This is a genomic window from Hungatella sp., from assembly GCF_046966825.1.
In genome coordinates, this window is the sequence record NZ_JBKVCZ010000019.1 from 1 (window position 1) to 57,671 (window position 57,671).

The window sequence follows — 57,671 nt, forward strand, 5'->3', positions numbered from 1 at the left end:
TGCAAAAGCGAATCCGGAACAAACCCTGCCGGTTAACTCACGATTTAAATCACGAAAATGCACCGGCAAAATTTTCAAACGCCAGAACATATGATATCCGCTGTCACCCTGGATACAGTTTTTCTTAGTTTTTATTAACGCCCTCTATAACCGGTCATACCCGACGCTGTCGGCATCCACCCCAAGCTTTTTAATCTCATGATCCAGGTGGCGCTTATATGCTTCCACGAACCGGAGCATCCCATCGAGTTGTTCCTCAGTCACCTGATCGAACACCACTTTATCCCGATCCTCGAACTCCTGATGCAGTTCCTCATGAATCTCAAAGACCTGTTCGCCCTGTTTTGTAAGTCTAAAGTAGATTTCCTTCCGGTTCTCCGGTTTCTGGTAGCTCTCAACGACTCCCTTTTCCATAAGTTTCTTTGTAATTTTGCTGATTGCACTTCTGGTCATATAGAAAGCCTCAGCAAGCTTTGTCACATTAGAGTCCGTATTTTTCCCAATATATTCGATGCAGTGCACTTCCGAAGGCTTATACCCCTTCAGCAGTCTTTTCATCTTATACTCATCCAGAAAAATCCTCTTATTAAACAAATCCCAGAACCCGCCAAAAACCTGTTCTTCCTTACTCATGCCCCAGCCTCCCATTTTCCACGTGCTGCTTTATATAAAATACTTTATCAAATCTTCTATATCCCACTGCCCCTATCCTTTACTTCCCACCGCCTCCGCATTTTTTCCAGCGCAGCCGGTGCCAGCGGACCTTTCACAGCCTGGCCGCCTTCTCTTTTCCCCAACTGCCTGCGCAAAGTCCGCGTCCCCCCGTCCAGCCCTAATTCTGACTAATTACCGGCACAAACACCCGGTTACTCACCGGGTCCATTTTCCCCAGCTCTGCTTCCACGTTTTTTACCGCTTCCTCGCAGAACTGATCCTGGCTGCACACCAGCACCTTGCCGCGTTTATCCGGCTTCTCATACGTTCCATCCGGTTTCAGTATATGAGCCTTCACATTGTCCTCCAGCTGAACCTTTAAGACATGCATAACCTGTTCCTTTAAGGATTCCTCCTCCACAGGGAACATGATCTCCACACGCTTATCCAGGTTTCTCGGCATCCAGTCGGCGCTGCCCATATAGATCTCCGGACTTCCGTCATTTTCAAAATAGAAGACACGGGCGTGTTCCAGGAAATTACCGACAATGGAGTGTACCTCGATGTTCTCGCTCAAATTAGGAATGCCGGCCTTTAAGCAGCAGATTCCGCGGATCACCATCTCAATTTTTACGCCAGCACAGGAGGCCTCGTATAGCGCGGCCGCAATCTCCTTGTCGCAGAGAGAGTTCATCTTTGCCATAATATGTGCCGGTTTCTTCTTTAAGGCGTTCTGCGTTTCACGGCGAATCATCTTTAAGAACCGGTTTCTCAGCCAGATAGGCGCTACCACCAGTTTATTCCAGTGCAGCGGCTCGGAGTAACCGGACAGCATGTTAAAGACCGCCGTGGCGTCCTCGCCGATCTGCGGGTTGCACGTCATGAGCCCAAGGTCCGTATAGAGCTTTGCTGTGGAATCGTTGTAGTTGCCGGTTCCCAGATGCACATAGCGGCGGATTCCGTCTTCCTCCCGGCGCACCACCAGGGTGATCTTGCTGTGGGTCTTTAAACCCACCAGTCCGTATATAACGTGACAGCCCGCTTTCTCCAGCTTCTTTGCCCAGTTAATATTATTCTCCTCATCGAAACGGGCCTTTAGCTCCACCAGAACGGAGACCTGTTTCCCGTTGTCGGCCGCTTCAGCGAGGGCCGCGATAATCGGGGAATTGCCGCTGACGCGGTAGAGGGTCTGCTTGATGGCGAGCACATCCGGATCCTTAGCCGCGCTCTTTACGAAGTTTACCACCGGACCGAAGGTCTCGTATGGATGGTGCAGCAGAATGTCGCCCTTTCGGATATTCGTAAATATGTCATCCTCGTTCATCAGAGCCGGAACCCGCTGCGGAACGTACTTCGGAGCCTTTAAATGCTCGAAGCCCTCAAGTCCGTACATCTTCATCAGGAACGTCAGATCGAGCGGCCCTCCGATCTCATAGATGTCGCCCGAGCTGATGGAAAGCTCTCTCTTTAATATCTTCAGCAGGCTCTTGTCCATCTTCTCGTCGATTTCCAGACGGATGGCCTCGCCCCACTGGCGCTTCTTTAACTGCTTCTGGATCTCCTCCAGTAAATCAACCGCCTCTTCCTCGTCGATGGTCAAATCCGCGTTCCTCATGATACGGAAGGGACTGTAGGCGACCACATTATAGTTTAAGAACATGGAACCGATGTTGCGTTCGATGATCTCCTCCAGAAGGATCACGGAACGGCCGGATTTCCTGTCGGCTGGGATCTCCACGATTCTCGGCAGTACGCTGGGTACCTGAACCATGGCGAACTCTAAGTCCTCTTCTCCGCTCTTCTTCTGAAGAAGCGCCGCGATGTTTAACGTCTTGTTCCGGATTAACGGAAACGGGCGGGACGAGTCCACAGCCATCGGGGTCAGAACGGGATATACATTTTCCCGGAAATACTCATCTACGTAGGCGCCCTGTTCCGCGTTTAAGTCCGCATGGGTCGTGACCACACACAGGCCATTCTGCTTTAACGCAGGGAGTATTGAGCGGTTGTAGGTGGAATACTGCATGGCTACCATCTCGTGCGTCTTTACGCCGATCTTTTCCAGCTGCTCTGAGGGCTTTAAACCGGCGATATCCGGCTTCGTATATTTTGCGTGGACCATGTCCTTTAAGGAGGCGACACGGACCATGAAAAATTCGTCCAGATTTGACGAGGTAATGCTTAAGAATTTCAGCCGTTCAAACAGGGGCAGGTTCTTATCTCTGGCCTCACTCAGCACACGGTAGTTAAATTCCAGCCAGCTCAGTTCACGGTTTACATAATTATCAGGATTGTAGAATCTTTCATCAATATCTGCCATCAGGACAACCTCCTCTTCTGTTTTAATACAGGCCGGATTCCGAAAATTTCCTCGAAGAAATCCGCTTTCTGGGCAAATGCCACCGCCTCCAGGGTAATATCCCCTCCATAGGTCGTGGTCACCAGCAGCTGGCCTTCCTTAACACTCAGACGGCAATCGTGAAGCTTCTGCTTATGGCTCCGGTCCATGGCATTGGCCAGCCGCAGAATCGCCGTCAGCTTGGCGATCAGTATGGTCACGTCGTTATGGGTCAGCTCACCTTTTGTATCGCGAAACAGGTCTTCATTAAATATGACCTCATTGTAATCGAAATCAATGCTGTTATAGCGCACCACATTGGCGATGATCTCACGCTCCATATGGGATAAACCGATGATCTCCGTCGACATGATGATATTATACCCCGACTCTCCCGTGTACTTCATTCCGATGAATTTTCCGCAGGAGTGGATGATGGCGGAGATTTGCAGCAGGAGACGCTCTCTCTTTCCCATGCCGTGGTACCGCTTCATGCTGTCAAATATATCGAGAACGTGTTTTTCCATGTCCGCCGTGTGGGAAGCGTGACATTTGTAGCGCTTCGCCATGTTGCGGGACGCCGCAAGGATATCCTCGGTGAAATCGTGGGTGAATTTTACCGCCCTGGTCTCCTCCGCATATTCCGCGGCAATGCCGTCGCAGAGACGGATTCCGGGTATCCAGAACATCTCGGCCCCGGTCAGCTCTAAGACTCTCCGGTAAATAATGGCCGCCGGCATTAAGAGGGCCGCGTACTCGCTGTTCACCCCGAAACGCTCTTCGATCTGATAGAGGGGCATATCCACCAGCTTCTCATAGAATGCCTTGAAATCCTCTGCGGTCACCCGGTCTACAGGCTTCCCCGTTCCGCTTCCTCTGGATAAATAGAGGATACATTCCCCGATGCCGATTAAATTCTTGATCTCACGGTCCTTTAAATACATCTTTTTAAACGTCACAAGCTCATTATCTACCAGTTCCTCGATAAGAGTATTCTCCATCCGGATGTCGGCCTGGATATTGGACATCATCTCCCGTATCCTTAAGACGCCCAGGAGAAGGTTCTGGGTGGAGATCAGCGCGTCCTTATCGAACAGGGATATCTGCATGCTGCCGAAGCCCACGTCCACAATGGCTGTGCCTTTCTGAATTGTCTTGTTAAATTCCGCGTCCTTGGAGGCAATGGCCTTATAGCTGATAAACCGCTGTTCCGAGTTGCTGATGATCTGTACTTCAATCCCTGTCCGAACCCGGATCTGATCCAGCACGATCTGGTTGTTGCGGGCCTCACGCATGGCGCTGGTGGCATAGGCGCGGTACTCTGAAATCTTGTAGGCCTCCATAATCTCCGCAAACTGCTGTAAGACGCCGCACATCTCCTCCACCAGTTCATAGCTGATCTTTCCATTATTGTAGGTATCTTTTCCAAGGGCGATGACGTGGCGCACATGGTCTACCCGGCGGATTCCGTATTTGGGCGAAACCTCATAGATACCGAGTTCCAGTTCAAATGAACCCACGTCGATGGCTGCGAATAGTTTAATTGCCATACTTGTCCTCCTTACCGCCCGGTACGGGCAACATCCTTTCCATTATACTCTCCTTTTGTCAGGACATGTGTCAAATTTGCGTAAAATCTTCCCGGGTGCCCATCAGGTGTGTGATGAACTGGCTGGCCGTCCTTCCGGACAGTCCTCCGTGGCTTAGCTCCCATTTGTTGGCCTCCGCGTAGAGCTCCTCCAAAGGCATATTTACATGATACCGCTCCGCCAGCTCCCTTACAATGTTCTGGAACTGCTTCTTATCCGGAGAGCCGAAGTATATGGTCACGCCGAACCTGGCTACCAGTGACAGCTTCTCCTGTACGGTGTCGTTATTATGTAATTCATCATCCAGCTCCCTCTTATCACTGAACTTCTCACGGATCAGATGGCGCCGGTTGGAGGTCGCATAAATCAGCACATTCCCAGGCTTCTTTCCGAGACCGCCTTCGATGATGGCCTTTAAATACTTGTATTCCAGCTCGGAATCCTCAAAAGACAAATCATCCATGTAGATGATGAACTTGTAGTTCCTGTCCTTCACCTGCTCCTGCACCTCGGACAGGCTCTTGAACTGGTGCTTGTATACCTCGATGATGCGCAGCCCCTGCTCGTAGTACTCATTTAAAATAGCCTTGATACTGGAGGATTTCCCCGTTCCGCTGTCACCGAACAGAAGCACATTGTTGGCCGCTCTTCCCTGGATAAATGCCTCCGTATTCTCGATCAGCTTCTTCTTCTGAAGCTCGTAGCCGATGATATCGTCCAGATAAATGTGCTCCACATTGGTGATGGGATTAATATGGACCTCGTGATCGATCTCCTCGATTCGAAACGCCTTGTTAAGCCCAAACTTGCCGACGCCGAACCGGCGGTAAAACTCTGTCACGGCTTTTCCGAAGGCGGCTACATCCTCAGACCGCTCCAGCTCCACCGCCAGCGCCACGATCTGGTCCCGGATTCTCTTGTTGAACACGCGGCTGTTGCCATTGGCCGCATGGTAGTCTGAGAGTGCGGACCAGACACCGCCGCCCGTCGGACCAGCCCCGCCGTCCAGTGTGCGGATATCGTAATCAAACAGCTCCTTGATCACGTTGAAATCATGGGCGGCCAGTTCATTCAGAGAGCCTTCGATATGGCCCACAATTTCACATGAAGTACTGTATACATTTTCGTTGTTTGCAAGGCAGAATGCTAAAAAACAATGCCAGAGATTCCCCTCAAAGCCGTAATTCACCGCCATGTCGATCAATTGGCTGGCACAGGCATAGGAATCCGGCATTGTTCCCGGCTTGTCGTCCGGCCCGACGGCCAGAAGTGTGGAAACGTGATCAAACAGTTCCCGGTGCTGCAGATTTCGGTAGATAATGAGTTCCTGCGATTTCATAAGTTCCTCCCTATTTTTTCGAAATGGCCAGGCAGCCTACAGCCGCCTGACCGTTCTTCGTCCCTTAATAATTGCCTAAAATTCTCATGTTAGACGCTTCTTCTTCAATTCCCTTTAACGCATTCTGAATCTGCGCATCACCCAGGTTTCCCTCGATATCGACGAAGAACCGGTATTCCCAGTTTCTTCCGGCAATGGGCCTGGATTCGATCATGCGCATGTTCACATGATTATAGATAAAATTGCTCAGCATATTGTACAGGGAACCGCTCGTGTGGGGGAGTTCGAAGCTGATGCTCACCTTCGACGCATCCTCCCGGTATATGGGATCCCTGGACAGGATGATGAACCGGGTCGTATTATCTTTGTTATGATTGATGGATGGCTCCAGCACCTTTAAGCCGTACAGCTTTCCGGCTGTCTCGCTGGCCACCGCCGCCTGATTCTTCTTCCCGTCATTTAAGACTTTCTTTGCAGACGCCGCGGTGTTCTCCACACTGTACTGCGCCCAGTCCCGATGGGAGTTTAAGTATCGGGAGGACTGCATCAGCGCCTGGGGATGGGAAAATACGGTGGTAATATCCGAAAGCTCCGCCTCCGGAAGTCCCAGAAGCGCATGGTTGACCGGGATGAAATTCTCCGCCACAATGTAATTATGGTATTTGATCAGCAGGTCGTAATTATCGCTGACCGCCCCCGCCGAGGAATTCTCGATGGGCAGGACCGCGTAATCGGCCCGGCCGGCCTCGACCTCCTTCATGGCGTCTTCCCAGAACTGCACGTGATAAGCGTCCACATCACTGCCAAAATACTGCAGTGTGGCTTCATGGCTGTATGCACCTTCCACTCCCTGGTACACTACACGGATTCCCTTCAGGGGAAGCTCCTTCACGGCCTTGAAATCCATCCTGGCTGTCAGTCCGTGTTCCGCCATCAGCTTATACTGATACCGGCGGCTGATCGTCATCATCTGGCTGAACAGTTCTTCCACGGCCTGCTTCTGAAAGCTGTCGTCTGTCATGGCCTTCACGGATTCCAGCTTCTGTCTCTCCCGCTCTCCGTCGTAGACCGGTCTGCCGTTTTCAATCTTATATTCCGCCACATCGCCGCATAGACGCATGCGCTCCTCGAACAGGTTCACAATCTCCCTGTCGACCTGATCCAGTTGTTTTCTGATTTCCTGTAAATCGAATGTACTCATAAATTCTGTCCTTCTGCCAGCTGAAGCCTAAGCATGGCCTTTATCTGTTCTTCCGTGTAAGCTCCCGGGAACTTCTTCACTTCCGGAGGCAGTTCCTTTGTGTGGAACGGCTCCCCAAAGGTGATGGTCACATGGGATGGTTTGATCTTCGGAAAATGCTGTTCAAAGACTTCTGCGGTCCCTGTCAGAGCCACTGGCACCACATAGCAGCCGCTCTTTTCCGCAATCTTTAAGCTTCCCTCTTTGAATGTCAGCATATCCAGCGGGTCATCGTTCTTATTTCTCGTTCCCTCCGGGAAAATCCATACGGAGACGCCGCGTTTCACCTGTTCGATTCCTGCAAGGATGGTCTTTAAGCCTTCCTTTAAATTCACGCGGTCGAGAAAGAGGCAGTTGACCAGCTTCATCCAGGATGAAAGAAGCGGAATCTTCTCCATCTCCTTCTTGGCTACAAAACCGGTCAGAGACGGAACCGTCACATATCCCACCAGGATATCGAAATAGCTGCGGTGGTTCCCCACGTAAAGTACCGCCTGGTCAGTCGGGACATTCTCTCTTCCCTTTACCGTGATCTTCACTCCCGCCATCCAGAGGATCAGCCGGAATACACACTGGATCACGGCCAGGCTCTGTACATCACGCAGGCGGCGGTTTTTCTTACCAATCAGAAATTCCACCAGCATCAGCGGAATACTTAAAATTAAAAACAGAATGACAGTTGCTGCTACAAATATAAAACGTATCATTGGTCTTCCCCTCCATTTTTACTATTATATAAAATGAAGAGTGTAATTACAAGACTTACCCGCCTTTCTTTTTCGTAATTTGCTCAAATAAAAGCCCTGTGGCGAACCACAGCGGAGCAAAATCGAGCCGTATGAGGCCGTCGATATTCGTACTCCGTCCCGTGTAGTCCCAGGGACACATTCCCCGTGACCGAAGCCACGCTCCTGAGGCGTATTCCGCCACAAAAATCAGGACCATATAAAGCATACCGTGGCGGACCGCCAGATCCGACTTTTTTACGCTCAGTGATTTCCCCGGATTGAGCCAGTCGTCGATCCATTTGCCGATCGGTCCCAGAAGCGCTCCGCATCCGTAGATGGGGAACATCAAAAGGGACGTCCTTCCCATCAGCCTCCAGTCGTGCCTCATGATTGATTCCGCTGACGTAAACAGGACCTCCAGGCACCAGCCTGTGATTCCGCATTTGCAAAAATTGACCGGGAGCTGTTTCAGCTGCAGCGCCGTGCTGCTGATTGTAAATTTTTTGAATGTTGTTGTGTTTAATGTTGTCGTCTTCATAAGTACCAGTATGTACCCAAAGCGGTAATTTTATGAACAAAAAAAGGGGGCAAATGCATTTCCTGCATTTTTCCCCTTTTGATCGTGGATCGACCGGTATCCGGACAGTCTCCGCTATAAACAGCGGATCTCATAGAAGCGGCGACAACAGTCTGCTGCACTGCTCCTTCACCCGGATCCACAAGTCTCTCGACGCATAGCCCTCTCTGGTTATCTCTTTGCAAAGCTTTAAATCCTCAATAAAGATATTTTCCAGTTCTTTCGTGGTCTCCTCATCGTAAATGACGGCATTGACCTCAAAATTCAGCTCAAAGCTTCTGATGTCCATGTTTGCCGTGCCATAGGAGCAGACGCGCCCGTCTGTCATCACGCCCTTGGCATGGAGGAAGCCGTTCTCATACGTATAGCACCTGGCTCCCGCTGACAGAAGATCGCCCACATAGGAGTAGGTCGCCCAGTATACAAACGGATGATCCGGCTTGCACGGGATCATCAGGCGGACGTCCACTCCTGACCTGGCGGCAATAGAAAGCGCAGATAAGACGGCATCATCCGGAACAAAATACGGCGTCTGGATATAGATATGGTCGCGCGCCTTTGCGAACAACCGGATATAATTGTCCCGGATCTGCCTGCTGACAGCGTCCGGACCGCTGGCAATGATCTGAATACCCAGCGGATGAATACCTGGATCCACCTGATCCAGACGGAATAAATCAGCTCCGGTCTCAAAATACCTCATATCCTTAAACAGGTTTTCTCCTGCCGCGTAATTCCAGTCCAGCGCGAAACGGATCTGAAGACTCAGCACAGAACCGCCCGTCAGCTTTAAGTGCGTATCCCTCCAATAGCCGAACTTGGGGTCTCTGGAAATGTACTCGCGCCCGATGTTAAATCCGCCCACGTAGCCGACCTTGTTGTCAATAACCACGATTTTCCGGTGGTTGCGGTAATTCATTCGAAGCTGAAGCCGTCCCAGGATGGGCGGAAAGAAAATCCCTACCTTCACACCGCACTGCTTCAGTTCCTCCCATTTCTTCTTCGGCATGAAACGGCCGCCCATACCGTCACAGAGAATACGGACCTCCACTCCGGCTCTGGCCCGTTCGGCCAGAATCGGGCTGATGGAATCGAACAGCTCATCGTCCTTGATGATATAGTACTGAAGGTGGATAAAACGGTCGGCTTTTCTCAGTTCCTTGCGCAGATCCGTATATTTTGCCTCGCCATCCGTAAAAATACGGACAGTATTGTCGATGGTCAAAACCGCTCCTGAGGTCTCTAAATTGTACAGCACCAAATCCTCATAGTCACGGGTCAGATGGGACTCCAGGCTGGTATCGTGCGTCTTTAAAAACTCCTCCTGGCCCCGCACGGTAAAATAGACGCGGTCCTCCACTTCCTTGACGCGGAACATCTTGCTTTTCCCCATGTCCTGACCCAGAAGGAGGTAAAACACGAAGCCAAAAATCGGTATGAAATACAGGACCATCAGCCAGGTCCAGACGGATTTCGGATCACGCCTTTGGAAAAATACGATTATGATTGAAAAAATCAGATTGATGTAAATTAAATGCTCCATGATCCATGACCAGACGGCTGTGACCGCCATCCATGCTGTCTCCATATGAAGTCCTCCTTTTTCCCCTTCCTTATTCTTCCTCAGTCTTCCCCGAAATAATCCATATCAATCGTATAGATCAGACGTTCCATCTCCTCAAATGTCGTAATTCCAGCCAGAACCATTTTCACCGCCTCTTCTTTCAGAGTCGTCATCCCATGGCTGCGAATTGCGTACGCTTTCAACTCGTCTTCTTTTCTGCCCTCTGAGATCATGCGCTTCATCTCCGCATCCACGCTTAAAATCTCATGGATGGCAATGCGGCCCTTGTATCCTGTTTCATTGCAGAGATAACAGCCCTTTCCCCGGCGCAGACGTACGTGTTCACCAGGAGCCGCAGGCTTTCCGTACAGAATCTTCAGTTCTTCGGGACGCGCCTCATACTCTTCCTGACAGTAGGGACAAACCTTTCTCATAAGTCTCTGGGATACGATTCCGGCTATGGAGGCCGCGGCCAGATACGCGGGAATTCCCATATCCATCAGCCTCGTAACCGATGATGCGGCATCATTGGTATGAAGTGTGGAAAATACCAGATGACCTGTGATAGCGGCGCGTGCTGAAATCTCAGCAGTCTCCGGGTCTCTTGTCTCTCCGATCATGATGATATCGGGATCCTGACGAAGAATGGAGCGCAGTCCTGTCTGGAAGTTCAGCCCCGCTCTGTCATTAACCTGTATCTGATTGATCTTCGGCAGATTGCGTTCCACCGGATCCTCTATTGTAACAATATTCACAAGGCGGCTGCTTAAATACTGAAGAACCGAATATAATGTCGTTGTCTTACCGCTTCCGGTCGGTCCGGTAAAGTAAATGATCCCGTGCGGGATACGCAGAAGCTGTTTCATCTTCCGGTAGTTATCACCGGACATGCCAAATGCGGCGCTGCGGTCAATCGGCGTATTCGTCGTCAGGAACCGAAGCACACCCTTTTCGCCGTAAATAGTAGGTACGAAGGATACTCTCACGTTCATCTCCCTGCCATCCAGTGTGATTTTGAAGTGACCGTCCTGCGATTTCCGTTTCTCGGCAATATCCATTTTCGCCAGAATCTTGGTGCGCGCCACAATCCCCTGATGAATGGCAGGAGAAAGCGTCATGTATGGAATCAGCATTCCGTCGCGCCTCATTCGGACAACCGTCTCATTTTCGTAGGGCTCGATATGAATATCACTGGCGTTTGTATTGTAGCCCTTTAAAAGCAGGCTGTTTAACAGACGGACGATCGGCGCCTGATCCTCATCGGAGCTTACCATCAGGTTTTCCGCAAAGGTTCTGGAAAATACGGCGTGTTCGCTGGCCAGTCTCGCCGCCGCTCTGGCATCAATCCCTGAGTAATTCAGCTCAATCGCGTGGCGGATCTGCGTCCGTTCCGCCAGAATCAGCAGGATTCTCATATTGGTCACCAGACGGATATCCTCCAGCGCATATAAATCCAGAGGATCCGCCGTCGCCACGGTTAAACAGCTTCCTTCCATGGAAACTGCCATAATATTATATTTTATGGCCAGCTGTTTCGGAATTTTCTCCACTGCCCGCTCATCGATATGAAAAAATTCCAGATCAATGACTTCGAGTCCCATACTGCGTCCCAGCACTTCCATAAGCTCCCGGTCCGTTACATACCCAAGATCCGTCAGAACTTCGGCCAGACGCCGGTCATTTGTCTCCGCTTTCAATTGCTTCAGACCTTCATTCAGTTGTTCCTTCGTGATGGCGCCCTGTTCTACCAGCACTTCTCCAATGTGTATTCCCTTCATTTCTCCAACCTCAAACTTCCAACCTCGAACTGTATTTTCAATCAATTCCCATGACGCAGACTCATTGCCTGCTTAAATATCCCAGATCTGTGTAGTAAATATAGAGGGTATTTCCGGCTGTGCCGGCTCCGCCTTCCAGATCACGGCGGATTATATCTTTGCCGTTCAGCTCTAAATTAACTAATTTTACCACAGAGTCTGCGGAATATAAAGCCGTATTCGTCTGGTTCTTCCACGTAATCCGGTACTTTAAAACCGGGGCATTTGCCTCTGGCGATGCAGGCAGAATCTCGAAGAAGACCTTTCTCTTCCGGTAAAATTCCTCTTCGCATATCGCTTCTCCGTCGCAGTAGATCCGGCCATCCCTTGAAAACAGGATTTCATGGCCGTATTCATCACCGGTCAATTCTTCTCTGCTGATCACCAGACTCTCCGCACAGGAAATCCTGTCCTCCAGATAATCGACAATCACTTGAGTCGTTCTCCTTAAGTCGTCGGCGGAGGCGCTCGTTTCAAACATGTTTCCCGTGTAGGTATACATCCGGATCAGGAAGCTCATGAGAATAAATGCGATTGCCAGGGACGCGATCAATTCCGTCAGCGTCATTCCCCGGTCGCCGCACAGACAGCCATTCCATTTTCCACTCACGCTGCACCTCACTCCCTGGATTTCGGCACCGGCCCTACCACCTTCAGGGTGACAGGCGAGGTCTCACCCTTACCGGTCCATGACATCCCATATTCCTTGATCACTGCATCCATGGAGATTGTATGATTGTTTATTTTGAATCTGAGTTTTATCTCTTTCGTTCTGAGCGGCTCCTTTTCCAGTTCCACGCATTCCAGCGCAGTCATATACTGTTTTCTCATCACGGTTCCCCTGCCCAGGGAAGAATGCGCCATTCCCAGGCATTTCAAGAATATCGTGACCGCAATCAATAGAATGGTCCATGCTGCCAGAGACTCGATCAGAGTAAAGCCGTCGTTTGATTTGCAGGGGTTTTCTGTATTATTGTGTCTTGCCATGTTACTGTGTTTATCCATATTACTGCGCCTTGCCGTTTTACCACATTTCACGATTTGCCTCCCATTCGCGGTTATTCCACTTATGCCATCCCGTTAATTTATAAGCTGTGGTTCTCCCCGTTCATACCCGAGGACGATCCATGGCTCTTCCTCCGATTCCGGATCGTTCTGGAGATAAACTGTCATGATCTCGGTGCTGCTGCCTTTCTTCGCAGCAGCGGTCAACATAAGACAGTTCTCTTCCGGCATGTAGTATCCGGTCATCGTACAACTTCCCATGGTGGCATCTAATTGGAACTTGATGGCGGAGATGGGAATCATGCTGATGATGTCTGAATCGTTGCCGCTGTCTTTTAGAGTCGGCTGGGGAGAAGTGGTGCCTGCTTCTGTGTTGATTTTGGAATCTGATTTATTGGCCGAATCCGTGTTGGATTGCGCGTTTAGTTCTGCTTTTGGTTCTGTGCCAAATGCTCCATTTGATTCGTTTCCAGGCTCTGCTCTGAATTCTCCATCTGGTTCATCTTCCAGTTCCGCGCCTGACTCCTCATTTGGTTCGTCTCCCAGTTCCGCATCTGATCCGCCACCCATAAATTCCGAAATTTCGTCTAAAATGGCAGCTCGCAGCTCTCCTGAACCGTTGCCTGTAAAGTCTGCAGCCGCAGTCTGTACGATGGAACGTGCCGTTAAATACGCCTGCCTGTCATTGTACTCCCTAAGACTCTGCCGATAATACGCTGAAGTGGCAAACAGAATCGCGGTCACCAGAATCATCAGTATCATGACCATAACTACGACCCAGCCGAGTACGTACCCTTCTTCCCCGTTTTTGCGCCCTGCCATTTAACCACCTCATTTCAGTTTTCTGTCTTTCAGGGCTCACTGATGATTTTCATATCGCTGTATTCACCACTGCTTTTTACTCCCTCACTGCTTTTCACTTCCTCACTGCTTTTCAACTCCAGCATCAAGCAAGTCACCGTCATAGACAGCGTTTCACCATTGACGTTGCCATCCGTCATTTCTTCCGTTCCATCGGCCTTATCCTCTATGCTGTTTCTGGAATATGAAGTCACAGAGATCCAGTCTCTGTCGTATGCCCAGTCCAGCAGCCGGTATAAATCTTCCATTGTTCCTGATGCTTCTACATGGACAGTCGCCTTATGGATGTTATATCCTGTTTCCGCCGCCTCCTTTGTCTCCAAAACCGAAACATCTAAAACCTCAATGGTCTCGGGTACAATTTCAAAGGAGGTCAGATACTCTGCAAGTTCCGGAATCAGCATGGAATTGGTGCGGTACGGCAGATAATCCTCCGTATTTTCACCGATCACGCCCTGTTCTCTGCCAATCTCCTGCTCCAGGACAGATTTCCCGGTCAGATCGTTCTCGGACTCGCGTTCCTGAAGCTGTATAATTTTCAGTTCCGCCTCTGTCCTTACCCGTTTCATATCAGATGGAATTTTCACCAGATAGTAGACTCCCGTTAAAAGCAGAAGAACTACCGCAATATAAACCAGTACCTTTTCTCTCTGCGTCAGTTTTCTCATGGTTCCCTCCTTATTCCGGCATTTTTAATACACACTCCAGTTGAAAATAATACCAGCCATCCTTTTCCTTTGTCACCGGATTGACATTGGTAAATCCGGAATACTCTACCTTTGAGAACAGTCCGCTCTCTTCCAGTCTGTGCGCATAAGCTGATATTTCCTCATAGTTCTGTGAATTTCCGTTAAAAATCAGCGAGCCATCCATGTATTCCGGTTCGGAGAGCTCCAGGCTTCCGCCCGCCGCGTCAAAGATATACTTCCGCACAGCGCTGTTCATCTTCGCTGTCTTTACCGCCTCTTTCTTTACTGCAGCCTGCCCGGCCGTCAGGGTTCTCAGGGACATCAGTTTCTCTTTCAACTGTTTTTCTTCTGCCAGCGCCTCTTTTCTCCCTTTTTCAGACAGGCGTTCTTCAAGAACGTGTATCTCTTCCCTCATGTTTCTTACAGCAATCTCGTTATTGGCCGCAATCCCCAGAAAGATACTGAGAATTGCCGCAGGTAAAAGACATGCTCCAAGAAAACGGGACCTTTCCTCTTCCCTGCGCCTTTCCTTCTGTTTCGCCGCTCCAATGAGATCCAGAGACTTACGGCCTCCCAGCAGACTGCCGGTGACATACAGATACTGGCCCATGGAATAGCTGATGCCGTCTTTCGATGTAATCAGCGCTTCCTCTCCGGGTACCGTCACGGTAATATCCTCATTTTTCACAATGCTGGGAATGAGGCGGTCCAGTTCTTCTTTCCCCAGCCCGCAGAGACAGACAAAATCCAGTTCAAATTCATCTCTCTGCATCTTGCAGAAATGGATAACGGACCGGATCACCTTCGCCATCTCTGCCGTACTCTCCTCAGTTCCTCTCTCATCGACCAGACGCATGCGGTTCGTATACGTATAGACACCATCGATGTAAAGCGATGTCATCATATTCCGTCCATCCGCGATTGCCATAATAAATGTCTTATTCCGGAAAGACGGCAGGAAATCAACCAGATTATTCAAACCATCTACTGCGACGTCAATCGATTTCAGCTTCATACCACATTCGGAGAACAGGCTCTGGTACTCAAGAATTACACTGCGTTTCATCGCCACACAGAGGATGGTACACCCTTTGTTATCCCTGTTTTTCCTCCTGATAATACTGTAATCATAGACGTAGCTGCCCTTCTCTGAGGGCAGAATCAGATCGGAAATCTCCCGTCTCACCAGTTCCAGCATCTGGCTGTGAGGCATCCGCGGAGCTCGCAGCACCTTCGTGATAATCTGGTTTCCGCCCATAGTCAAATACACATGCCTGCGGTATTTACCATACCGCTTCCTGATTCCGTTCAGTACCTCCTTTACAGCTTCCTCTTCTGTCACAACGTCGTTGATTAAGGCGCCTTCCTTTAAACGGATGCTAAGGCAGTCCATAATCTCTATCTTTTTCCCTGACCTTCCAAGCACAGTCCTTATCTCATTTTCCCCTAAATAGACTGATAATCTCATATGTGCCCTCCTGTTTAAGGCCTTATCCGATACTCTGATAATACTGGTAAATGGGAACCATCACAGACAGCATCAAATAACCAATGATGACTGCCATGATAATAATCATGGTCGGCTCCAGAAGCGACAACAGCCGCTTTATCGCTGTCTCTGACCTTACTTCAAAGGATTCCGCGGTGCGTTTCAACATGGAACCCAAATTACCGGATTCCTCTCCTATGTAAATGCTGTGAATTAGTTCGGGACAGAACTCTCTGATCTGAGACAGTGAGTCGGAAAGAAGCATTCCGTTTTTCATATCCTCCATTACCTGACAGAGCCGTTTCTTCATATAGAGGCTGCCCAGCGCATCCGCAGTCAGTTCCAGTGCATTAATAAATGGAACGCCTCCGCCATACAGGAAACTGAAGGTCCTTGCAAATCTGCCAGCCATGATCGTCCTGAGAAGTGTCCCGATCCCCGGAATATGAAGCATCATTTTATCCTTCCATACCACTGCGCCAGGCCGGGTAAATACTCCGGCCAGAATCACTGCAGCCGAAATAATGACCGCGGCGATATCTGTAAAATGATTCCGAAGCCCGTGGCTTACTGCCATCAGAATCTGCGTGGAAACCGGTATTTGCTCCATGGATTCGAACAGCTCGAAAAAGCTGGGAAGGACGGCAGTAAACAGCAGGAGCACCACCGCAGTAACGGTCAGAAAGAGAAAGGCGGGATAGACCATGGCGGTCCCGATCTTCTTCCTCGTCTCATCTTCCCGTTCGAAGTACTCTGCCATTTTCCCTGACGCCTCTGCGAGGCCGCCTCCCGCTTCCCCGGCGCGCACCATGCCGATGAGAATAGGTGGAAATACACCATCCTGCATCTCCATCGCCTGAGAAAAATCCACGCCGTGCAGGATCATATGATAGAGTTTTCCATAGATCTCCCTTAAATCTTTTCTCGATTCCTTGACACTGATTAAGTTCAGCGCCTGCGCCAAAGGTATTCCGGAATTCAGCATGACTGTCAATTCACCCATAAATCGTGACAGAAGTCCATAGCCCAGTGGACGCCTTCTGACTTTTCCGCGCTCTTCTTTGACCTTCACCGGATACAGACCCATGGCCCGGATCTTCGTCCACGCCTGCTCAAAGTCCTGAGCCTGAATCTTCCCTCTCGTGCGCCTGCCGTTAATACTTTTCGCTGTATATTCGTAATCCGCCACAAAATCACCCTTTCTCTCATTCGGCAGTTCCAGCATTTTACCACGTTCAAGAATCTCTACCATTAATCTTTCGGCCTCTCATCCTCTTAAAAACCCCAGATACCAGGCCAGCAGCTTGTCTCCATACAGAAGGGAAATCACGACACCCGCCGCCAGAAATGGACCAAAAGCAAAATGCGATCCGCGCCCGGCCTTATGTGACGCCAGCAGCCAGATTGCATAGCAACCTCCAGACACCACAGCGAGAAAGGCGGCAGCAATGATCCGCGGTCCTCCAAGTATAAGGCCGCAGACAGCCATCAGTTTGATATCACCGCCGCCAAAGCTTTCCGGAACGGCAAGCGTCATGAGATACATGGGCAGGCTGACAGCCAGCCCTCCCATCGCTCTGCTTAAAAGAGTGATTCCTGGCTCCGTTACAAGAGACAGGAACGCAGGAATGAGAAGCGCGGCTGTCATCCGGTTCGGAATACGCATGGTTTTAAAATCCGTATATGCGATCGCCGCTAAAATCAGACATACCATCCATATCATGACTGCACGGAGGCCCAGTCCACCGCAGTGATACCAGGTTATACCCGCCAGAAAAAGGGCCACCGCAGCTGCGACGACCCTCCTGGGAATACTACTGCCCATATGCTCCTCTTCAGTCTTCATAGGTAACGCCCTTTCCGCCGGTGATCGTAATCTTCTTCCCATCTTCCGGGGTATACTCTATTTCCTCAACTTTGTTTCCGTCCAGCGTTATCTTAAAGCTGCTTCCGCTCTCCACGTCATTGCCAAGAAGCGCCTCCACTCTGGCTATGTATTTGGAACCGTCGCCTCTGGTATACTCGACAATCGAGGCCACAGCTATTCCATTATTCGTGCCTTCCTGTTCCAGAGCCGCAGCCTGTGCCGCAACATAGACATTCCGGGCCTGCGAAGTATATGACTTCTTTCTGGCATCACTGATAAACCCACTCATGGTCGGAATAGCAACCGCTGCCAGGATTGCAATAATGACCAGAACTGCAAGCACTTCTACCAGCGTAAATCCATTTCTGTCTTCTCTAATGTGTTTCCATCTGTTCATCTTTGGTATCCCTTTTTCATTTTCTGTCACGGACTTCCACTTCGGAATCATTCTTAATCTCTATTTGATAATCCTTCACATCGTAGATCATACCGTTTATCTTGCCTGTCGCCGGGTCATAAAAGATGCCCCGGATCTGTCCGCCTTTCGTAACACTGCCTTTCAGCATATCGTATAAAGCGTTCTCTTTACTCCCTACCTCCGGGTAAAATATCTCGTTATACATTTCGAAGTCATCGATCATTCCGTCGGCAGCAAGCCGGTCAATGACATACGACTGCATGGCTGCCTTTACCATAAACGTCTCCGCCACATACGACTTTTTCTTTGCATCATCGATAAATGCATTCAGCTCGGGAACGAGATTCGCTGCAAGAATCGCAATGATGGAGAGCACCGCAAGCGTCTCAATTAAGGTAAAGCCCGCATCATCCTTTTGCATACGTTTTCGTTTGCTTTTCACCCATCTAAATAAACTGGTTTTTTTCTTCATTATAATAGTAGTCAATCGAGGCCAGTCCACTGGTTATCTCTTCCTTATCAAGGCCCAGCGACAGACAGCATTCCTCCAGAGAGGGGTAATAGTCGCGAAGCTGTGTATTTAAGAAACTGAGCAGCATGACCGGGTCTTTAGGTACATTTGCCATTTCCGATTCTCCTGTTCTATATCAATGCAATTCATTCTAGCATATATCTCCGGTATTTTCAACGTGCAGAAATCGATTACGGTGCTGCTGACATCAATTTACGAAGAGAATTTTAAAAAGGCCTATACGAATGAAAAAAGTCGTGATACAATCGTTTTCAGCATCATAACAGGAGGAAATTCCATGAAAAAAATATTAATGCTCGGCACTGGCGGCACCATCGCCTGCAAACGCGGTGAATCCGGCTTAAAGCCTCTGATCTCTTCGGAAGAGCTTCTCTCATACGTCCCGGATGCGAAGCAGTTCTGCCAGGCGGACAGCCTTCAGATACTCAATATAGACAGCACCAATATGCAGCCAAAACACTGGCTCACCATGGCGGAGGCCATCGAGGCGCACTATGAAGAATACGACGGCTTTGTCATCTGCCACGGAACGGATACCATGGCCTACACGGCCGCCGCACTCTCCTATCTGATTCAGAATTCCCCCAAGCCCATCGTCATTACAGGCGCTCAGAAGCCGATCGATATGGAAAATACGGATGCCAGAATCAACTTGTGTGACAGCCTTCGTTTTGCCAGCGACGACCGTTCCTGCGGCGTCACCATTGTCTTCGATGGAAAAGCAATTGCGGGTACCCGTGGAAAAAAGGAACGAACTAAGAGCTATAATGCATTTTCCAGCATCAATTTTCCATATATTGCCATGATCCAGGATGGCCACGTCATCTTTTATCTGGATGAAAAAGAGCATTTAACGGACCATGTTCAGTTTTATCGCACTCTGAACCCCAATGTCGCCCTGCTGAAACTGATCCCTTCCATGGGCGCCGATGTGCTGGATTACATGGCGGGCCATTATGACGCCGTCATCATCGAGTCCTTTGGTGTAGGCGGACTTCCCTCCTATGACAGCGGGGATTTTTACAAAGCCATCGAGAAATGGATTTCTCTCGGCAAGACCGTCGTCATGACCACTCAGGTAACCAATGAGGGCAGCAACATGTCTGTCTACGAGGTCGGGCGTTCCATCAAAAAGGAATTCGGTCTCCTGGAGGCATACGATATGACGCTGGAGGCCACGGTGACAAAGCTGATGTGGATTCTGGGGCAGACGCAGGACGCGCATGAGATTCGTGATATGTTCTATCGCACAGTGAATAAAGATATTTTATGGCGGGGTTGAGATCACCCCGTGCTAAGGAAGTATGGCCGCTGAAGCGACCGCACTCCGGCGCGAGAGTCCGGCTCGCCGGACTCTTTCTTGTTCCTGTGAACAACGAGCCAAGTGTCATGCCTGCATGAGCATATGGCGGGCACACTGAAAGTCCAATACCCCACAGTAATCTGCGGGGTATTGGACTGCTATAATTTATTCGGGATATGCGATCAGCTGGTTTCCGTTTTCTGCTACATCGATCACAATTGTATTGCCGGCTCTCACCTCGTCTCCGAGGATGATCTTGGCGGCCAGTGTCTCCACATGCTTCTGGAGATACCGTTTCAGCGGACGTGCTCCGTAAATCGGATCGTAGCCCCGATCCACCACAAACTTCTTCGCAGCATCGGTCAGTTCAATCTTCAATTCCTTATCCCCGATCCGTCTGTTTAAATCCTGGATCATGAGATCGATGATCCCGGCAATATTGTCCTTGGTAAGAGGCTTAAACAGAATAATCTCATCCAGCCTGTTTAAAAATTCCGGACGGAAATGGCCTCTTAAGTCATTCATAACCATGGCCTCGGCCTCCGGCGTAATACTGCCCCTCTCATCGATGCCGTCTAAAAGGTACTGGGAACCGATGTTGGAGGTCATGATAATGATTGTATTTTTAAAGTCTACGGTTTTACCGGTTGAATCGGTAATACGTCCATCATCCAACACCTGCAAAAGAACGTTGAATACATCCGGATGCGCCTTTTCCACCTCATCAAACAGTACAACGGAATACGGTTTTCTGCGGACGGCCTCTGTCAGCTGGCCGCCTTCGTCGTATCCCACATATCCTGGCGGCGCCCCGATCAGACGGGATACGGAGTGTTTCTCCATGTATTCACTCATGTCGATCCTGACGATGTTATTCTCATCATCAAACAGTCTCTCCGCCAACGCTTTCGCAAGCTCCGTCTTACCCACGCCGGTAGGTCCTAAAAACAGGAAGGAACCAATAGGCTTTGTGGGATCCTTGATCCCCGCCTTGGAACGGATAATGGCCTCGGTCACTTTCTCAACCGCTTCGTTCTGACCAATCACTCTCTGATGAAGCTCTTCATCGAGATGAAGTGTCTTATTCCTCTCGCTCTCCGTCAGCTTTGCAACCGGAATGCCGGTCCATTTGGAGACAATCTTTGCAATCTCGTCCTCCGTCACATTTTCATGCACCAGGCTTAAATCCTGGCTCATGACACGGGCCTCCTCTTCCTCCAGCTCCTTCTGAAGCTGAGGCAGCCTTCCGTACTGCAGTTCGGCCGCACGGTTTAAATCGTATTTCTGTTTGGCGTCCTGAATCTCCCGGTTTAAATTCTCTATCTCTTCGCGCAGGGTCGATAAGTGTTCTACTGAAGATTTCTCATTCTCCCACTGGGCCTTAGAAACAGCAAATTCATCGTGCAGCTCCGCCAGTTCTTTCTGAAGCTCTGCCAGCCGGTCCTTACTCAGATGATCTGTCTCTTTCTTAAGAGCCGCTTCCTCAATCTCCATCTGCATAATCTTTCTGGACAGTTCATCCAGTTCTGCGGGCATGGAATCAAGTTCTGTCTTGATCATCGCACAGGCCTCATCGACCAGATCGATTGCCTTATCCGGAAGGAACCTGTCGCTGATATAGCGGTCCGAAAGGGTAGCCGCCGATACCAGAGCCGAGTCTGTAATCTTTACGCCGTGGTATACCTCGTACCGCTCCTTCAATCCACGAAGGATTGAAATGGTGTCCTCCACGGTCGGTTCCGCCACCATAACCGGCTGGAAACGGCGCTCCAGCGCCTGGTCCTTTTCGATGTACTGGCGGTATTCATCCAACGTCGTAGCGCCGATACAATGAAGCTCGCCCCTGGCCAGCATCGGTTTTAACATATTGCCGGCATCCATGGATCCTTCGGTCTTGCCTGCGCCTACAATCGTGTGAAGCTCATCAATAAACAGAATGATCTGTCCGTCACTCTTCTTCACCTCGTCCAGAACGGCTTTCAGCCTTTCCTCAAATTCTCCGCGGTACTTGGCCCCCGCCAGGAGAGCGCCCATATCCAGGGCAAACAGCTTCTTATCTTTTAAGCCCTCAGGCACATCACCGCGCACAATACGCTGTGCCAGACCTTCAACAACTGCGGTTTTACCAACACCGGGTTCCCCGATTAAAACCGGATTATTCTTCGTCTTTCTGGAAAGAATTCTTACTACGTTACGAATCTCACTGTCACGGCCGATAACCGGGTCCAGCTTCTGGTCTCTCGCACGCTCCACCATATCATAACCATACTTCTCCAGTGTATCGTACGTCGCCTCCGGGTTGTCACTCACAACCCGCTGATTACCGCGGACCGTTGACAATGCCTGAAGGAAATTCTCTCGCGTAATTCCATAGGAACGGAACAGCTCCTTTACCATTCTGGAAGGCTGCTTCAGCATGGCAAGAAACAGATGTTCCACGGAAACGTACTCGTCTCCCATGGCTTTCGCCTCATCCTCGGCGCTGATCAATACCTTGTTTAAATCATTGCTGATATAGAGCTGGCCTCCGCTCACCTTCGGCAGCTTTTCTATAGCCTGGGCAGCCTCATTTAAAAATTGTTCCTTCTGAACGTTCATCTTTGTGATGAGCTTTAAAATCAGGCTGTCTTCCACGGTTAGAAGGCTGTACAGCAAATGCTCCTGCTCAATCTGCTGGTTCCCGTATTCATAGGCCAGCTTCTCGCATTTCTGCACCGCCTCAAGTGACTTCTGTGTAAATTTATTAATGTTCATAATATCCTCCTTCTCATCCTATCCGGAGATACAAAGCATTTGTTTTAATTGTTCTATATGTACTATAACAGATGTTTTATGTGATGTCAAGAATTTTTTTATATGTTTGCTTTTATCTGTTTTTTTATCGGCTTTTTGTCTGCTCTTATATTTACTCTTATATTTACTCTTATATTTACTCTTATATTTACTCTTATATCTGCTCTTACATTAATCTTACGTTTTTTTCCGCCTTGTTGTTTTTTGAATTCCTATCCTTTATAATTTACTTAACAGTTAATGAAAAACCTGTTGTCTTACAGAAAAGGAGAGGAAAAGAATGAAATTATATTCTCATTATATAAAGATTAAAAATATAAAAATCAAAAGTATAAGGACCAAAAGTATAAAGATCAAAAGTATTGCCGTGCTTGCGGTCTGCTCCCTGTTCTTTAGCGTGGGGTCCGGAGCGATCACAAGCTTTGCTCATACCCCTGACGAATCTCGTTTTTTAAACGGGACCTGGGAAAAAGACGATCATGGATGGTGGTTTGCCAATAAGGGGAACCCTGACTATTTTACTTCCACCTGGGCCGAATATCAAGGATACTCCTACTATTTTGGTGCCGATGGCTATCTGGTTACCGGTTGGAATTATATAAATAACCACTGGTATCGCTTCAATCCGGAGAAAGGGAATCATGAGGGGGCCATGATGACAGGCTGGATCTATGATCCTGACTATAAAGGCTGGTTTTACACTAACCCCTCCGGAATCCTGGTCACCGGCTGGAATAAGATCGGCGGGGAGTGGTACTACTTTAATCCAGAATCCGACGGAACCTTGGGACTCATGGCTGTCAATCAGGTAATCGACAGCTATTACGTGGACTCCGATGGAAAAATGAATGAGCCGTAGACTGCTGAACGGCTGAATGGGTTGAATTGTTTTTGATAAAAAACAGGATTGGAATCAGAACGCATGACATATATTTCTTAAATGTCCTGTGTTTTGGTTTCAATCCTGTTTTATTGGGTACTTATTTGTTGGCTACTTATTTGTTGATTACTTATTTGTTGGCTACTTATTTGTTGATTACTTATTTGTTGGCTACTTATTTGTTGGCTACTTATTTACAGCATTTATCTTTCACATATTTTAATCATACGATTTCTTTCTCAGGAGACAGAAACCGCCCGTTTTTCGAGTCCGTGGAACCGGAGTGAAAAGACTGCGGCCCGGAATATCCAGTCAATAAACATTCCATACCATACACCCATTACACCCAAATGGAATATCCGCACGAAGAGATACGCGAACGCAATACGGAACACCCACATGGAAAATACTGAAACGGCCATCGTAAATTTTGCATCGAGAGAGGCCCTGAGTGTATACGGTATGGTAAACGCAAGGGGCCAGACAACCATGGCGATACTATGAGCTGTAATCATCTGCCTCGATATCGCAGATGCCTCAGACGACAGCCGGTATATTCCCACCAGCGGACCGCCAAACACAATCATCACGGTACACAAAACAATGAGTATGGCATAATTGATACCGGTCAGCTGACGTGTATACTGCTTAGCCTGCCCCGTCTCGCCGGCACCTACGCACTGGCCCACAATCGTGATCAGCCCCAGACCAATTGCATTTCCAGGCAAATATAAAAGGGTAACCAGATTTGACGCTACCGCGTAGCTGGCAATGGCAGCGGTCCCCAGTGACGAAACGAGACTCTGAAGAGCAATCTTTCCGAACTGAAACATTCCGCTCTCAAGACCGTTTGGAATACCGATCGACAATATATTCCTGATCATATGAAAATTTGGCCGCAGTTCACTCAGCCGGTTAATCCTGATTATATTATCCGGCTTCTGAATGAGATACACCATCAGCACAGCCGCCACCATTCTGCCTGCCAGCGTTGGATATGCCACACCGGCGACCCCCATATGAAGTCCGAAGATACAGACCGCATTTCCTACCACATTGATTGTATTCATGACAATGGATATTACCATGGATATCCTGGAATTCCCCATCGAGCGGAACAACGCTGCGCAGGAATTATAGACGGCAATAAAGGGATAAGAAAGAGCCGTAATTCCAAAGTAAATTACCGCGTCATTCATAACCGCTGTTTCCACTTTTCCAAACACAATCCCCAGGAGATGGCGATTTCCAATTAAAGCCGCCATTGTCACGATCAGAGACAGTATTGTTGTAACTCCAACCAGCTGGCCCGCCGCCCGGCAGGCATTTTCCGATTGTTTTTTTCCCAGATACTGAGCCGATACCACCGCTCCCCCAGTGGCAAGCGCGGCCAGAATCTGAATAATCAGAACACTGATGGAATCTACCAGGGATACCCCCGACACCGCTGCTTCACCGACTGCAGCCACCATCATGACATCGACCATTCCGACCAGTACGGCCAGTATCTGCTCCACGATCAGCGGAGCCAGTAATTTCATTAAATCTTTTCTTGTAAACATACCTTCTGCCTCTGTGAACTGCCCATTGTTAAATACCAATGAGCTTCCTGCTTCTGCTACCTCGTAACCGACAATCTCCGCAGGCGTTTATTCGGATAGTTCCTGCCCTATAGATACGTGGTCTTATGCTACTTGTTTTAGATGTCTCCATGCCATAGTATACCACAAAAATACACTCTTGGCTAACTTGCCCGTTACTCAAACGGATACCGGATTCCCCACTGTTCTCTCAAAGCATCCATGGTCTCCATCATACGAATGGTGACATGGTGGGGCATCTCAGGACATTCCAGACGCTGCTCCCGGATTGCCTTTCGGCTGGCTTCTATCTGGTACTCATATCCCGATATCTGCTCCGGCCTAATATAGGTTTCCTTCAACCTGCGTTTTTCATCGAATACCTTAATGGATTCGAAATTATTTATATTTTCAACTTCTATGTATCCTTTTGTACCATAGATAATCCCTCTTCTGTCTGAAAGGACATGGATCGAGCTGTTTAATACCGCCATCTTCCCGCCCGGATAGCAGATAGTCATACTGTTCTGGGAATCTACCCCGGACTCAGTCTTGATGACAGAGGAATTGATGGAAGTAATCTCATCACCAAATACTAAGGATGCAAATGCGATGGTATAAACACCAACGTCAAGAAGCGCTCCCCCCGCCAGATTTGGATCTACCAGTCTCTGAATCTTATCGATCAGGTAACACAGACTGGCCGTCAGTGTCATTGGCTCTCCTATCACGCCTGAATCAAGCACATCTCTTAAGGTCCTTGCCATCGGCATGTAACGGACCCACATCGCCTCAGTAATAAGCAGTTTCTTTTCTTCCGCCAGAGCAATCATTTCCTTTGCCTGGGCTGCGTTCACCGCAAAAGCCTTTTCACACAGAACATGTTTTCCATGTTCCAGACAAAGAATCGCATTCTTATAATGCTCTGAATGAGGGGTTGCTATATACACCAGTTCTATTTCCGGATCTGCAGCAAGTTCCTCGTAAGAACCGTATGTGCGTTTAACGCCAAACCGCTCTCCAAAATCCTTCGCTTTCTCCAAACTTCTCGACGCCGCACCGTAAAGCTCCACTCCGGGCATCCGGTTCATCGTATCTGCCAGAGTTGCCGCAATCACTCCGGTTCCCAGTATCCCTATCTTAAGCGCTTCCATCCCTTCTCCTCCTGTTTTACGATTGTGATTTTGTCATTCAGTATAACACAACAGAACTGCGTGTACAATCACTCTTTTCCCTTTTCCCAGGCATGTGGACAGTGTAATAAGAGAATCTGTTATTTCAGGCTGGCTGCCCGTTGTATAGAGGGATTTACTTTCCACACTCTTTAAATACGTCTGTTTCTCCTCCTCACTGATAAAATGACTCTGGTATATCCACGTCTCCTCTTCCCGGGCAGTATAGCAGGAAAATATCATATACTGCTGCCACTCCTCCTGTCGGTGTATCCATATGCTCCTATGGTTCTGAAAGTAAGCTTCGCTCCGATACTGTTTCAAATCTGCAAACATACTTCCATCCTTCATATTATGTCCATAGATAATCTGGTTCTCGCCTTCCTCCAGACAAAATATGGTGCCACAGGGATTTTCCTCTCCACTGAATGTGTGGTTTAAGTAATAATCCGGAATTGTATTTTTTACTGTCGGATAGTTGATGTTCGTCCCCGGAATCCAAATCCAAAATACATAATCCGGATTCCGGGAAGTCATCATGCGCGTCCATTTCTCCTCCTTCTCCATATTCGCTTTCGGCGCTGCCGCATCATCGGTTGTACTGCCTGCTGCCAATTCAAACTGCTCCTGCAGCTGCCTGTATTCCTCCCGTCCAGTCTCATAGCTTGTAAGCCTGGTAGTCAAGCAGAAGGCAGACAGCCCAAAGCCTGTCAGGAGCAGAATTGTTGTTACAAAACGTTTTACTCTGTTCATCTGCTGCCTTCTCTGTCATGCTTCCGAGAATTTGTCCGTCTTAATCTGTATACAAGTCCTGCCAGACATAAGAGCATGGCTGCCAGAACAGCCCCAAGCGGATACTCATCTCCAGTCCGTTCACCGGTCTGATGGCTGGTTTCCTCCGCCGCACAGATCATGCCTCTGAATCCCGATTTATAACTGGCCGTTATTCTTCCAACACGCCTGGTATCATCAGGTCCTTCCGGAGGAAGAGGCTGATCCGCCACCAGAATCATACTATCCCCGGTAACTCTTCCATTCAAGATTGTAAAGGTATAGGTTTCCTCGGATATAAGATATCCAGCCTGCCTTTTTGTCTCCCGGAATGTATAGATCCCATCCGACGGCATAGAGAATTCAGCTTTCCCCTCTTTGTTGGTTATAACGGTAAAGGTGTTTCCTCCGGGTCCCGTAACCGTAAATTCAAAGCCTTCCAGCCCCTTTCCCGTCTCTGCGTCCGTCTTCATCAGATACATGGTATTAATTTCAGAATCATGCCGCTTCAAGTCTATCATCGTAACCTCTATCTGCTGATTCTTTCGTGGAACTGTAAATGAAATATCGGCTGCCGGAAGATAACCAGGGGGGGACTGCTTTTCGTGAAGATAATATGTCTCTCCAGCCGTCAGTTTTCCGGTAACCTCCACGGGTTTTCCGGTAGTTTCAAATTCGAATAGGATCTTATCTTTTTCGAACGTAAGAACCTGCAGTACAGCTCCTTTTACGGTATTTCCTGACTCATCCTTCTTATTGATCCGTACTCTGGTCACATCATTTTTCATTTCTACCAGATCGGTGCTTCCGTCCTCACTCACGGTAAAAGGAACTTTCTCCGCATAAGCATAGCCAGCTTCCGGAGTTTCCTCGCACAGATAATAAGTTTTCCCAGCTATTAATTTTGCTGTAATGTCATGAGGTCTTTCACCGGAAATCCAACGTTCCAAAACCTTGCCGTCTTCATCAAGAACAGCCATATGGTTACCCGGCAGTTCCCGGCTCCCGGTAAGTTCTTTTTTCGACAGTACCACATGGGTAGGCTTATCAACCATAATCACAATATCATGACTTCCATCTCTGCCTACCGTAAACGGCACGTCTTCCGCAAGTGCATAACCATCGCGTGGTTTTACTTCATGCAGCCAGTATTCACCGCCTGCTGCCAGCTGACCGCTGATGGTCTTAAATTCCAGCTCTGTAGCAAAGATCAGCTCTTCGCCTGCTTTAAATCCGGAGAAGTCTCTCACCGCTTTAGCAGGACTTTTGTCTTTATTCAGGATCTGTAGTATAAATCCTGGCTTTTGGCGTTCCGCATCCGACGGGCTTGCATTTGCCGGGGACGACAGAGTGAGCTTCTTCACGATAATTTCTGTTTTTTTATCTTTCATACGTACGGTAATCGTCTCAGGTTCCAATGGAACGGTGAAAACAATTCTTTCGCAGTATCCATAACCCGCCGGCGGCTTTTCTTCTGCCAGCTCATACGTCCTGCCGGCTGCCAGAATTCCCTCTGCCAGAACCGGCTTACCGGAGGCAGTATAACAGAAGACTGTTTCGCCGCTCTCTATATCTCTTACGCAGTAATAGCCGCCTGTAACGGATTCCCCAGTGTCGGCATCCAGCTTCTCCAAATATATTCTGGTCTTTCTATCCTGCATGATTATTATTTCCGGAACCCCCGCCTCATTGACCGTAAACCGTATATCTTCCTCCCGTGAATAACCGTCAGGCGGCGTATCCTCGCGAAGAATGTACTCTTTTCCTGGTATCAGTACATCTGCCGGAATAAGAACCGGTACAGACTCCACTTTCGTAAATCTGTAAATCTCATTTTCAGTTTCTGCATCCACCACTGCATAGATACCTCCGGAAATTTCATCGCCGGCAGCAATATCAATTTTGGAAAAGTATAATTTTACCGGCCGGTCTTCCATATCCACATTATCAATTCTTCCGGATTCATTTAATGTGAACCGGTATATCCCTGTAGTCTGCTCCATACCGTCCGTGTATCCCGTTGTTTCAGTCAAACGGTAATTGCCTCCTGCAGTCAGAACTTCCCTGACCGTCTCATCGTTTCTGTTATTTTCAAAGACTGCCCCTCGTGCCTCCTTTGATATCGCTCCGACGAGTTCTCTGGTTACTGTTTCATAATCTCTGTTCACTTCCTGGATAATTGCATATTCAGTCCCATAGGGAAGGCCGGGAAAAATAACATAATCGTCCCCCTTCAGGGTAATTTGTCCCATTCCCTTTATCCTGCCTTCTTTTGTTCCGGTATAATTCTGATAACCGGACAGCAGCTTACCTGCCGAGTCAAAGAAACGCATCTGATAGGTAAAGGTATCCTGTGGATTCCTTCCCGTCCCGGAGATGTGATTTCTGATTGTTAGACTTCCTTTCGGCGCGATAGGATTTTCCAATATGGTTTCCATGAGATTCGTCGGAGAACTGATCGTAAATACCGCTCTTGCTGACGTTCCCATCTGACCGCTTACCAGTGCAGCCAACTCCAAGTGCCCAACAGTATGCGGTTCTGCATCATGAATCTGCCATGTCAGTATACCTTCATTTATTACAGGCTTCCCGGATGATCTCATTAACTCCAGGCCTTTTTCCAGCTTAGCACTGACAATCAGATCCGCTTTTTCAAGACTAGAGTTTTCGTATGTGATGATGTACTTTACTACATCACCGTTTGTAACCGGCATTTGGCCGTTACCCACAGTTCCCGTAACCTCTGCGACGGCACGTTCCTTTGTAACAGGATTCTCTATTACATGCTCAAAACTTCCATTCTCCACTGTCCATGTATCAAGTTCGTCCCGATCCTGGTTTTCCAATTGAAGCCTGGTTTTAAGATATGTCCTGGATGGCAAAAGAAATGTCCCATTCTCATCAAACCAGATTCTCCTTGTCTCTTTTTTACTCATCTCCGTATTACCATCTGAATAGCGGGTATATTCGGTTATTTCGTACAAATGGCCTTCTTCTATTCCATCATCAGCCGTAAGTAAAATATCAGTGCTGCTGATGATATCAGGCAGCAACTTCCCGGTATCCAGGTCCTTCAAAACCGTAAAGGTCTTATCCGCGGCCCTGCCAAAAACAGTGAGTGACTCAATGGTTCCGCTGGCAGAGGAACATTCCAGTACACTGAAATTATTTCTTATATTACTGATGCCGGTTCCAGCCTGATTCACTGTGAAGATAACCGGCGGCGACAAATGGATGCCGGCCGGCGCCTCCAGCTCTTCCATAATATAGACATGACCGGCTGATAACTTCTTTTTAATCGTAAATCCCTCCGGCCCGGATCTGTTAATTTCTATGGCTTCTCCATTTTTTACGTATTCTCCTTCTATAGCTACTGCATGATAGACAGCTATTTTGGCACCTTCCAGCGCCATGCCGGTATCAAAATTGGTCTTTTTGAAGTGTATTTGTGTGGGATAGTTTTCCACCACATGGGTATACGTAACAACCTGGCTGTCAGCCGTTCCATCAAAGGTAAAAAACTTCTTTCCCCCCGAGATCTGATAATAATCGGGCGGCGAGACTTCCTCTATTGTATAAGTATAAGGATTTATTGTTCCATCTGCCCGAACTTCGCCTACTGCCAGATTTTTAAGCTCTGCACGACCATTATGACCGGTCGTAATATACCATTCCTCCTTTGTGTCTCTGTTTGTGATAAGAAATCTGGCATTTTCCAGCAATTCTCCTGTATCAGCCGCCTTCTTAAGCAGTTCCAGGCATCCCTGAGCCGGTTGATTCACCACACGGATTATCGCAGCCGTGTCACCGCCAATCTCAATTTTTATCGGTTCCCGTTTTGCCATATATGCCGGGACCTCCTCCTCAACAATATAGTAAGATCCATCTGGTATCTTACTGATCCGATGGGGTCTTATATCTCCGACCCGAAAGCCTTCCGGAATCTTTCCCCATACCCCCTCTTCTTCTGTAAATCTTCCATCGGCACCCGAAATCCAACGCTCTATCAGATTTCTCTCATCATGGATAAAGTCTCCATCTGCCCCCGTCCGATAGAGGGCCATCTTTACCCCTTCTGCGGCATATTCATTGGTTCCGTCAGAAATCACTTTCAATATGGATACATACTTTTCCACATTCTCCAGGCTGAAGCGCTGTACACTTCCATTCTCCTCCAGTACAACAGCCTTGGGCTTTGTACGTTCAAAGCCTTCTGGGACTTCAGCTTCAACCAGAACGTAATTCCCCACTTTTCGGCCATCTTTTATATCTGTAAACGGCAGATAATCGATTCTGTGAACCCCTTCCAGTGTATCGTAGCTCTTCAGCCCTGCCGCCAGCTCCCGGTAGTTGAACTGATATTCGAAAATCAGGGGAAGCTGTCCGTCTTCATCCAGAGAGCCGTTATGGACGTTTCGATATATGGTGATTCTGATCATCTTACCGTCTTCCGTTCTCCACAACTGTACCGCGCTGTCTGTGACGTCCATCTTTATGGAAGAAATTCTCTCTGCAGATTTTTCACCTGCTTTTGTATGCCATGTCAGCCATACAAAATCATCGCCCAACTTCCGGTATGTATTTTCAAAATCCAGTATAAAACTGGATTGATTCACTGCAATTCCGAAAAAGGCCTTCATGCGGTCCATCCATTTAGGACTTATCTCATAGTTTTCTGTATAAGCTTTGAGATCGTCCGTCATCCATTCATCTATTAGCTGGTCTTTTACATATTGCGGCTCTCCTCCGTTCATCTGAATATTTCCATCTTCATCCGTTTCGGCTCTGTAGAGTGCCAGACCTGCTGAATATTCCATTGGCAGCGGTATCATATTTCCATGCCCATCCATGCAGTATTTAAAAACTTCAAGCTTGGTATGGTCGTCTTTCATATGAAATGTCTGAACTTCTCCTGTTTTTTTGACCTCCAACTCCATGGAATGGCGGATATAACCGCTGGCAGCTTCTATTTCTTCCAGAATATAGTCACCTGCCGGAATCCCTTCAAAATATTTCGGCTTTCCATCTGTAATCCAGTCCGCTGTCACTATAACCGGTGAATTATCTTCCGAGTTTTCTACAGTCCACTTTGCAGGTGTAGTTTCTGTTTTCTCCAGGTAGTAGCCTGAGGGATAAGTGACAGTATCTGTCGTATACTTCCTCCGGGCCTTATAAAGAGCCAGATGGGCCCCTGAAATCTGGCCGTAACTGTAAGCGCCCTTTGGTTCCGTTGTCTTTAATATCCCCCGATAATCACTGATTACATCTATGCGGTACTGATCCACAGCATCCGTTTTCACGATCTCGATCTTTATTTTTTCATCTTCCAGCTCCGCATTCTGTACCTGTTTTGTTTCTTTCACTGTGATACCAACAGGAAATCCCTTTACATACCCAGCCGGAGGCTCCACCTCCTCCATAATATAAGTTCCCGGAATCACGCGTTTCAGCATGTCTGCCCGCCCCGTTGTAAGATTGGCATTAAACGGATCGTTGGGATATTCATCTCCTGATATCCACGTGTTTTCCATGATCCATGCTTCCCCCTGACGATGAAACAATTTCTTATCATCTGCCGGATCTTCCTTTTGGCCTACATTTCGTAAATCCCATTGGTTATTAATCCGGTAAGCATTCCGGTTAAACGCAGGCAAAAGATCATAGTACCGGTACCTCACATAATCGTGGTCAATCTCATACACAGGCTCTCCTTTTTTATATACCTGATCTGATCTCTGATAATATTCCGAAAGGCCATGGCTTCCAACAACCGGATTTACAGACTTTTTAAGCATGGTTCCGTCGTAAGTTCCAATCGTATACTCTGCCTCTGTATCTGCATGAATTGATGCAATCCGGTATGTCTTTATTTTTTCCTGTGCGATAACAGCGCCATTTACTGTCTTTGATACGTTGACAGGCCAGACCAGAATCCGTTCATACTTCTTTCCCCTCTGGTCCGTCCCCAACTCCGTAGTATAAGCCATTCCTGTTGCAGGGTCGATCTTTGCATCTCTGTTTCCATCTGAATCCACATGGTAAAGTTCAGTCCCTTCCTGCAGCTTAAAACATTTATCCAGGGACGAATAGACTGCTTGTTCTAAATCACCACCGGTGAGTTCAAAGACAGGATGGCCATTTTTTATAGCATAAACAGATTTCTGATTACGCACCTGAATACGGTTTCCATCACGGTCATAGCCATATACCTTTCCGTCTCTTCCCAGTTCTGTAACCCTTAGACCGCCCAATGAATAGTAGAGAATATCCGTATCCTTCCGCTCAACCGTTCGGTAAGTCCAGGTACCGTGTCCGGTACTTCCACTAAGGCTTCCTTCAATATCATCTAAATTGACAAACTCCACGGTGTTTCCTGCATATCCTTCCAAAAGCTTTATACTCTGCACATTGTTATTGCGGTCCCGCAACACCTCTACGCCGTCGTAGCCGTAATCACCGTTGTCTCCATTTGATTTGACCTCGACCGCATCATACAAAGCCATCTTCGCCCCCGAAACATAACGGTTTGTATCATCTGCAGTGTCCAACGGGCGTGTTATCAGGCCGTAACCAGCAAATATGCCATCTATACAGACTGGTTCTACTGCGTCTCCTGCCAGTTTACGGTTCTCTAAGTATTCTGCGGTTCCCTTATACCAGGCATAGTTCAAATAGCTCCCCTCTTTATAAGCAAACTCCAGATTCTCCTGACCATATTTGGCCTTCAGCTCCGTTTCACTTCCGTCAACTCGTGTTCGGGTACGGTATGTAACGGTCCTGTCCCGGTCCTTTAACTTGGATATCTCAAGCCGTATCGGTGTATTTCCCACATAAACCCGCGCAGTATCTTTTGCCCCCTCCGGCCTCTGTACGGTACCATCCTCATAGACTGCCGCGGCAACCCGGCCGTCCTGGTTTCCATTAAGATAGTAGGAAATCTTATCGGAATAAATTTCTATGGCGACCGGCTTCGTTCTGACATAGCCGGACGGCGGCCTCATTTCACACAAAACGTAGGTCCCCGCACCCAACGGCTGCGGAGTGATCAGATAGCCTGTATTCTGATCCTGCCAGGATTTTTCTGACGGGTTCTCTTCTTCTGCCTGAAGCCCCTCCCGTGTCGTCGTAAACGCTTCAAATTTCCCTGTTCTGCGCCCTTTTGCATTCGCTATGGTAATCTGCTCCGACTCTCTGCATACAGGGGTTCCCGCCTCCACAATTCCAGTCCACAGGCCGCCGATTCCCGGAAGCGCTCTGGCCGCCTTTGTAATCTCTTTTGCCCCCATCGCCTCTAAGAATTCTCTGGACCCCTTTATCAGGGTATCCGTCTTATAAAACTTTACCCGACCATCTGTTTTCTCTCCATCTTCACGTTCTGCCGCATACACTGTAAAAACTGCCCCATCATGGAGAATATTTTCCCCAGTCTCCGAATCCAGTTTTTCTATGCGCAGGCGGCTTCTGTAAAAGGTATTTCGAAATTTCCGGTATCCATATCCCAAACCGGAGGCTGAACCATCCGGGTTCTGTATGGAATCATGCTCTTCACTTACAGGTTCTGTTATGCTCCATGGCACCAGCATGGAGGCATATTTACCATCATAGGCCGTCTGCATACCTTCCATAGCAGATACATAATTCTGGTATTGCGCTCCATACTCTCCAGAATAGGAAACAGTATCATAGGTCTGCTTATTTTCTGAAACAGACCCATAACGGTAGATCCGTTCTATGCCGTCACGTTCGTATTCCGTTCCATTAGGCGCAGTTACCCCATGATTAACATCATCAGCCAGGTAGTGGCTGTTCGGATTTCCTCCGTTTTCTTCCGGAAAAACAATTGTATGATAGTAATCTTTCAGCGGATCATATTCACTCTGAGTAATCTCAAAATGCGGTGTTTTGTAAGGATCTCCCAATGCAGTTCCTGCTATTTTATTGAGATCAAGTCCATACTTATAAATCTCATAATCCCCCAGATATCCATGGGCCTTGATTACATAATCCTTTACGTTTTCATCAATTTCTCCCGGCCACTCCTCATTAAAACGGATAAAATATTTCGCTGTTAAGTCTGCCGCAGACAGATTTGCGTTGTAATTATAGTAACGGCTCAGTCTTTCCGGAGTTTTGCCATCCCCTGTTTTTTCGTCTTCATAGACAGCCGGTAACTCAATTTCCTTTGGCGCATCAATTGCATAATGTTTGTTGAGGAAATCTCCCAGTTCCTTATCCATGGGCTGCTGTTCCACTGTTACATAGGTTCCGTAAGGAAGGTATTCCGATATGCCATAACAGTATCCGAAAGCGGCGGCCTCCTTATCCGCACTCAGAGTTGTTTTGTCTTTATCCCTGCCTCCATCTGATTCACTGTCCCACTCAATAGCATAAATCTCATCCAGGTCATAATGAAAGAATGGTTTTAAATAATTTTCGGCCTTTATTACAGCCGCTTTCAGAGCAGTATCATATACCTCATCCTGATAGCCTTCATGGCCGGCTGCACTTTCCGTTTCACCTGTGAAGTTTTCTCTCACCAGTTTTTCTACTTCTCTGTCCAGATACCATTGAATAGCAAACTGCCTAACTGAATCAGATCTGTCACTGTTTTCTTTTGCAATTTCAGAAGTATTGGTTTTATTTGGGATTTCCGTATTATTATGCTCTGACGGATAAATACACTCTGAACCGGCAGTTCCAAACAGAAGGCGTCTGATAAATGCTAAGGGCTTAAAAGAAGTACGCTCCTGTTTTGCTTTGTCCCACTTATCCTGATTTGCAACCCTTACCGCATCAAAAAACTTCTCATAATTAAGTCTTCTGATCTCCTTCTCATTTCCATAGGCGTCCTTTTCATGAGACAGAATTGTTTCCAGTATTGCAGTATATCCCGTCTCCTGATTTTCATTGATCAAGCCATCCGTAAAACCATAAAGCTCCTGATTGGCGATTGCGTCTCTATTGGATCTTCTGGAATGTAAATCCGTACGATGCAGCACCTTCGTATAGATTTTTTGTACCCTCTCCGGATATGCCTCCCGATACGCAGTAACATCAACAGTATTTCCATTTCGATCAAGCCATTCAATCTCTCCATCTTCCGTTCGATACAATTGCTCCAAATTGGATCTTAAGTAGATCTTGAAACGGAAATTAGGTCTGAACGATACATTGTCCTTCGTCCCACCCCCGTTCTGTGTAAAATAATCCTCATGGCCGGAATCAGCAAATGTATTGTCCTCATACCTGGCTCCTTCTTCAACAAGAATATTTTTCACGACCTTTATCTTCTGCATAATAGGACGTTCCATCACATTGGCAGGTTCTGTTCTTGTATTTCCATCCTGCCACGGCTGATCGAAGGTCGGCGGTGTAAGTGTTACATTTTGAATATAGGAATCCGCCTCCCGCTGCAAGGGCTGGCAGGCAAAGAAGCTCTGGTCGATGTACGCCTGCTTGATCGAATACCTCCCACTCCCGTCATCGGATACTTTAAGCCTGACAGTATCCATCTCTTTAAAAGCTTCGAACGGAAGAGTAACTACATAGATTCCTTTTGCTGTATCATATGCAGAAGTAAGCCTGGTCTTCTTTTCGACCGTCTTAAATCCCTCCTGCTCCACATAATCTACGACAGTCTCTTCGGAGTATTTAAAATTTCCCACGTCATCGATCTGCTGCTCACCTGGCGCGTATATCCAGTATGATGGTGTCCAGGCTGTCACCACGACAAATGATTCAGGGAGTTTTGACGGGTAAGACACATTCAGTCCATCAATATTTTGCTCTTTTAATGTCGCCCGCTCCAAAAAACCATTCTTCATACGATAGGACAGTACTGCCGGATTGGAGGCCAGATTATCGTATGGAACATAGACAAAATATCCATTGCCACTGTCTTTTTTTACATAAAGACAGTCTTTCTCCGGATTATAAACAGCATCATCCCGGCTGTCATCGTAAAGCTTCCATTCATAACGCATAATAGCATAGAGTTCTCCACCTGTCTGCTCCATATCAGAGATCCGCAGACTGTTAAAATACTGCAGGCCATGCGCTTTCATAGCTTCCGTAATAGAGAGGATCCACTCTGTATCCGTAGTTCCGCTTAATTTTACGCGCACCCATGGAGCATCTGCCTCCGGTTCTTTATATCCAAGGTTGTCGAGTTCCATATTATAGAGCGCTTGAAAGTCTTTCGGAGATCCTCCTGAAAAGAGTTCTGTCACCGCAGGTGTCCCCATAGTATGATAATTCATCGGTTTGACACCAATTGTCTTCTCTTCCCGATCTGACACGGCATTAACGAGATAACTCTGCCCTTCTGGAAAGGTTACAACATCTCCCCGGGCGGCAGCCACTTTCTGGCCCGACCGGTAGACAAAGGTACCTGCCGCCGCCATAACCGGTTTCAATACAGTACTGTAAACAGGCACCGTAATTTTTTCCGGCACTTTCTCACTGGTGGATAGTTCGAACACCGCTCCTTCCGGAAATTTAATCCCGTGCAGCGTAATATCATGATCCGCCTGATAAGCAGTCACATCAAAATAGTTTCCATTTCCCACCATATCGAGAGTGATTTTTCCAATAGAAATGTCAGCCTCGTGATACTCCCCTTCATAGTTATCTCTGCCATTTGTAATAGTATTTGTTTTTCCATTGACGGAGAGTTCATATCCTTCTGATCTGGCCAGTTCCTTTACATAGTATGTGGTTCCATTTTCTTCCACAATTAAAGGCCGCCCAATCCAGCAGTTTCCATTATTCTTATCATTATCCGATACCGGGTATGCAGCATAGCTTCCTTTCAAGCCGTCAATACCAGACTGATTGGAAGAGAATTTCCAGTATCCCGATCCATCACCTTCCACGGAATCTGTCAGATGTATGGAATTACCTTTTGAATCAAAACCAACATAATTTTCAATATCTTTGACCTTATCCGCATCTGCTCGGTTCCGATAGAGGTTCTGGGGCCCCTGGAATGCTTCCGGCCTTTTTTCAATCTTTCCAGACTTATAATTCCATATCATCCCCGGTGCTTCTGTGAAAGCCATAAAGGAGGCATCACCATTTCGGTCTGTCGACGCCACTGCAACTAAATCATCTTTTTGGTATACGGTACCGGTGCAGCCATCAGGGTGATTAATATCTTTAAGGGCAAACAGGCCGTATACCGCGCCCTCCAGCGTACCATCTCCCATCGAATCACCGTTTGCATAATAATCTTTGTTTTCCCCAGCCTGCAAATAAAGATCACGTTTGCTGATATGTATCTCACCTTCAGTCCGGTGATCGTAGACAATAAATGTATGGTCTGTAATCCCTTTATCGCCCGGTACATGCGGCTCCACCTCGGAGGGTTCAAAATTCACGCGTTCCATGACTTCATCTTCGTCAATGAGTAAAGATCCATTGTTTATGATTCGCTCAATCAAAGTTTTTGGCACTTCGAATAGTGCCTTCAGTTTAGTCAAAAGGCCGGTCTTTTTCTTTGCATTGGAAGCTGTGGCATTGGATGGGGTGGCGTTAGATGATATGGCGTCAGAGGGTGTAGCTATATTGTCCAACGTTCCCTTTTCTGCAAAATTGTTATTGTTCTCTGACGCAAAAGCATCTGGTGGCTCTGTTCCTTGCGGCTCGTCATTAATTTTATATAAACTAGATTCCCTGTTATCATACACACTGTCCTTATACTCTGAGGACGTAACCATTTTGATCTCGGTTGGAATATCATCTGTATGGCTTCCATGATTTGTATATCCCGGCCGCGGAGTCAATTCTACTGCTGAGTATTCGTATTTCAGGGAAATAAACTGATTATAGAACTTATCCCGGTCAGCTTCCAGCTGCTCTTTCGCTTCTCCTGCATCAAGGGAATGAAAAAAGCCGCCCTGTTCTGCAAGAGTCTCGCAGTAGTCCACTTCTTTTTGCCAGGCCTCCTTCGCAGCAGCTTCATTTTCAGCGTCAATATCCGGTTCACCACTTTCTTCTATTTCCGGTTCCGGATGACCGCCGCAATACCCCTTCGTATAGGTATAAACCTTGATATCGGTATGCGCCCTCTGTTCAGAAGCATTTTCCTCATTATCACCCAGCATGAGAATGCCGTCCTCATTTGTTACATTGATATCCCAGGAACACGGATCGTTTGCAGCGTCTCCATCCGGATTCCCTTCTCCGTAATCCCAACCAGCCCACTTCAGGAACTGACTCCCGCCTCTGTTTGCCCAGTTATCAGAGGTTTCCAGTGATGTATCGTCAAGCTGGGTATCATCGAATGCCTCAAGAATATCCCACTTAGAACCGGCAAGCGGTTGTCCTGTCTCAGAATCATATTTTCGAAGTTGAATATTATAATGCGCTTCCCAGGTCTCCGTATGCTCATATCGGTGAACATCTATTTCCCAATCCCCGCTCGGTTTTAAAGGAACCCGACCACCCACAAGAATCTCTAACGGTTCAGATACTGCGGAAAAATACACCTGCGTATTACCCCAGCCAAAATCGCCGTCTTTACCTCTTTTCGCACATCCGCGGAATCCGGCCAGGCCGCCAACGCCGAAACCACAATTATAAAAACGATCTTCTTCTGAATTTTCCTGAAGTTTCAGAGTGGCAATTGCATTTTCATCTGACACACCATCTGCTGACTTAAAATCAATGGTACTTCCATCATTGGAATACGCCCAGCCCGACGCCAGATTTTCCGCTGTCATTCGTCGGTATACTTCTTTCTCATAATCACTGAGATCCCCATATTGGAACGTCATATGATACATGCCATCCTCGCCCAGTGCAGGCTCCGAAACCGGCAGTACGCTCCCCATATCGACAGAATAATCAAACGACGACAGAAACTTTGCTGCTTTCCAGCAGTTAAAAAAATACTTCTGTGCAGGACCTTCATCTCGAAACGCATCGTAAATTGCCGTACTTCCATATGGATCTGGATTTAGCCTGGAGTTCAACATTGACCTTACAAAATACTGGACAAAATCCCAGTCACCCTCCGGCGACTCTCCTGTAAACATGCCCTGATCCACATACTTATCGTTACTCCAGATAGAAGCCCACAGGAGATAATAATACATGGACATTCGATCAGAATCCCTCAGGTCCTCCAAAGACGGAGTCTCATAAGCAGCACTGATCAACGCAATAAGAAGAAGGGCAAACTTTTTTGTCTTCATATCCATAGGAGCGTTTTTTAAGAAATCCGGATAATCTCCCAGGTTATTGGTTGGATAATACATCTTTTGAAAGGCAATTTGTGCGCCTACAGGTGCAAAGAAACCTGTGTTATGACTGTCTGCGCAGGCAAAGTAACGGTGATGAAATTTCGAAAAATCGAGTTCTGCTGATGTACCGGGAATTGTTATTGTTTTGGCCTTTTCGTCCTGAAACCAAAACTTACTTGTATAGCCTCCCATCAGTGCTGTTTCCTGCTGCGATAATCCGGTGGGAATGAGTCCGACCGACGGATCTAATGCTGCCGCCTCTCCTTCTGCTTTCCATGTCCAGTTTTTTATTTCCATTGCATCCGAAGAAATGGCATCGGGCCAGTAATAAGTATGAACCGCAAAAACCGGCGGCGCAACTGTCGTTGTCAAAATCATACCGGCCAGCAAAATAGATGACAGCCTTTTTGTGGATTCCTTCCACATTCCTTTTCTCATAGCGCCTCCTTTGGGGATTCCATTATCATTCGTCTGAGTACCATTCTCTCAAACAAATAACTTATATTTTCATGAGCGGAACTTGAGTTCCGCTCATTGTTTACTACTCTGTCAGTTTTGCAGCAGCCAATTTCAAAGTACCTCATAGCAGATTCTGCTGTTGATTTATGAAACCCACTGCCCCTTCTCATTAACACTGTAGATTCCGTCAATTACGGTATTGGTCAAAAGCTTACCCACTCCCCCAGTCGAAGATGGATTAAAATAATACCAGATCCCATCAATCTGCTGCCAGCCAGTAAGCATTTGCCCCTGTGTCCCGTCCGTTACCGGATTCAGGTAATAGCTGCTGCCATACTGATCCATAAACCAGCCTGTGATCATAAAGCCTTCCTCATTAAAGCGGAACCAGGACGCCCCTGGCTGATTCCCGGCTGCATAGGGATTGCTGATGTAGGCCCATTCATTCGCATAGGTCCTGTCTGACGCAAATATCCATTTACCATTTGCTGTCTGCGTCCAGGTTCCGGTTACTGCACCATTTGCTGTAGTCTGTCCAGTAGTCTTACCGGAAGGAGTTACACCGGTAGTTGTTCCCGTGCTCCCGGCACTGCTGCCTCCGGAACCTCCGGACGAGTAGGTATGGTCGATCACCTTGAAATTTAATTCAATCCATACAGAATCCTTCATTTTTCCATTGAGCGATGCCGCATTTACCCGGACACGTTTTGTACCACTGGAGGCCCCAGATTTTAACAGTTCCCTGATCCAGGGCGCCTTCAATTCATTATTTTCATCCAATAATACCGGAGCCACAGTTCCATCCTGTAATACAGTCACCAATGCCGGATCCTCAGTGGACCAAACGATGCGATTTAAATCCGTATTATTGGAATAAATAGTTGCCTTCAACGGTTTAGGCTCCTGCCCGCTATAGGTTAATATCGGCGCCGAACGCCGCCCGTTCAAAGTAAGGGTTAGCGTAAATACTTCTTTTTCCGGTTCCGCCTCAATGCAGTTTGCCTGGAACTTAAGTGTTACCCTGCACCTGTCTGCCTGCATACCATCACGGGTCATTGCTGTGATATCCACTGTTTTCTCCGCCTGGTACGGAGGCCTCGACAGTGCTTCAAGAATCCATGGTGCTCCGTCATTTACTGTGAGGTTTCCATTTGTATCCACCGTCAGAGCCGCCGGATCTGAAGAACTCCAGGTTACGCCGCGGTCGTATGGCCTGTGACTCTCACTATCCTCAATATCAGGATAGACAATGGCATTCAAAGTGCGTTTATCAAACCCACTCTTTCCCGTAGTTTCTGAATAAATGTTTCCGGCTTTGTCATAGGTTAAATGGTATTCCATGGCTGGCTGACTTAATTTAATTGCTTCAGGATTGACCCTGGTCCTGTCTTCTGTCACAAAACGAACGGTAATCATACAATCTGCTGCTGCACGGTTGCCAAGCTTATCCTTTCCTTCAACAGTAACCCACACACTCCGCTCACCATTTCCAGAAAGCAGCGCATATCTGTCATTCTCCCTCTTCCCATCATCTGCCGCAATAATATCCCGGATCCATTTTGCGTCTTTATAGGCGGATATGGAAGCTTCTTTATAAGATATTTCTTCTTCGTCTACCCTGATTACGGCCGGGTCACTGGTTATCCATGATACCTCGTCCCTTGAAAAATAATCCGGTTTAAATTCTGCGGTTAGCGATTGCGGTGGTGTAACCAGAATACTCTCTTCCGGTTCCAGCCGATTCCCTGTAAGCAGCCTGGTGACCGTATACTCCAGGGTCTGTTTATCCAGCACCGCCTCTTCTGTGGCAACCAGTGTATGATCAAGAATCTGGAATGTTACATTGATCCGGCAGTTAGCGGTACATGGTTTCCCTTCGAAGGATGCCGATGGCCTTGTTTCTGCAGTCAGAATTGCAACACCACCGTTTTGATGGCCGGCGCCAAAGATTGTATTGGGTATTTTATATCGGTAATTTTCCTCCTGTTGTTTAAGCTCCAACTCGCTGATAATTTCCCTGAAAAATTTTGCATTTGAATTCAACGTTATACTGGCTGATTTTGCTGTATATCCATCTGAGTTTTCATCCTCATTTTTTGCCAGTCCGATTAAATCCGCATCATCAATGCTCCATCTTACCCGGTTATCACTCACATCATTATTTGTATCAATAACTGCCTGTATGGTAACCGGCTGCACCTCTGTTCCCGGCTCCAGATTCCCGTTGATATACCGGGCTATCAGCTTTCCTGCCTTATTTCTGATTTCTGTGGTCTTTACCGGATTCTTACGATTGCCAGTTCTGGTCTGTGTCACGGTAAAATTATAGATATCCGGATCTACATGAACAGCTACCGCTACTTTCTTATAAGTTCCATCAATCACGATATCTTCTTCCGGCATCTTGAAGGTATAACAGTGACTGTCTGCGGAATACGCTGTATTCTTACTTATTCCGTTTGCGTTTATATAATATGGAGTTCCGGACATTTGAAATTTTTCTGTTTCCGTATCATTGGGAGATGTATTTACATAGACAATGGATCCAGCCGCTACAGCTCCCCGGTTATTCTTATTAAGCACCTTGGAATACTGTGATGCTCCCTTTGCTTCCAGCAGTGCAACATCATAAAAATTCCGGCCATTCGCTGTCGTGTCGATCTGATTTACGATAATTAAGTATCCCCGAACCGGACGGCCTACAGAATTAGGCGCGAAATGATCAATCGTATAACGGCTGTCTTCGTTTTCGTCCATAACCGTTAAGATACCGTCTTCCAACTCTTCATAGAAATATTTGGTCAGTCATATTTTTACTGGTTCCGCCCTGCACCAGCGTATAATACAGATCACTGCTATGCCAGTATCCGATATGAGCCGCATAAGTATAATCATTATCATCTGCTATTTCGGATCCACATACATTGGCACTGATCTTGCTCTCGGAATTGGCAAACAGGTACGCCACATCGTCAATGTAATTAAAGTTTGTGGCCGCCCCCTGTCTCGTTCCGATAAAAGTGCCTTCTCTTGCCATTGACCCCAGCTGTGAATTCCCGATACTGCCTTCAAATCGTGCCACCTTTAATTTTCCGGATACATAGTTTCCGGTTATTCCGCCAATTGCAGTGGAATGGTAGCCTCCAATGGTTCCATTTACATGGACGTTATAAATATCTGTGGAATTCTGAAATCCGACTATTCCCCCAGTATAACCGGTTCCCTGGATCCGCGCCGTGTTCCCCGTACCAGTGGCAACATCACAGTCTGCGATAACGGAATCCGAAGCGCTGCCTGCGACTCCACCAATGTAGATCACTTCATTTCCGGCCTGCGCATCTATTATAACGTTATCACATATGGTATTCTCAATAACGGTTCCGCTTATCTCACCTGCAATCCCGCCTGCGATCCCGGAAGTGTTCAGTGCTGCGTTTTTTACGGTCACATTTCGAATTTCTGAGTCAACAGCATAACCTACTACCGTTCCGATTCTGTCATTTCCTTTTACTTCTTTATCTGGAATGATTTTTACATCGTGAACTTTGGAATCACGTATTGCTCCGAACAGACCAATATGATCATAATTTCCGTACTTATTTAACCTCAGATTTCTAATCGTATATCCCTTTCCATCAAAATCCCCATGGAAAGCGTATTCCACCTCTCCCGGCATTTCTGAAGAATCTCTGTAAAAACCAATGGGAATCCAGTCCACGCCCTGCATGTCGATATTACCGCCAAGTGCAAAGTAACTGCCAGCATAATCACCCACGTAGTCCGCACCCTCTGCATCAGGAACCGCCATTCCCATCGCAGTCAATTCTGAAAGTCCCATGAGTTGTTCCCGATTCTTAATCAAAAATGGCTTTTTCTCAGAACCATCCCCCTGCGTTCCATTCAGGAATTCGAAACTTGTCTTACCGCTCCATGAATCCCAGATATTTCCCAGTGAATTTGCTGCTCTCAAGGCATTAGACAGTGAGGCCTTTGTCTTTTCGTCCCCTCGTGATGCGTTGGATTCCGTAGCAGTCTGCTTCTCGCTATTTTCCAATTCAGCCCAGGTCGGTTCCAGAGCATTCAAACTCGTGGATGCATTTCTGCTACCTTCCAGATCTTTTGCCAATATCGGATGCGAATGAAACGCAGAGAATGCTATTATGCCGCACAGGCTATAGGCCAACAGCTTTTTCCACCGCTTACAGTCTCCCTGCCCTATGTTGTGGTTACTCTTTCTCATTGTCTTTTTCCTCCCTATTCTGTGTATTTTCTTCATTCACTGATCTGCCCCATGTAATCTGCTGAAACGGACAAATGAATATTCTCCTCCTCGTGAAGCTTACTCCTTATGCTGTGCGATGACAAAGGCTGGTCGAATTCCCATACTCGTGTCAGAGACATCAACCGGATGCAGGCTGCCGTTCCCCAGATCCACCACGTAGATACCTTTTCCATACTGAAAAACGTCTTCCCCTTCATATTGCGGAGTTCTCAAGTAATACCCTTTGGAATACGCAGAATATTGAGACTGTGGATTATTCTGGCTGCTTCCATTAAATTTCCATAGAAAATCTCTGTATTTCACCGCTTCTTCCATTGATAAGATAAACATCTGGTCTTCCATTATCTGAAATGGTTTTTCAAGTTTTTCCAAGTCGTCAAATGCAAACTGCTCGTATTCTCCCGAACCGGTCTTTCCCTGATAAGCTGTATTCACACCAGTGTAAATGAATGATATGTCTTTTGTTGGACTTTCCATATTTTTTTGAAGCCATTTACGGATATTGGAGGTTTTATAGTTGTTATCCAGGCCAAATTCCCATTTCTGTATGGACGTCCCGTCACTTTCAATGTCAGACCGTATCACCGTTTCACATAGAAAAAGAGCTGCATTTCCACGGTTATCCATCATATCGCTGTAATCTTCATCAATACATCGAAATCGATATTGCTTACCACCAATACGTCTTATCTGTATATCGCCTTCCCGGTAAACTGCCTCTTTGGGAGCAGTCTCATCATTGATTTCCTGATAACAGACATCACAGAATCCATCTTCATCTTTATCGATATGCCCCGACGCCGGAAAGAGCACCGTCTCCTCATAGCCGCACAACCTGCACAGTAATCTCTCATGCCCACCGGATACACAGTCTGCCAAAACATACTCCTGCATACTCATCTCATGAATGCAGGATTCCTGTCTCCAGACTCTTTGAAAACCGATCCGTACAATACAGTAGCGGTTTTCAGCGCTCTTAAATTCATCCATAAGGAGCCCGGAGACATTTGTTATGTCAGCAAATTCCTGACCAATTACCACCGTGGAAGGACTATGGTTTCGTGCGACCAGATAAATCTCATGGCGTTCCCGGTCATGGACCATGGAAATCAGATTCCTGAGCCGTTCCCGGCTTTCTTCCTGATTCTCTGTAATTACCGGCCAATCTTCCATTCTGCTTCCTGTGATTTCAAAATCAGCCTCTTTGGCAGTCTCAATCCATTTCTCCAGTCGCTGTTCCCCCTCCTCCTGCTCGGGTTCTTCAGCCATTTGATCGGTTCTTCGGAACAATACTGTATATTTTTGAAGACCTGTCCCTGACACCGTTATCCGTTTGGGGCTTTCTTCCAGGGCCTGATATAGCCAGCCATCACTTCCTTTCATAAGTTCCGGAAAATCTACAGTCAGCTCCATTCCATCTTCACTCTTGCCTGCCTGCGTACGCATTATTTTTCTGTTTGGATCTGCCTCCTCAACAAAACGCACTTCCCAGGAAACCATTTTTGCTTCAGACGGGGTTGCAGGGTCCTCAAATTTATTTTCTGCACCTGACTCGTCTTCTCCAGACTTATCATCATTCTTATTCGAGTTTTCCTCGCCCCCCTGATCTTCGGACTTGTTACTATTTCCATCTTCTGTTTCCGGCCGTTCGTCTCCATTATTATCTTCTTTATCCCCGCCTGTTGAGGCGCCGCTTTCCCCCTTAACGCTACCTCCCTTACCGCTTCCTCCCTTACTGCTTCCTCCCTTACCTCCGCTTCCACGCTTCCCTTTTCCTCCGGCCCCCGCTCCTGCCTTTTTATCCCCATCCATTGTATCCGATGACATCAGACCTTTGCCCGCTAAATACCATTCCTCCCCGTGTTCATTCAGCCAGGCTCCACTTGTTCCTACGAAGTACCCATCTGGAGTTTTACCCTCCAAATACAAGGCTCCCATCGGGTATAAATCGGAGCTGATCTCTGCAAGGTAATAGCATTTTCCGTCAATCCACTGCCAGCCTGTCATCATTTGGCCCTTTCCAGCGCCTTCTCCTGTATTAAGAAAATACCAGTATCCGTCCACATAGATCCAGCCAGTATCCGCCATACCGGACGCATTCAACCGGTACCAAGCCCCGTCCCGTTCCGCTTCATCCCCAGTATTTAACACAGGCTCATGAACCGTTTGATAGACCCACCGGCCGGCGTTTTTACTATTTTCCTCCACATTCTCTGCGCAGGAAGGAGCCGCATATGTAATGGTCAGAACGAATCCCAGCCACAGTATAAACCATTGTTTCTTTCTTCTGTATCCTTCCAATCTGCATCTCGGCCTCTTACAAGTATCTCCGGCAATCGCCTGCCACCTTTTTCTTATAGTCCACATCCGTCCCTCTTCTCCTCTCTCTTTTCCACAGCCCGCTTAATCAGCCATGCCGCCAACAGCATGAATAACAGGACCAATATTAATGACACAGTAAGTACAATAGCCTCTCTCCTGATGATCCAGGCTGAGTCCGGATCATACTCCACTGCTTCTACCACTCTGTTAGAGACAATTTTCTTCTCTTCTGCCGGTATTTGCTCATACTCCTTCAAGCTGTATACTGCTCTGCATCGATAGCCCTCAATCTCGGGATATGTGACCGTTCCTCCATAAGTAATCAGGTAATCTATTACTTTCCGTTTTCCAAAAGCAGTCGCATCCCTGCATAAAATATCACCTTCATCTAAGTATGGCGCTCCATTCCATACAGTACTGGTAACCCTGTAATGTTCTTTCGTCACTCCAATTTCTGACAGAAGGGCGTCCTCATACAGTTCCAGCCGCAGCGGTTCTCCATCAATTGGCACATTCTCTCCTCCCAGCTGATATATCTCTGCTCCATATGAATGAAACACGACCGGAAACGTAAAGTCATCACGCCATTCTTCGTTCACCTTCTTCCTTTTGATTACCGGATACTTTGCACTTACCTGCAGTCCTGAAAAATCTTCTTTTGATGTGATACTTCTCGTCTCAGGAACCGACTCCATATTTTCTATGCCTTCGTACAAAACTTCCTGTTCCACATGCTTCTCCCTGGGACTCACTTTGACTGGCTCCAGTTCCCAGGTCTTTAGCCGATACAACTTTTCCCCCTCTTCATAAATGAGTTCCGGCGCGTATTCTTCTGATGATCCAAACATGATCTCAGAGATCACCGTTATCTCCGGTTTCGGCCGGGCATAAGCCATCTCAGAAGGAATAGACATCAAAACTATCAGCGCAGCCAGCATGCCACCTGACCGTTTTCTATTCATTTTTTATTTTTCACTCCTTGCATAGTGTATTTAGGTTATTCAAAGGGGGAACCTATACCCACTCAGTACCTATATTTTTTCATCTTCCCTTTTATTGGGGACAAAATAGAATTTAGCTGTGTGATTCGTCCATAAAACAAGTACTTATACAGACACCTGTTAATCACTTGCATCTGCTTCCCTGAATACCGTTTATAAAGCTAACTTACTCAAAAAAGCGCAGACAACCTTCACTTAAATCGGAGATAAACCCGGCAGAATTTTATTCCGGAGACAGAAAATAGAAAAGAAAAAACTGAATAACTAAACAGGCACTCATCCGTGCTCAAACAGCGCAGCATGAAACACCTATACGAAACTAATTCGGGAATAAAAGGATATTGCAAGATAAATAAAATATTATAGAAAAAAAGGAAAAACGATACGGCTTATGCTGCAAGATTATATGTATATTTTACAATTTTTAATTGTAAAAACAGTATAACCGATAATTACCAAATAATCAAGGGGTTTTTCCAATTTCACAAAGATATTTTTACCAACAGAAAAAAGCCGCCTTCGGCCGGATCAAGCAGTTCATCATTCCAGTTTCCGATCTGCTCAATCCGCCAAGGCGGCATTTTATTCTCACAACCAATACTCCAGTTACTGCTAATCACATTTCAATAACCTTCTCATACCTGCAGCATTCCCACCAATCCCCTTCAGCCATCAACATCTCCACGCCCAAACAATCAATGAGAATCCTCCACCGTATCAATCCAGTCCACATCGGCCATGGGCCGTTTTACCGTGCTGTCCTTCCCCAAATACTCCAACTGATCCAGTACATGTGTATCAGTCACGTAATTATCGGTGACATCCAGTTCCCTCAGATTTTTAAGACCGACTGCAAACTGAAGATCCGTGAGCTGATTTCCCCGAAGGCTCAAATATTCCAGCGAGGGATAATGGCCTAAAAATGAGGTATATTCATCGAGAAGCACATCATCGTAATTAATAGAACGGACCATGCCGTCAGACCACATTTCAATATTTTTGTACAATTTCACATGGTTTAAGGAGAGGGCCTTTAATGCAGGATTATCCTGAAGACGGTCAAACTTCACCTCAAAACTGCTGCTGTCTAAAATCAGGGTTTCCAGGGCTGGAAGGTTAAACGCATAGGACACATCCCCATAGAATTCCGAATGATTCATGTCCAAGCAGGTAAGTCCCTGGCAGCCGGCAAGAAAGCTTAAATCATCGCTGTTTCCCCAGTTTTTCCGGTAAGTCAGCTTCTTTAAAGCAGGCAGGGAAGCAATCACCGACGGCTGATCCACGTTGCAGCCCTGAACCTTCAGTTCTTCCAGGCCCGTCAGACTTCCAAGAAAACGAATCCCCATCATTCCATGAAATTCCCCATGCTTTAAGCCGGTAAGTGCCGTAAGATCCGGATCCTCCTGACTCGTATATTTATTTATTACCAAAGTTTCCAGACCTGTAAGCGTTCCCACGGGATTATAGTCACGAACCTCACCGTTGTCTACCAGCACAAGCTCCTTCAGACTCTCTTTCCCCACGAGCGGATCGAGCAGAAGAATCTTAGAATCCGTGATTCCAAGGCTCGCAAGTTCCGGCATATGATTAATAAAGCTGATATCTTTCAGGTTTTCCGCGTCAATCGACAGGCTCCTCAGCTTCTTAAGCACATTCAGGACCGTAAAATCATTCACCTCATCCATGTCGTATAACTTTAAATTTTCCAGATCCTTCACCTGGGCCAATGCAGATATGTCCGAAATTTCCCGGCAGTCTTCCATCTCCAGTGACTTCAGTCCCGGAAAATACGACAGTTCTTCCAGACCCTTTAAATGGGAAGCGTTCAAACGTTCCAGACCTTTGGCCGCATCTCCCAGCGCAAGACGCAGCATATCCAGCTGTATGTAATCGCAGGTAATCATTTTTAAGGAGCTCAATGTCTCCAGACTGCCCTCCGGCAATTCCGTGTGATCCAGATTCAGATACTCCAGCTGCGGCAGCGCGGCAATGTCCTGAATATCCAGGGCCTCCTGACAGACCACCACATTGATATCCGCATCCTGCCCCTGTTCGGCGGCCACGATCGGATTTTCAAAGCTGTATGTAATCATCCACCCGGCTTCGCCTTTCCTCATAGACAAATATTTAAAACGCCCCAGTTCTTCTTCCGTGACCGAAGAAACGCTCGTTGCCAGGGCCTCCTTAATCAGCACCTCGAAGGACGCGGAATACGTGCCAGACGCCCTGCTTTTATCCGATGACTGCTCTTCCGAAACAGACGCGGCCACCGTCACTTCCCTGCTGGGATACTTATTCGCATTTTTTGATGTTCCGGAAAGAGGGATCAGAATAAGTGCCATGATGCCAATCACACCGATAACGGCTCCGACAGCAATTGCCGCTTTGCTCCCCGACTCTTCCTTCATCGCCATGCTGTTGTGGGAGGTCTCCTGCTTATACTCGATAAACACCTTTGGCTGTTCCGATTCCAGATAATATTTTGTGTGGCAGTACTGACAGTATCCCACATTCTCGTCCTTTTCATCCAACTCGATGGGGCCGCCGCAGGACGGACACTTTAAGGCTGTTAGTTTCATTTTGGCTTTACATTCCTTTCGCTTCGTTCATGGTCAGACTATCATGCTGCTCGCTGCCTGAACCGTATTTTATATGAAATCATTTTGTAAATAATTCCGATCCTATACCGATCACAGGAAGGCTGACAGCACAATCCGGATTAAACCACAACCGCTATTTTTAATCATAAACCGATTCCATGCTCTTTCGTTTTCCGCCCTGTATGTTTTCATTTTGATTTGCTTCTTATGGCATTATACCACATGTTACAGACCGTAGAGAACTATAATACGGAACTTTATTGGAAAATTGTCTTATTTTCCAGCCTTTCGGCTGTGGGAATCCAGCCCATGTGCTATTTTGAATATTCGAATTTACCATGCAGCATAAAAAGGCTCGTAAAAGCAGCGCGGAACCACGATTACAAGCCTTTTATGAATCACTTATACGAATCACTTCTATGAACTTTTCACGAATTCTTTTTATGAATTTTTTTTATGAATTCCTATAATATATTTTTCTTATGCATCCTTCTTATAAATTCCCTGCTTCATCGCCGTTCTATCTCACCTGAATACGGAATGCCGTCGTCTGAGGCGGTATACTCGCCGTCTGGAAATTCGCATGGGTTATCTGTACCAGCTGGCCTGGGCGCAGATCACACAATCTGATGGGAAATCCATTTCTGTTCAGGATAACCGTCGAGCTTGTAACAATATATCTCGTTATTCTGCTGATATTGTTTGGCATGCCGGCAAGAAGCTGACTGTTATTGCAGTCAATCCAAATCACTCTCTGCGTTGTAGTATTGGCTGAAGGTCTGGGAGGCTGTCTCGTGACTATCGTAAATGCAGTAGACTGAGGCGGTATGCTTCGAGTCATACTCGGTGAAAATGTTACATCCACCCGCATTCCCCGGCGGATATCACTGAGACGGATTGGCATTCTGAAAGAATTCATGATTGCGGTATTATTATTGACATTCAACCGCAGCTGCTGAACAGTGGTTACTCCGCTTTGCCACGGAACCGAGTAGGAGATTATAATAAATCCGGTATTTCTGCCGGCAGAAGAAACCTCATCGACAAACGCATTGTCGATTCTAAGAAAATTTCCCTGCGTAATTATGGAACCTAAGGAGTCATTGGCCATATAAACCTCTTAAGAATGGATATGTCTTTTCTATCATTATATGATTAGGAACACGAATGTTTCTATGGAAAAGGAAATTAATCGGTTACTGTCTGATCTTTTTCCGCATCGGAGAATCCTTTTCAATAACAGATGCACGTATTTATTCCACTAAAAACGCCCTGTTTTTCAAAAACAGGGCGCCATTCTCTATTTATTTCCACTCTCAACCCGAGACCATAAAAAACAAAATATCAAACCATCCGTTTACACGTTCTCATTCACCTTCGCCAGCTTCGCCGCCTGATCAGCCGCAATCAGACTGTCCAACAGCTCCGTAATATCTCCGTTCATAATTGAATCAATCTTATAAAGTGTTAGCTTAATTCGATGATCGGTCACACGTCCCTGAGGGAAATTGTACGTACGGATCTTCTCGGAACGGTCTCCCGTACCAATCTGGCTCCGGCGCTCTTCCGCCTCAGAATTCTGTCTTTTCTCCAGTTCCATATCATACAGCTTGGAACGGAGCAGGCGGAATGCCTTTTCCTTGTTCTGAAGCTGGGATTTCTCGGTCTGGCTGTAGATAACAATACCTGTCGGAATATGGGTCAGACGAACCGCGGAGTCCGTCGTATTGACACACTGGCCTCCGTTACCAGAAGCACGCATGACATCAATCCTGCAGTCCTTATCCTCGATTACCACGTCCACATCCTCCGCCTCTGGCATAACCGCCACAGTCGCTGTGGAAGTGTGGATACGTCCGCCGCTCTCCGTCTCCGGAACACGCTGAACACGGTGAACACCGCTCTCGTATTTCAACTTGGAATAGGCTCCTTTTCCTGTGACCATAGCCACGACCTCCTTGAAACCGCCGATTCCGTTTTCATTGACACTGATCAGCTCCACTTTCCAGTGCTGGCTCTCAGAATAGTTCACATACATACGGTACAGCTCAGCCGCAAACAGAGCGGCCTCATCTCCGCCCGCGCCGGCACGGATTTCCAGAATGATGTTCTTGTCATCATTGGGATCCTTGGGAAGAAGAAGAATCTTAAGTTCCTGCTCCAGCGCTTCGATCTGCTTCTTTGCATCGGATAATTCTTCCTTTGCCATCTCACGCATCTCTTCGTCATTTTCTTCGTCCAGAATGGTAAGGCTGTCTTCCACAGCCATCTTCGCCTTCTTATATTCCGTATAAGTCTCTACCAGCGGCGCTAAATCTGCCTGCTCCTTCATCAGCCTGCGGAAACGGTTCTGATCCTCCGTCACGGAAGGATTTCCTAATTCCTGCATCAGCTCTTCATAATGAATCAATATATCGTCTAATTTATCAAACATGGGTAATTAACCTCCAAAATCTTACATTACAGGTAACTTTGCATTGAAACTTTATAAAACCATAGTACCCCTGACCACGCGGTCAAGCCCCGGCGCATCCTGATACACACAAACACCCCGGAAACCGGCCTCCCGAAGAAGTCCGCTCACCGCCTGCCCCTGGTCGTATCCGATTTCAAAATAAACGGTTCCTCCCGGATTCAAGTAACTGCCGCATTCTGCAGCAAGCCTCCGGTAGAAATACAGTCCATCTGCCATTCCGTCAAGTGCCAGCCGCGGCTCGTGATCCCTGACCTCCGGTTCCAGCTCCTCGATCACGCGTGAAGGAATATAAGGCGGATTTGACACAATCACATCAAACCTCCTGCCGGAAAAAGCTGAGAACAAATCGCTCTCTGCAAGCATAATCTTCTGCACGCTGCCCTTCTCATCTGCTCCCTCCGCCAATCCAGCGGAAACTTCCAGCCTCCAGGGCTTTTCCTTTCGGTACTCCGCTGTAACTCTGACGGGATTCCATTTCGCCTGCATCAATTCCCGGGCGTTCTTTTCCGCCACCTGAAGCGCCTCCAAAGAGATATCAGACAGCGTCACATCAGAAAATCCACCGAGGATGGACAGGCTTACCCCGATACATCCGCTTCCGGTGCAAAGATCCAGGACGACAGGGTTCTTTCCCTTATAATCCGTTAAGACCTGCTCCACCAGAGTCTCCGTATCCTGGCGCGGAATCAGCACATGTTCATTGACTGAAAATTCCAGGCCCATAAATTCACGGCTGCCCGTAATATGCTGAAGCGGAATCCGCTCCGACCGTTTTTCTATCATCGCGCGGTAATCCGCTACGGCTCTTTTAACCGAATCCTCATCCTTCACCTCATCGTTTCTGTGCATGAGGAAATGCACCATATCTGTATGAAATGCCTCGAAAAGCAGATACTTTGCATCAAGCTCCGCCTCTCCGACTCCGGACAGTTTCAGTCTCTCCGTTCCTTCGTTCCATAATGCCTGTAATGTCAGTTTCATCCCTGCTTCTCCGGAAAATTCTTATTTAAAAACTCCCGCCAGTCAAAAACCGCCTCCACGGACGCGATGCCGACCTCAATCATACTGTCATCCGGCTCTGTCGTGGTAAGTCCCTGCATCCACATGCCAGGACGGCTTAAAATGTCCATGATCTTCGAATTGCTTCTGCCGGCCAGTCGCAGAAATTCATAGGATACCCCCGCGATAACCGGAATCAGAACGATTCTGCTGACTACACGCAGCCAGATCGTATCTACCCGCACCACCATGAAAAACAGGATACTGATCACCATAACGATGAGCAGAAAACTGGTTCCGCAGCGCTTATGCTCCTTTGAGCTTTTTCTGACATTCTCCACAGTCAGATCCAGACCGTGCTCCAGACAGTTAATGCACTTATGTTCCGCTCCGTGGTACATAAATGTCCTGCGTATATCCTCCATATTGGAAATAATCTTGATATAAGCGATAAAAATTACGATTCTGATGATTCCCTCGATCACCGCCATCACAGTCTGTGATGCGATAAAACGATGGAATATATTCGCCAGAAACAGTGGCAGAACCATGAAAATAGCAACCGCCATGATCACAGAGAACACCATAACCACTGCCATCAAGGCCTTCTCCAGCTTCTCACCGAATACGCGGTCTAAAAACTGTTCAAACTTTCCGGGTTCTCCTGCATCCTCATCGTCCTCAAAAAAACTGGCTGAAAACGTGAGGGACCTCATCCCCAGCACCATGGAATCGACAAAGCTGAATATTCCGCGCACAAACGGCAGGGAAAAAAACTTTACCTTCTCCCCCATGCTGATATACGTATCCTTTTTAACTTCAATCTCTCCGTCCGGCTTACGGACTGCGGTGGCATACTCATCCCCGTTTTTCATCATAACGCCTTCAATCACGGCCTGTCCGCCGATGCCTGAATACTTCATATGTTCCACCTCTCTATAAATCCCAAAAAAGGTTGAGCTAAAGTGTTTCCACCAAACTCAACCTTTTCTTTGCTCTAACTTATTCAGCGGCCTTAACGCCATATTTACGATTGAATTTATCAATACGTCCACGTGCTGCAGCAGCTTTCTGCTGGCCGGTATAGAATGAATGGCACTTAGAACAAACTTCTACGTGGATATCTTCCTTTGTAGAACCGGTTACAAATTCATTACCGCAGTTGCAAACAACTTTGGCCTGGTAGTAATTTGGATGGATTCCTTCTTTCATGATTTTCACCTCACCTGATTTGATTTCTATTATTTTATTTCAATCTGCATCCTGAGTTCTGTAGACTCAGAACGTCACAGCAAACGATCTGCTGTTTTATCTGATTAAAATCCATTTTCTCTAATAAACAGCTTATACAGTATATCATAGAATTTTTTTTAATGCAAGCATAATTTTTACAAAGACCGACAAAACATTAATATCGGAAAAGCTTCTTCGACATCTCCACAAACTCCCGATTTGTACGGGTTCTGGTGAACAGATCCAGAATCTTCTCCACCGCATCCTCAGGCTTTAAGGTGTTGGTCGCCTTGCGAATGAGGTCCACGGCCTCGGACTCTTCCCTCGTAAGGAGCAGATCGTCTCTTCGCGTACCGGATTTCAGGATATCGATGGCCGGGAAAATCCGCTTCTCAGACAGCTTCCGGTCAAGCACCAGCTCCATGTTGCCGGTTCCCTTAAATTCCTCATATATAACGTCGTCCATACGGCTTCCCGTGTCTACCAGGGCAGTTGCAAGAATCGTCAGGCTTCCGCCCTCTCTCATATTTCTTGCGGCACCGAAGAATCGTTTCGGCATGTGTAAGGCCGCCGGATCGAGACCGCCGGATAATGTACGGCCGCTGGGGGCTACCGTCAGGTTATACGCCCTTGCCAGACGCGTAATGCTGTCCAGCAGGATGATCACGTCGCGTCCGTGCTCCACGAGACGCTTTGCCCGCTCGATTACCATCTCGGAGACTCTCTTATGGCGCTCCGGAAGCTCATCGAAGGTGGAATACAGAACTTCCACATTGTTGCCGGTTATGGACTCCTTAATGTCCGTAACCTCCTCGGGACGTTCATCGATCAGCAGGATGATGACATGCATATCCGGATGATTGACGGTTACTGCCTTGGCCACCTGCTTTAACAGAGTCGTCTTACCTGCCTTCGGCGGGGATACGATCATACCTCTCTGTCCCTTACCGATCGGCGACAACAGATCGAGAACTCTCATTGCCGTGGTATTGCGTCCCGTAGTCTCCATGTGGAGTCTCTTATCCGGGAAAACAGGCGTCATATTTTCAAAGTTCGGTCTGTGCTCAGCCGCGCTTGCCGGATAACCGTTGATGTATTTTACAAACAGAAGGGCTGCAAACTTCTCCGCGGCGGTCTTCACCCTGCGGCTGCCCTGTATGATATCACCCGTCTTCATATTGAACCGGCGGATCTGGGACGGAGCCACATAGACGTCATTCTCACCCGGTAAGTAGTTCTCACAGCGGATAAAGCCGAAGCCATCCGGCATCACTTCTAAGATGCCGTACGCGTCAACGCCGCTGTCCAGTTCATGAAGCTCCGGACTCGGCTGAAATTCCGGGCGCGCCTCCTCGGCCGTTTCCCTTACGGATTCGATCCGGTTCATCTCCTGGCGCTGGTCCTGTCTGTCCTGACGGTCATTCCTGTCCTGGCGGTCGTTCCTGTCCTGACGCTGCTCCGGCCTGTCCTGACGGTCATTCCTGTCCTGGCGGTCGCTTCGTTCCATGGAATCTCCCTGGGACTGCCTGTAATTACTGGTTCTCTGCGGTCCTTCCTGCCTGTAGGAACGGACCACTGTTCTCTTTTTATCATTCGGATTCGTTCTGTTTACGGAGGCCGCCTGTGTCTGAGCAGGAGCCTTCTCCTCCTTAGCCGGCTCTGCGGCTCTCCTCGCTGGTTCCTCGGACTGCTTCACCGCTTCTCCGGCACTAACAGAAGGTTCTTCATTCCCGGTTGAAACATCTGCCGGAGCACTTTTTCCTTCCTTTTCGCCTGCCTTCTCACAGAGAATATCAATCAGCTCCGCCTTTCTCATGGAACCGTAGCCCTTGATCTCCTGTTCTTTGGC

General features: G+C 47.5%; 37 protein-coding genes (1 of these 37 running past the window's edge). 2 read left to right on the forward strand and 35 right to left on the reverse strand.

From position 1 onward, the window contains the following. Window positions 1-144 precede the first annotated feature (144 nt). The 19 genes from ACLTD4_RS08370 to ACLTD4_RS08460 all read right to left on the reverse strand — a co-directional run bounded on the left by ACLTD4_RS08370 (window position 145) and on the right by ACLTD4_RS08460 (window position 18,801). Complete coding sequence (locus ACLTD4_RS08370) at window positions 145-633, reverse strand: MarR family transcriptional regulator (RefSeq protein WP_117621032.1); 489 nt, start codon at window positions 631-633, stop codon at window positions 145-147. A gap of 199 nt (window positions 634-832) precedes the next feature. Continuing rightward, the gene (locus ACLTD4_RS08375) at window positions 833-2,974 is read right to left on the reverse strand and encodes an RNA degradosome polyphosphate kinase (RefSeq protein WP_117621033.1); all 2,142 of its coding nucleotides are present in this window, start codon (window positions 2,972-2,974) and stop codon (window positions 833-835) included. Beyond that, on the reverse strand, window positions 2,974-4,542 hold the full coding sequence (locus ACLTD4_RS08380) for an exopolyphosphatase (protein ID WP_025531117.1): 1,569 nt from the start codon (window positions 4,540-4,542) through the stop codon (window positions 2,974-2,976). The genes ACLTD4_RS08375 and ACLTD4_RS08380 overlap by 1 nt, the downstream gene beginning before the upstream one ends. A gap of 70 nt (window positions 4,543-4,612) precedes the next feature. Further along, the gene (locus ACLTD4_RS08385) at window positions 4,613-5,920 is read right to left on the reverse strand and encodes an ATP-binding protein (RefSeq protein WP_055654784.1); all 1,308 of its coding nucleotides are present in this window, start codon (window positions 5,918-5,920) and stop codon (window positions 4,613-4,615) included. Between the two features lie 64 nt (window positions 5,921-5,984). Further along, the gene (gene pheA, locus ACLTD4_RS08390; RefSeq protein ID WP_055654782.1) at window positions 5,985-7,121 is read right to left on the reverse strand and encodes a prephenate dehydratase; all 1,137 of its coding nucleotides are present in this window, start codon (window positions 7,119-7,121) and stop codon (window positions 5,985-5,987) included. Continuing rightward, window positions 7,118-7,867: a lysophospholipid acyltransferase family protein gene (locus ACLTD4_RS08395; RefSeq protein WP_002601673.1), complete on the reverse strand. Its 750-nt coding sequence runs from the start codon at window positions 7,865-7,867 to the stop codon at window positions 7,118-7,120. The genes pheA and ACLTD4_RS08395 overlap by 4 nt, the downstream gene beginning before the upstream one ends. A 55-nt stretch (window positions 7,868-7,922) precedes the next feature. Beyond that, window positions 7,923-8,426 carry a putative ABC transporter permease gene (locus tag ACLTD4_RS08400; RefSeq protein ID WP_025531115.1) on the reverse strand — a complete coding sequence of 168 codons (504 nt, stop codon included), beginning with the start codon at window positions 8,424-8,426 and terminating at the stop codon, window positions 7,923-7,925. A 130-nt stretch (window positions 8,427-8,556) separates the two neighbouring features. Continuing rightward, window positions 8,557-10,053, reverse strand: a complete 1,497-nt coding sequence (gene cls, locus ACLTD4_RS08405) for a cardiolipin synthase (protein WP_055654781.1) — start codon at window positions 10,051-10,053, stop codon at window positions 8,557-8,559. A gap of 35 nt (window positions 10,054-10,088) precedes the next feature. Beyond that, window positions 10,089-11,807 (reverse strand): GspE/PulE family protein, encoded by a 1,719-nt coding sequence (locus tag ACLTD4_RS08410; protein ID WP_117621034.1) that lies wholly within the window; start codon window positions 11,805-11,807, stop codon window positions 10,089-10,091. Window positions 11,808-11,868: 61 nt separating this feature from the next. Then, window positions 11,869-12,456, reverse strand: a complete 588-nt coding sequence (locus ACLTD4_RS08415; RefSeq protein WP_117621035.1) for a type II secretion system protein — start codon at window positions 12,454-12,456, stop codon at window positions 11,869-11,871. Between the two features lie 8 nt (window positions 12,457-12,464). Then, window positions 12,465-12,851 (reverse strand): prepilin-type N-terminal cleavage/methylation domain-containing protein, encoded by a 387-nt coding sequence (locus ACLTD4_RS08420; protein WP_117621208.1) that lies wholly within the window; start codon window positions 12,849-12,851, stop codon window positions 12,465-12,467. Between the two features lie 75 nt (window positions 12,852-12,926). Next, on the reverse strand, window positions 12,927-13,673 hold the full coding sequence (locus ACLTD4_RS08425; RefSeq protein WP_117621036.1) for a hypothetical protein: 747 nt from the start codon (window positions 13,671-13,673) through the stop codon (window positions 12,927-12,929). 29 nt (window positions 13,674-13,702) lie between these two features. Beyond that, a complete protein-coding gene (locus tag ACLTD4_RS08430; protein WP_117621037.1) occupies window positions 13,703-14,380 on the reverse strand; it encodes a hypothetical protein in 678 nt (225 codons plus the stop codon). A 10-nt stretch (window positions 14,381-14,390) separates the two neighbouring features. Continuing rightward, on the reverse strand, window positions 14,391-15,869 hold the full coding sequence (gene pilM, locus ACLTD4_RS08435) for a pilus assembly protein PilM (RefSeq protein ID WP_055654772.1): 1,479 nt from the start codon (window positions 15,867-15,869) through the stop codon (window positions 14,391-14,393). Window positions 15,870-15,891: 22 nt separating this feature from the next. Beyond that, the gene (locus ACLTD4_RS08440) at window positions 15,892-17,142 is read right to left on the reverse strand and encodes a type II secretion system F family protein (protein WP_117621038.1); all 1,251 of its coding nucleotides are present in this window, start codon (window positions 17,140-17,142) and stop codon (window positions 15,892-15,894) included. Between the two features lie 15 nt (window positions 17,143-17,157). Continuing rightward, window positions 17,158-17,736, reverse strand: a complete 579-nt coding sequence (locus ACLTD4_RS08445; protein WP_117621039.1) for a prepilin peptidase — start codon at window positions 17,734-17,736, stop codon at window positions 17,158-17,160. Then, on the reverse strand, window positions 17,726-18,154 hold the full coding sequence (locus tag ACLTD4_RS08450) for a prepilin-type N-terminal cleavage/methylation domain-containing protein (protein WP_117502083.1): 429 nt from the start codon (window positions 18,152-18,154) through the stop codon (window positions 17,726-17,728). The genes ACLTD4_RS08445 and ACLTD4_RS08450 overlap by 11 nt, the downstream gene beginning before the upstream one ends. A gap of 16 nt (window positions 18,155-18,170) precedes the next feature. Further along, window positions 18,171-18,596, reverse strand: coding sequence for a type II secretion system protein (locus ACLTD4_RS08455; protein ID WP_002601687.1), 426 nt, complete (start codon window positions 18,594-18,596; stop codon window positions 18,171-18,173). Window positions 18,597-18,621: 25 nt separating this feature from the next. Further along, window positions 18,622-18,801, reverse strand: coding sequence for a DUF4250 domain-containing protein (locus tag ACLTD4_RS08460; RefSeq protein WP_002601688.1), 180 nt, complete (start codon window positions 18,799-18,801; stop codon window positions 18,622-18,624). Window positions 18,802-18,984: 183 nt separating this feature from the next. Between ACLTD4_RS08460 and ACLTD4_RS08465 the strand changes: the two genes are divergently transcribed. Next, window positions 18,985-19,989 (forward strand): asparaginase, encoded by a 1,005-nt coding sequence (locus ACLTD4_RS08465; protein ID WP_002601689.1) that lies wholly within the window; start codon window positions 18,985-18,987, stop codon window positions 19,987-19,989. Window positions 19,990-20,175: 186 nt separating this feature from the next. Here the strand turns inward: ACLTD4_RS08465 and clpB are convergent, their stop codons facing one another. Continuing rightward, window positions 20,176-22,764, reverse strand: a complete 2,589-nt coding sequence (clpB, locus tag ACLTD4_RS08470) for an ATP-dependent chaperone ClpB (protein WP_002601690.1) — start codon at window positions 22,762-22,764, stop codon at window positions 20,176-20,178. A 319-nt stretch (window positions 22,765-23,083) separates the two neighbouring features. On the opposite strand from clpB, the gene ACLTD4_RS08475 reads away from it, so the two are divergent. Continuing rightward, the gene (locus tag ACLTD4_RS08475; protein ID WP_002601691.1) at window positions 23,084-23,662 is read left to right on the forward strand and encodes a hypothetical protein; all 579 of its coding nucleotides are present in this window, start codon (window positions 23,084-23,086) and stop codon (window positions 23,660-23,662) included. A 260-nt stretch (window positions 23,663-23,922) separates the two neighbouring features. On the opposite strand, the gene ACLTD4_RS08480 is transcribed toward ACLTD4_RS08475, so the two are convergent. The 15 genes from ACLTD4_RS08480 to rho all read right to left on the reverse strand — a co-directional run. Beyond that, window positions 23,923-25,245 (reverse strand): MATE family efflux transporter, encoded by a 1,323-nt coding sequence (locus ACLTD4_RS08480; protein WP_055655049.1) that lies wholly within the window; start codon window positions 25,243-25,245, stop codon window positions 23,923-23,925. Window positions 25,246-25,439: 194 nt separating this feature from the next. Further along, the gene (locus ACLTD4_RS08485) at window positions 25,440-26,417 is read right to left on the reverse strand and encodes a Gfo/Idh/MocA family protein (protein ID WP_117621040.1); all 978 of its coding nucleotides are present in this window, start codon (window positions 26,415-26,417) and stop codon (window positions 25,440-25,442) included. 33 nt (window positions 26,418-26,450) lie between these two features. Then, complete coding sequence (locus ACLTD4_RS08490) at window positions 26,451-27,188, reverse strand: class B sortase (protein ID WP_117621041.1); 738 nt, start codon at window positions 27,186-27,188, stop codon at window positions 26,451-26,453. Then, a complete protein-coding gene (locus ACLTD4_RS08495; protein WP_117633850.1) occupies window positions 27,185-40,888 on the reverse strand; it encodes a SpaA isopeptide-forming pilin-related protein in 13,704 nt (4,567 codons plus the stop codon). Before ACLTD4_RS08495 ends, ACLTD4_RS08490 begins: the two co-directional genes overlap by 4 nt. 165 nt (window positions 40,889-41,053) lie before the next feature. Then, window positions 41,054-43,666 carry a hypothetical protein gene (locus tag ACLTD4_RS08500; protein WP_412331233.1) on the reverse strand — a complete coding sequence of 871 codons (2,613 nt, stop codon included), beginning with the start codon at window positions 43,664-43,666 and terminating at the stop codon, window positions 41,054-41,056. A gap of 28 nt (window positions 43,667-43,694) precedes the next feature. Next, window positions 43,695-45,149, reverse strand: coding sequence for a hypothetical protein (locus ACLTD4_RS08505; RefSeq protein WP_412331234.1), 1,455 nt, complete (start codon window positions 45,147-45,149; stop codon window positions 43,695-43,697). A 99-nt stretch (window positions 45,150-45,248) separates the two neighbouring features. Further along, window positions 45,249-47,558: a DUF6273 domain-containing protein gene (locus tag ACLTD4_RS08510; protein WP_117621044.1), complete on the reverse strand. Its 2,310-nt coding sequence runs from the start codon at window positions 47,556-47,558 to the stop codon at window positions 45,249-45,251. Continuing rightward, on the reverse strand, window positions 47,546-48,475 hold the full coding sequence (locus ACLTD4_RS08515) for a hypothetical protein (protein WP_117621045.1): 930 nt from the start codon (window positions 48,473-48,475) through the stop codon (window positions 47,546-47,548). Before ACLTD4_RS08515 ends, ACLTD4_RS08510 begins: the two co-directional genes overlap by 13 nt. Before the next feature lie 734 nt (window positions 48,476-49,209). Continuing rightward, window positions 49,210-51,093 carry a leucine-rich repeat domain-containing protein gene (locus ACLTD4_RS08520; protein ID WP_117621046.1) on the reverse strand — a complete coding sequence of 628 codons (1,884 nt, stop codon included), beginning with the start codon at window positions 51,091-51,093 and terminating at the stop codon, window positions 49,210-49,212. A gap of 541 nt (window positions 51,094-51,634) precedes the next feature. After that, window positions 51,635-52,225 (reverse strand): hypothetical protein, encoded by a 591-nt coding sequence (locus ACLTD4_RS08525; RefSeq protein ID WP_117621047.1) that lies wholly within the window; start codon window positions 52,223-52,225, stop codon window positions 51,635-51,637. A 246-nt stretch (window positions 52,226-52,471) separates the two neighbouring features. Then, window positions 52,472-53,548, reverse strand: a complete 1,077-nt coding sequence (prfA, locus tag ACLTD4_RS08530; RefSeq protein WP_055654743.1) for a peptide chain release factor 1 — start codon at window positions 53,546-53,548, stop codon at window positions 52,472-52,474. Between the two features lie 51 nt (window positions 53,549-53,599). Beyond that, window positions 53,600-54,571, reverse strand: coding sequence for a N5-glutamine methyltransferase family protein (locus ACLTD4_RS08535; protein ID WP_117621048.1), 972 nt, complete (start codon window positions 54,569-54,571; stop codon window positions 53,600-53,602). Beyond that, window positions 54,568-55,512 (reverse strand): DUF1385 domain-containing protein, encoded by a 945-nt coding sequence (locus ACLTD4_RS08540; RefSeq protein ID WP_055654739.1) that lies wholly within the window; start codon window positions 55,510-55,512, stop codon window positions 54,568-54,570. The genes ACLTD4_RS08535 and ACLTD4_RS08540 overlap by 4 nt, the downstream gene beginning before the upstream one ends. 79 nt (window positions 55,513-55,591) lie before the next feature. Continuing rightward, on the reverse strand, window positions 55,592-55,801 hold the full coding sequence (gene rpmE, locus ACLTD4_RS08545; protein ID WP_002601704.1) for a 50S ribosomal protein L31: 210 nt from the start codon (window positions 55,799-55,801) through the stop codon (window positions 55,592-55,594). Between the two features lie 196 nt (window positions 55,802-55,997). Then, a protein-coding gene (gene rho / locus ACLTD4_RS08550; RefSeq protein ID WP_412331235.1) for a transcription termination factor Rho crosses the window boundary here: on the reverse strand, window positions 55,998-57,671 show its 3' portion. It continues 48 nt past the right edge of the window; only the last 1,674 of its 1,722 coding nucleotides appear in the window; its start codon lies beyond the right edge, outside the window; the stop codon is at window positions 55,998-56,000.

What these genes read in the sequence shown, in the direction of transcription:
- ACLTD4_RS08370 (WP_117621032.1), bottom strand. Translation starts at nt 633, where the DNA reads ATGAGTAAGGAAGAACAGGTTTTTGGCGGGTTCTGGGATTTGTTTAAT.
- ACLTD4_RS08375 (WP_117621033.1), bottom strand. Translation starts at nt 2,974, where the DNA reads ATGGCAGATATTGATGAAAGATTCTACAATCCTGATAATTATGTAAAC.
- ACLTD4_RS08380 (WP_025531117.1), bottom strand. Translation starts at nt 4,542, where the DNA reads ATGGCAATTAAACTATTCGCAGCCATCGACGTGGGTTCATTTGAACTG.
- ACLTD4_RS08385 (WP_055654784.1), bottom strand. Translation starts at nt 5,920, where the DNA reads ATGAAATCGCAGGAACTCATTATCTACCGAAATCTGCAGCACCGGGAA.
- pheA (WP_055654782.1), bottom strand. Translation starts at nt 7,121, where the DNA reads ATGAGTACATTCGATTTACAGGAAATCAGAAAACAACTGGATCAGGTC.
- ACLTD4_RS08395 (WP_002601673.1), bottom strand. Translation starts at nt 7,867, where the DNA reads ATGATACGTTTTATATTTGTAGCAGCAACTGTCATTCTGTTTTTAATT.
- ACLTD4_RS08400 (WP_025531115.1), bottom strand. Translation starts at nt 8,426, where the DNA reads ATGAAGACGACAACATTAAACACAACAACATTCAAAAAATTTACAATC.
- cls (WP_055654781.1), bottom strand. Translation starts at nt 10,053, where the DNA reads ATGGAGACAGCATGGATGGCGGTCACAGCCGTCTGGTCATGGATCATG.
- ACLTD4_RS08410 (WP_117621034.1), bottom strand. Translation starts at nt 11,807, where the DNA reads ATGAAGGGAATACACATTGGAGAAGTGCTGGTAGAACAGGGCGCCATC.
- ACLTD4_RS08420 (WP_117621208.1), bottom strand. Translation starts at nt 12,851, where the DNA reads ATGGATAAACACAGTAACATGGCAAGACACAATAATACAGAAAACCCC.
- ACLTD4_RS08425 (WP_117621036.1), bottom strand. Translation starts at nt 13,673, where the DNA reads ATGGCAGGGCGCAAAAACGGGGAAGAAGGGTACGTACTCGGCTGGGTC.
- ACLTD4_RS08430 (WP_117621037.1), bottom strand. Translation starts at nt 14,380, where the DNA reads ATGAGAAAACTGACGCAGAGAGAAAAGGTACTGGTTTATATTGCGGTA.
- pilM (WP_055654772.1), bottom strand. Translation starts at nt 15,869, where the DNA reads ATGAGATTATCAGTCTATTTAGGGGAAAATGAGATAAGGACTGTGCTT.
- ACLTD4_RS08440 (WP_117621038.1), bottom strand. Translation starts at nt 17,142, where the DNA reads ATGGTAGAGATTCTTGAACGTGGTAAAATGCTGGAACTGCCGAATGAG.
- ACLTD4_RS08445 (WP_117621039.1), bottom strand. Translation starts at nt 17,736, where the DNA reads ATGAAGACTGAAGAGGAGCATATGGGCAGTAGTATTCCCAGGAGGGTC.
- ACLTD4_RS08450 (WP_117502083.1), bottom strand. Translation starts at nt 18,154, where the DNA reads ATGAACAGATGGAAACACATTAGAGAAGACAGAAATGGATTTACGCTG.
- ACLTD4_RS08455 (WP_002601687.1), bottom strand. Translation starts at nt 18,596, where the DNA reads ATGCAAAAGGATGATGCGGGCTTTACCTTAATTGAGACGCTTGCGGTG.
- ACLTD4_RS08460 (WP_002601688.1), bottom strand. Translation starts at nt 18,801, where the DNA reads ATGGCAAATGTACCTAAAGACCCGGTCATGCTGCTCAGTTTCTTAAAT.
- ACLTD4_RS08465 (WP_002601689.1), top strand. Translation starts at nt 18,985, where the DNA reads ATGAAAAAAATATTAATGCTCGGCACTGGCGGCACCATCGCCTGCAAA.
- clpB (WP_002601690.1), bottom strand. Translation starts at nt 22,764, where the DNA reads ATGAACATTAATAAATTTACACAGAAGTCACTTGAGGCGGTGCAGAAA.
- ACLTD4_RS08475 (WP_002601691.1), top strand. Translation starts at nt 23,084, where the DNA reads ATGAAATTATATTCTCATTATATAAAGATTAAAAATATAAAAATCAAA.
- ACLTD4_RS08480 (WP_055655049.1), bottom strand. Translation starts at nt 25,245, where the DNA reads ATGTTTACAAGAAAAGATTTAATGAAATTACTGGCTCCGCTGATCGTG.
- ACLTD4_RS08485 (WP_117621040.1), bottom strand. Translation starts at nt 26,417, where the DNA reads ATGGAAGCGCTTAAGATAGGGATACTGGGAACCGGAGTGATTGCGGCA.
- ACLTD4_RS08490 (WP_117621041.1), bottom strand. Translation starts at nt 27,188, where the DNA reads ATGAACAGAGTAAAACGTTTTGTAACAACAATTCTGCTCCTGACAGGC.
- ACLTD4_RS08495 (WP_117633850.1), bottom strand. Translation starts at nt 40,888, where the DNA reads ATGAGAAAAGGAATGTGGAAGGAATCCACAAAAAGGCTGTCATCTATT.
- ACLTD4_RS08500 (WP_412331233.1), bottom strand. Translation starts at nt 43,666, where the DNA reads ATGGACGAAAACGAAGACAGCCGTTATACGATTGATCATTTCGCGCCT.
- ACLTD4_RS08505 (WP_412331234.1), bottom strand. Translation starts at nt 45,149, where the DNA reads ATGAGAAAGAGTAACCACAACATAGGGCAGGGAGACTGTAAGCGGTGG.
- ACLTD4_RS08510 (WP_117621044.1), bottom strand. Translation starts at nt 47,558, where the DNA reads ATGTGGACTATAAGAAAAAGGTGGCAGGCGATTGCCGGAGATACTTGT.
- ACLTD4_RS08515 (WP_117621045.1), bottom strand. Translation starts at nt 48,475, where the DNA reads ATGAATAGAAAACGGTCAGGTGGCATGCTGGCTGCGCTGATAGTTTTG.
- ACLTD4_RS08520 (WP_117621046.1), bottom strand. Translation starts at nt 51,093, where the DNA reads ATGAAACTAACAGCCTTAAAGTGTCCGTCCTGCGGCGGCCCCATCGAG.
- ACLTD4_RS08525 (WP_117621047.1), bottom strand. Translation starts at nt 52,225, where the DNA reads ATGGCCAATGACTCCTTAGGTTCCATAATTACGCAGGGAAATTTTCTT.
- prfA (WP_055654743.1), bottom strand. Translation starts at nt 53,548, where the DNA reads ATGTTTGATAAATTAGACGATATATTGATTCATTATGAAGAGCTGATG.
- ACLTD4_RS08535 (WP_117621048.1), bottom strand. Translation starts at nt 54,571, where the DNA reads ATGAAACTGACATTACAGGCATTATGGAACGAAGGAACGGAGAGACTG.
- ACLTD4_RS08540 (WP_055654739.1), bottom strand. Translation starts at nt 55,512, where the DNA reads ATGAAGTATTCAGGCATCGGCGGACAGGCCGTGATTGAAGGCGTTATG.
- rpmE (WP_002601704.1), bottom strand. Translation starts at nt 55,801, where the DNA reads ATGAAAGAAGGAATCCATCCAAATTACTACCAGGCCAAAGTTGTTTGC.